We start from the raw sequence: 57,671 nt of genomic DNA, 5'->3' as shown, positions 1-57,671 counted from the left end.
CAGGTTCGGGTATTTGATACGGACTGTGGTAAAATTGCGATCCAAATTTGCTACGATATTGAATTTCCTGAGCTGGCTCGGATTGCAGCTGATAAAGGAGCAAAAATTATTTTTACTCCGTTCTGTACAGAAGACCGTCAAGGCTATTTAAGAGTGCGTTACTGTGCACAGGCTAGAGCGGTTGAAAACCAGATTTATACCGTCATCTCTGGAACTGTCGGAAACCTTCCGCAAACCGAAAATATGGATGTCCAATATGCACAATCAGCGATTTTTGCCCCATCTGACTTTGAATTTGCAAGAGATGGGATTGTAGGAGAATGTAATCCGAATATAGAAATGGTTGTCGTTGGCGATGTCGATTTAGAAATTTTAAGAAGACAGCGGCAAGATGGAACGGTACGTCAGCTCAAAGACCGAAGAAGAGATGTGTACCATATTGAATATAAGAAATAATGAAAAGAAGCGCCTATCATAAGGCGCTTCTTTTTGATGACATTTTTTAAAATGACATAGCAGCTGGATTCATCATAATTTATTGTAAAAATAAGCTAAAGAAGGAGGAGAACTTATTTTTTCATGTGATAAAGGGATGCTCGAGTAAAATCTGAATATACTGAAACGAGATCATGTGTTCAAAAAGGAGAGGAAAATGGGGCGACAAGCTAAACATTTGTATATCAATTTACCGGTAAAGCATGTCAAGGAATCAAAGGCTTTTTTTGAGCAGCTGGGTTTTGACTTTCAAGAGCAGCTGACGAATGATCAGGCAGCTTGTTTGGTCATTGGTGACACCATTACGGTTATGCTGTTAACCCATAAGCATTTTCAAACCATCTCAGAGAAACAATTGGTGGATGCAAGGCAGGGATCAGAGGTCATTGTCTCTATGCGGGTTGATTCACGAAAAGAGGTCGATGAGCTGGTGGAGCAGGCGATGGCAGCAGGCGGGTCACCGTTTAAGGAAAAGCAGGATCATGGGTTCATGTACGGTTGGAGCTTTCAGGATCTTGATGGTCATTTGTGGGAAGTGTTCTATTTGGATGAGGAGAGAAGCGGCCTTTCATAAGGGTGCTTCAGCGTGTAGACAAACCCTCGCATTCGGTGTCAGGCCTGCGATCCGATGCTCACGAATGTCAAATTCGCTCCGCTTCGGTACTCGTCCTTTCTAGACTGCAAAGGTTTTCAATCACGCTGAAAAGAAGACAAAGGGCTAAAATAAAGAACATTTTAGCCCTTTGCCAATAATCAGAAGCGGCCTTTCATAAGGATGCTTCTTTTTTATTGTTTAACAGTGGTATGATTATGAGGAAACAAAAAATAGGAATTCATCTAGAGAAAAGTAGGTGCAGCATGGAGTTTTTACTTGTCTTACTGCCAGTGTTCGGTATTTTCCTTATCGGGTATATTGGGCAGAAGGCCATTGGTTTTGACATACATACGCTCTCATCAATGTCTTTATATTTAATGTCACCATTTCTTGCGTTTGAAACCTTTTATCAAAACAAAGTGTCGATGGACTATGTGTACCTATCTATTTTTGTCGTCGGACTTTGTCTTTCACTTGTTTTATGTGTCTTTATTTTATCTCGTATTTATGGTTATTCGAAGGAAATGTATTGTGCCATGATTCTATCGTCAGCATTTATGAACAATGGGAATTACGGCACGCCTGTTGTCCTGCTTGTTTTCGGAGCAGCTGGTTTAGATATTGCCATCGTTTTAATGGTGCTGCAGCAGCTTGTCATGAGTACGATCGGTATGTATTATGCAGCAAAGGGCGGAGAGGATGCAGGGGATGGAAAGGTCGTGCTGAAAAAAGTGCTGCGTATGCCGGTTGCATATGGGGCACTCCTCGGTCTATTATTTCAGCTGATGGATCTTTCACTACCTAAAGAGGTGATGACGGGTGTCCAGCTTGTGGGAGATGCCGCCATACCGACGATTATGCTTATTTTAGGCATGCAGCTCGCCGTCATTTCTTTTAAGCAAGTGGATTATCGCAACATTTCTTATGCTGTATTGCTGAAGCTGTTTATCTCACCACTCATCGCATTTGGCTTTACACTTATTTTACCGGTAGATGATCTAGTGAAACAAATTATGATCTTAGTTGCAGCGATGCCGACAGCAGCAAATACTACGCTCATGGCTGTACAATTTCGAACGAAGCCTGAGTTTGTCTCAAGCACGACATTTCTCAGTACCGTTTTAAGCATCGTGACATTACCAGTTTTATTATGGATTTTATCTATGCACCTCTGGGATAGGGGATAGGCGGCAAAACAAAGGGGGACATATCAATGAATGTAGACGTTCATTTTCAAGTGAGTGATGTGTTGAAAACAAAGTATTTTGCCCATGCGAAAGTGTTAGCAGGAGAAAAGGGATTGTTTCGGCAGGTCAGATGGGTCCATGTGTTAGAAGTGCCTGCTGTAGAAGATTTGTTAAATGGGGGAGAGCTCATACTAACAACAGCCGCAGGATTCCATGACCAATTGGATGTGTTTCAAGCATTTTTAAAACAGCTGATCGATTCTGGTGCAGCAGGCTTGTGTATTGAATTTGTTCCGCTCAGATTCGATTTGCCGGAAGAACTGATTGTGTATGCAGAAGAAAGAGATTTTCCGCTGATTTTGTTTACAAAAGAAGTGAAATTCGTCAACATCACACAGCATCTCCATACGATGATGATTGAACGCCAATATCAAATGATGGCTGATCTAGAAGCACTATCATCAAAGCTGAATGAGCTTTTGCTGACTCCCCATCCGCAGATGGATATTTTGGATCAAGTGTATCAGCACGTAAGGGGCATTCTTTTACTCATTCCTGTTCAGGGGGAGCCGATTATTTTATGTGATTCCTCCAAACAAACCGAAGAGATGGTCATGAATTATTTACAGTTTGCTTCCTTGCCAAAAGGATACGAAGTGACCAAAAAAGAAGTGCTTGCACTCAAGCAGACATTTGCAGACCTTGTGCTCATTCATCAAACAAACACACTCTCAGAATTTGAACTGCTCGTAATGGATAAAGGAGCAAATGCTCTGGCCCAGCAAACGCTAAGAGAGCTTTATACAGAAGAATTGAAGAAGACCAAAGAGAACGAATGGCTGCAAAAATGGTTCCAAGAAGAGCATACAGAAAGAGATATATTAGAGCATCTTGAAGAAACAGAAGGATTGAAAAAGCCAACCGGCTGTGTCGTGATGCTCTTTCAAAAGCATCATCAAATCGAAGAAATCGCAGGAAATCTATATTTTCTCGTATCGTGCCGCTCCATCTTTCAGCGTGCGGGTTTCCATTTGATTCCGTATGAGCATCAAGGACAAACCTTGTTTATTTTATTGAACACGAGAAAGAAAGAAGACTGGAAAGAGCGTGCAGAGAAGGCTGCAAGCGACATCAAACAATTGTATGATCGGGAGCAGCCACGCGGAACCGTGATCAATTATGGCATCGGTCCATATTGTGAGCAGTTTCAGCATATGAGAAAAAGCTTTCAAGCAGCCAAAGAAGTGCTGCATTTAAAGAAAGTGATGCCCCATCGGGTGGAAAGCCCATTTTATCAAGATTTGCATATGCTCCGTCTCATGCCTGTCATGCAGGAAAGCGGACTGCTTGAATGTATGGTGAAAGAGTATTTGGAGCCTGTGCTTTTATATGATAAGCAAAATAGCGGGAGACTCTATCAAACGCTGAATATCTTTTTACAAACAAACGGTTCTAAAAAGGAAACTGCAAGCCAGCTCTTTATTGTCAGGCAGACCCTTTATCATAGACTAGATAAACTGCATGCATTGCTTGGCGAGGATATGATGCAGGCCCCGAAACGACAGGCGCTTGAATTTGCGATTCTTGCATATGAATTCCTGCAAGGAAATCGCCGTTAACGATTTTTGTTAGATTTGCTAAGGCACCCGAGTAGAATGTCTTATTGTTCTTTTCAATCAGTTGACGATCTGTCTAATGTAATCAGCCCGGCCCCTTTTTTATAATGAAAGTAACGGTTGGTTCTCTCTTACAGGCGGCCTAGTTTCAGTTTCATATGCCTCCCTTTTCATCCATATAATGAATGGAGAGGCAATGTGCTGCTGAACCGGTCTAAGCTTCTTTAGTGATGAAAACGGATACATGGGGGCGGGAAGATGAAAATACATGAGCAGGCTCAAAATCTTCAGGCGAAAGATGATCAGTTGATCTGGCATCATATGAAAGGGACAAACAAGGAAAATGAAAGCATGGTTATTCACGAGGCAGAAGGCGCATGGGTGACAGATATTCATGGGAATCGCTATTTAGACGGGATGTCAGGTCTTTGGTGTGTAAATGCCGGATATGGCAGAAAAGAGCTTGCAGAAGCGGCATATAAGCAGCTAAATACAATGCCTTATTATCCGCTGACGCAAAGTCATGTGCCAGCGATTCAATTGGCTGAAAAGCTAAATGAATGGCTTGGAGGGGACTATGTCATCTTCTTTTCTAACAGCGGTTCTGAAGCCAATGAAGCCGCATTTAAGATCGCCAAACAATATCATGCGCAAAAAGGAGAGAGCACAAGAACAAAGTTCATCTCCAGGTATCGGTCGTATCACGGCAATACAGCAGCTGCCCTTGCCGCAACGGGGCAGGCGCAGCGTAAATATAAATATGAACCATTAGGTCAAGGCTTTATCCATGTCGCACCGCCTGATATGTATCGTCATCCTGAGGATCAAGAAACTTTGGCAAGTGCAGCGGCAATCGATCAAGCGATGACGTGGGAACTAAGTGAGACCATTGCTGGAGTTATTATGGAGCCAATCATTACAGGCGGCGGTATCTTAATGCCGCCAAAAGGGTATTTGAAGAAGGTTAAAGACATCTGTGAGGCTCATGGAGCGCTTCTCATTGTGGATGAAGTCATCTGCGGCTTTGGCCGGACAGGGAAGCGGTTTGGTTTTATGCATGAAGATGTAAAGCCGGACATCATCACAATGGCAAAAGGGATCACAAGCGGCTATTTACCTCTTTCTGCAACGTGCGTGAAACGAGAAATCTATGAAGCCTACGCAGGGGAAGATACGTATGACAGGCTGCGCCATGTGAATACATTTGGCGGACACCCTGCTTCCTGTGCGGTTGCCCTTGCGAACCTAGAGATCATGGAAAACGAGAAATTAGTAGAACGGTCTGACACGCTTGGGCAAGACATGCTTGAACGTTTGCAAGAGTTAAAAGAGCATCCATTTGTCGGTGATGTCAGAGGAAAAGGCCTGCTGTTTGGAATTGAGCTTGTCCAGGATCAACAGTCCAAAAAACCAGCTGATCCACAGGTTGTCGGTCAATTGATTGCAGAATGTAAAAAACGCGGACTAATCATTGGGAAAAATGGTGATACGGTTGCCGGCTATAATAACGTTGCCCAGCTTGCACCGCCGCTCAATATAACAGACGAAGACGCCTCATTTATTATAAACACGCTTAAAGAAAGCATGGCACAGTTATAGCAGAGAGATTTCTCTGCTCAGCGTGTAGACAAACCCTCGCATTCGCCCGCAGGTCTGCGCTCCGGTGCTCACGAATGTCAAATTCGCTCCGCTCCGGTGCTCGTCCTTCCTAGACTGCAAAGGTTTTCTATCACGCTGAAAAGAAGACAAAGGGCTAAAATCAACATCATTTTAGCCCTTTGTCAACAATCTGAGCAGAGAGATTTCTCTGCTTTTTTCTATGGAAAAAGCACATACGCTGCTAAGTAAAATCGGCATTGGATACACTAGGTGTATTGAAAAATAGAAGAGATTCTATTACTGTTAGGAGGTGACTGAACCAATACACTTTGAAGGAGACGGCATATGAGTTTTCATGATCAACCCATTCTACCTGCTGTTCGCAATATGAAGCAATTTGAGGAATTTTTAAAAAGTCCATTTACATATGGGGTCTTACTTGATGTCCATTTAGGCCGGCTAAAGGGCATCATGAATGAGGCAAATGCCCATCATAAAAAAATGTTTGTCCATGTCGATCTCATTCATGGGATCAAACATGATGAGTATGGAACGGAATTTATTTGTCAGGAAATGAAGCCGGCAGGAATTATTTCTACTAGGTCTTCTGTCATAGTAAAAGCCAAGCAAAAAAAGGTATATGCCATTCAGCGAATGTTTTTACTTGATACAAGTGCCATGGAAAAAAGCATGGAGTTCGTAGGGAAACATCGCCCAGATTTTATTGAAGTATTGCCAGGGGTCGTGCCGGATCTCATTACAGAAGTGCGCGAGCGAGCTGGGATTCCAATATTTGCAGGCGGGTTTATCCGTACAAAAGAAGATGTAGAAAGAGCGCTTGAAGCAGGTGCTACAGCTGTGACAACATCGAATACAGCCCTTTGGAAAGCGTTCCAAAAGTGAAAAAGATAAAATGTGAAAATTGATTGACAACGTTTTCATCCTCTGATACTATAGCACTAAGTTAATATCATGTGATGGAGAAACGGAGATCCACAACAGCGCTTTACTAGGTGACAAATGACCCTGATGTAAAGTATGTTTGTTGTGGATCTTTTTTCTTTATCTTTTTTACACATTCATAGGGGATGGCAACTGAACCAGAGGAGGAATTTTCATGACACCATTTTGGGGTGAAGTCGTAGGTACAATGCTGCTTATTATTTTTGGAGGCGGTGTATGTGCGGCAGTCAATTTAAAGAAATCGCTCGCATATCAGTCCGGCTGGATTGTAATCGCTTTCGGATGGGGATTTGCAGTAGCCATAGCAGCTTATGCAACAGGTGGAATCAGCGGAGCGCATTTGAATCCTGCACTGACAATCGGGCTTGCGTTAGAAGGAAGTTTTCCTTGGGCTGATGTACCAATGTATATTGCCGGTCAAATGCTTGGCGCATTATTAGGAGCTATTATTGTCTTTTTACATTACTTACCGCACTGGAAAGCAACAGACGATCCAGGTGCAAAGCTGGGTGTATTCTCAACTGGTCCTGCGATTCCGCATACTTTTGCAAACGTACTTAGTGAAGTCATCGGTACATTTGTATTGGTTCTAGGAATCTTAGCGATTGGTGCAAATAAATTCGCAGACGGAATCAATCCGCTGATAGTTGGTTTCTTAATTGTCGCAATTGGTCTTTCATTAGGCGGAACAACTGGTTATGCAATCAATCCTGCACGTGATTTAGGTCCGAGAATTGCTCATGCGATTCTACCGATTCCAGGTAAAGGTCCATCGAATTGGAAGTATGCTTGGGTGCCAGTCGTTGGTCCAATTTTAGGCGGCGCATTTGGCGGTGTTTTCTACAATGCAGCCTTTAAAGCGAACATCACTCCAGCCTTTTGGATTGTAAGCGTTATTTTAGTTGTGGTATTGTTAGGACTCTATGTCTCTACGAAAAATCAAACAAATGCTGTAAATGAAAGTATGTAAGGGGAGGAAAACACCATGGCAAAAGAAAAATATATTCTCGCTTTAGATCAAGGGACAACAAGCTCAAGAGCGATCTTATTTGATCAAGAAGGCAAAATTGCACATACAGCTCAGAAGGAATTTAATCAATATTTTCCGAACCCAGGCTGGGTAGAACATAACGCAAATGAAATTTGGAGCTCTGTTCTATCCGTCATTTCAACTGCTTTAATTGAATCAGGCATTGAAGCAGATCAAATCGCCGGTATCGGCATTACGAACCAGCGTGAGACAGCTGTTGTTTGGGATAAACATACAGGCGCACCTGTTTATAATGCAATTGTTTGGCAGTCTAGACAAACGTCAGGCATTTGTGAAGAGCTAAAAGCGCAAGGACACAATGAAACGTTTAGAAATAAAACAGGTCTTCTCATTGATGCTTATTTCTCAGGGACAAAAGTAAAATGGATTTTAGACAATGTAGAAGGTGCTCGTGAGAAAGCAGAAAATGGCGACTTGCTGTTTGGCACAATCGATACATGGCTCATTTGGAAGATGACAGGCGGTCAATCACACGTCACAGATTACTCCAACGCGTCAAGAACGTTAATGTTCAACATTTACGATCTGAAATGGGATGAAGAACTACTTGATATCCTTGGCGTACCTGCTTCTATGCTTCCGGAGGTAAAACCATCTTCACACATCTATGGTGAAACAACAGACTATCACTTCTTCGGCAGAAATATCCCGATTGCAGGAGCGGCGGGAGACCAGCAGTCTGCACTATTCGGTCAGGCTTGCTTTGAAGAAGGAATGGCAAAGAACACGTATGGTACAGGATGTTTCATGTTGATGAATACAGGGGAAAAAGCAATTAAGTCGGATCATGGTTTATTAACGACAATTGCATGGGGCATTGACGGTAAAGTTGAATATGCTTTAGAAGGAAGTATTTTCGTAGCTGGTTCAGCAATTCAGTGGCTGCGCGACGGGCTGAGAATGTTTAAAGACTCAAAAGACAGCGAAGCCTATGCGGAGCGCGTTGAGTCAACAGAGGGCGTATATGTCGTTCCAGCATTCGTTGGTCTAGGCACACCATACTGGGACAGTGATGTCAGAGGCGCTGTATTCGGATTAACACGCGGTACTTCTAAGGAGCACTTTGTCCGTGCAACGTTAGAATCACTTGCTTATCAAACGAAGGATGTTTTAGATGCGATGGAAAAGGATTCAAACATCTCATTAAAAACTTTGCGTGTAGATGGCGGAGCTGTAAAGAATGATTTCTTAATGGGCTTCCAAAGTGATTTGCTGGATGTACCAGTAGAGCGTCCAGAAATTAATGAAACGACGGCACTCGGTGCGGCCTATCTTGCGGGAATAGCAGTTGGCTTCTGGAACGACCGTTCAGACATTGCAAAACAATGGAATCTTGACAAGCGCTTTGACCCTAAAATGGAAGAGGACAGCCGTGACTCGTTATACAGCGGGTGGAAAAAGGCTGTAAAAGCAGCTCAAGCTTTCAAATAAACCAAAAGTATGGTATACTTCAAGTAAGTTAATAGAACGGTTGGAGAACTGGAGAGACCGCAGGCACCGAAGTGTAGAAATACGCTTTGGGTGTTTGCGGTCTCTTTTTCTTTACCGTACAACATGGGAGGAACAAGAGATGACTTTTTCTAGCTTAGAAAGAGAACAAATGCTGCAGGAAATGACAAAAAAACCATATGATGTGTTTATCATTGGTGGGGGTATTACAGGCGCTGGTACAGCACTTGACGCGGCTTCACGCGGAATGCGTGTCGGTCTTGCAGAAATGCAGGATTTCGCAGCAGGTACGTCTAGTCGCTCAACGAAACTAGTGCACGGCGGACTTCGTTATTTAAAACAATTTGAAGTGAAAATGGTCGCAGAGGTCGGTAAAGAGCGTGCCATCGTATACGAAAATGGTCCTCATGTCACGACGCCAGAATGGATGCTTCTTCCGATGCATAAAGGCGGGACATTTGGGAAGTTTTCAACCTCTATTGGACTTAGAGTGTATGATTTTTTAGCTGGCGTAAAGCATAGCGAACGCAGAAGCATGCTAAGTGCGAAAGAAACGCTTGCAAAAGAACCGCTTGTCAAAAAGGACGGCTTAAAAGGCGGCGGCTACTATGTTGAATATCGTACAGATGATGCACGCCTCACAATCGAAGTGATGAAAGAGGCTGTGAAATTCGGAGCGGAAGCGGTCAACTATGCGAAAGTAAAAGAATTTATTTATGATAAAGGCAAAGTGGTTGGTGTTGTCATTGAAGATGTTATGACGAAGAAAACATACGATGTGTATGCGAAGAAGATCGTCAATGCGACAGGTCCATGGGTAGATCAGCTTAGAGACAAGGACCACTCAAAAGAAGGAAAACACTTACAGCACACAAAAGGAATTCACTTAGTATTCGACCAATCGGTCTTCCCATTAAAACAAGCAATCTACTTTGACACACCTGATAAACGTATGGTCTTTGCCATTCCAAGAGAAGGCAAAACGTACGTTGGAACAACAGATACAGTGTACAAAAAACAGCTGGAGCATCCGCGTATGACAAAAGCCGATCGTGACTATGTCATTCAAGCGATTCAGTACATGTTCCCTGATCTCAATATTACAGAAAAAGATGTGGAGTCCAACTGGGCCGGTCTTCGTCCGCTTATTCATGAAGAGGGCAAAGATCCTTCAGAAATTTCTCGTAAGGATGAAGTGTGGACATCATCTTCAGGCTTAATCACCATTGCTGGTGGTAAATTAACAGGCTATCGCAAAATGGCTGAGCATATTGTCGATCTCGTACGTGATGGATTGAAACAAGAGACTGGCAAAGATTATGGTCCATGTAAAACAAAACATATGCCAATCTCAGGCGGTCATGTAGGCGGATCTAAAAACATGGCAGCTTTTGTTCAAGCGAAAACAGCAGAAGGAGCATCTGTTGGTTTAACAGAACCGATTGCACAAAAATTAGCTGAAAAATATGGTTCAAACGTCAGCAGTGTCTACAAACGAGTAGAGCAGCTTCAAGGGGAAGCAGACAAACGAAACATTCCAGCATATGTGCTGGCAGAGCTTGTCTATGCGATCGAAGAAGAATTAGCTGTAACACCTGTCGATTTCTTTTTAAGAAGAACAGGAAGCCTATTATTTAATATCAATTGGGCAAAAAAATACGCACAGCCTGTTGTTGATTACATGGCAGAGCGTTTTGGCTGGGATGAAGCAGCAAAACAGAAACATCAAACAGAATTAGATCAATTATTCCATGAAGCAGTCGTACCGCTTGATGCTGAATAAAAGGAAAAGCCGATCATGTATCGGCTTTTTTTATTTATTCTGCATTTTTTCCAACTGCCAATGATATAGCATGACATAAAGGATGATTCCATATAAAATAACTGTAGATGTTATTATATTGATGATAAGAGCTGGGGAGGACGACCATGAGTTGGAAGACGAGTTATGAGCGATGGATCAATGAGAAGCACCTGGATACTGAACTAAGGGAATGGCTGGAGACGCATCAAGATGATCATCAAGCACTTGAAGACTGTTTCTACAAAAACCTTGAGTTCGGCACTGGAGGAATGCGCGGTGAGATTGGTGCAGGCACGAACCGAATGAATGTGTATACTGTTCGTAAAGCTTCAGCAGGTCTTGCTGCGTATATTGCGAAACATGGAGAGGATGCAAAAAAAAGAGGCGTCGCCATTGCATATGATTCACGTCATAAATCGCCTGAATTTGCGATGGAAGCAGCCAAAACACTTGCTTCACAAGGCATTCAAACGTACGTATTCGATGAATTGCGTCCGACACCAGAGCTCTCCTTTGCGGTTCGTGAGCTGCATGCATTTGCTGGAATCGTTGTGACAGCAAGTCATAATCCACCAGAATATAATGGCTATAAAGTGTATGGTGAAGATGGCGGGCAGCTGCCTCCATTTGAAGCAGATCAAGTCATTCAAGAAGTAGATGCAATTGAAAATGAACTGTCGATTTCAGTTGATTCTGAAGAAACGTTGAAACAGCAAGGGCTGATCAAAATGATCGGAGAAGAAATCGACCAGGCTTATATTGAAAAATTAAAAACCATAAGTGTGCACCCTGAGCTGGCACATGAGGTCGATGTCAAAGTCGTGTTTACTCCGCTTCATGGGACAGCCAATCACCCTGTCAGAAACGGACTTCAGACTCTAGGTTATCAGCATGTAACGGTTGTGCCTGAACAGGAAAAACCAGATCCACAGTTCTCAACAGTAACCTCGCCGAACCCAGAGGAGCATGCAGCATTTGAGTATGCCATCAAGCTTGGCGAAAAACAAAATGCCGATATCCTCATTGCAACAGACCCAGATGCTGACAGGTTAGGCATTGCAGTCAGAGATCACGAAGGAGAATTTACCGTCTTAACAGGCAACCAAACAGGCGCCCTGCTGCTCCATTATTTATTGTCTGAAAAACAAAAGCTGGGTCAGCTGCCGCCTCGTCCTGTTGTGATGAAAACCATTGTCACAAGTGAGCTTGGGCGTGCTGTAGCATCAGCTTTTGGTGCCGACACGATAGACACACTTACAGGCTTTAAATTTATTGGAGAAAAAATTAAGCAGTTTGAAAAGAGCGGAGAATACACGTTTCAATTCGGTTATGAAGAGAGCTATGGCTATTTGATCGGTGACTTTGCCCGGGATAAAGATGCGGTGCAAGCGGCACTATTAGCCGTTGAAGTCGCTGCCTTCTATAAAAAACAGGGCAAGTCCTTGTACGACGCGCTTGTCGATATTTTCAAGCAGTTTGGATTTTACCGTGAAGGATTAAAGTCATTAACCTTAAAAGGAAAAGAGGGAGCAGAGCAGATTTCAGCGATCCTTCATACCTTTAGAACAAATCCGCCAGCTGCCATCGCAGGGCAGCGCATCACAGTGATCGAGGATTACCAATCAAGTCAAAGACATCTTGTGGCTGAAAAGAAAGAGGAAACCATTCATCTGCCAGCATCAAACGTGCTGAAATATTTCCTTGAGGATGGTTCGTGGTTCTGCTTAAGACCTTCCGGCACTGAGCCTAAAGTGAAATTTTATATTGCAGTCAAAGGCACATCTTTAACAGATAGTGAAGAAAAGCTAAAGCATCTGTCAGAAGAAGTGATGAAAGTCGTTTATGATATTGTGGAAGAAACAGCGAAATAACGAAAGACAAGGCCATCATGTATGAATGCATGATGGCTTTTTTCTCAGTCAAAAGGATGAGAAGAAATCATTCTTTTGGAGAAAGATCCGCGTGGGGACTCATGGTATAATGAGCGTAATGATAAGTGAAGGCTGCAAATGCCGGGGGTAAACAGTATGGGAGAATACCAAGAGAAGGTTGAAACATTAAAAACGTTAAAAGAAATTGCTGAAAAGCTAAATGAAGGCATGGAAATGAAAGAAACGCTCCATGAAGTGCTCCATATGCTGATGGATGTCACAGGCTTTCATTCAGCATGGATTTATTTTATAGAAAAAGACGGGTCATATGAGCTGATGGCAGAGGTTTCTTTACCTGAAGCACTCGCAAAGCATCAAAAACAGCTCATGTGTCAAAATGATTGTTATTGCATCAACCGATACACAAAAGGCTCACTGCAATCAGCCACCAATATTATGAACTGCAAACGGATTGAAACGGCGATTGAACAAAAGCTTGGGGATACAGAGGGGATTACACATCATGCGACGGTGCCTCTACAAGCATGTAAGCGTACGTTCGGCTTATTAAATGTGGCGGCAAAGGGAAAAGTCACATTTACACAAGAAGAGCTGAATTTGCTTGAAAGCATTGCGCTTCAAATTGGTACAGCGATTCAGCGGATGAAGCTTGTGCAAAATGAACAGCAGCACGCCCTTTTACAAGAAAGAAACCGGCTGGCACAGGATTTACATGATTCTGTCAACCAAATGCTATTCTCTGTGAGTCTGACTGCTAAGGCTGCACGGCAAATGACAAGCGATCAGAATCTAGGGGAAATGATTGATTTTATTCAGCATTTGTCACAAGACGCTCTGATTGAAATGCGGTCACTCATTTGGCAGCTGAGACCAAGAGGCCTTGAAAAAGGGTTTACGACAGCAATTGAAGAGTATGCTCAGCTTTTAGGATTACGCTGCAATTTATCTTTATCAGGCTGTATAGAAATGGATCATTCTCACAATGAAACTTTGTTTCGGGTATGTCAAGAAGCGCTGAATAACTGTCAAAAACATGCGGAAGTAGAAGAAGTCGAGGTCAAACTTGAGCAATCAAAAGACACGTTTGAGATGAAAATCATTGACCTCGGAAAAGGTTTTCAATATGACGAGCAGATGAGCCTTCCTTCACTTGGGCTGAAAGGGATGTCCGACCGCATCCGAAGAGCAGGTGGTACATTTTGTATCCATTCAGAGTTAGGGAAAGGAACAACGATTCATGTAAAAGTGCCATTTTCACAAGAAAGGAAGGGATCGTCATGAGAGTTGTCATTGCAGATGATCATCATATTGTGAGAAAAGGCCTGGTGTTTTTCTTACAGACACAGCCTGATGTGGACATCGTTGGTGAGGCGTCCAATGGGCAAGAGGCATTAGAGGTTGTCAGAGATACTCAGCCTGACATTGTCTTAATGGATTTGTCTATGCCTGTCATGAATGGCATTGAGGCAACGAAACAAATGATGCTGGAAATGCCGGACACCCGCATTGTGATCCTGACAAGCTATGCGGATAAAGATTATGTGATTCCCGCTATTCAAGCAGGGGCGAAAGCCTATCAATTAAAGGATGTAGCACCAGAAAAGCTGCTTTCGACCATGATTGAAGTACAAAATGGCACCTATCAGTTAGATGGTCATATCACGACCTTTCTTGTGCAGCATCTGACAGAGCCAAAAGAGCAGAAATGGGCATTGATGAAAGAGCTGACCAATAGAGAGCGAGATGTTTTATTTGAGATTGCAAAGGGCAAAAGCAACAAAGAAATTGCCTCATCTCTGTTTATTTCTGAAAAGACTGTCAAAACGCACGTATCTCATGTATTATCAAAGCTAGAGCTGGCAGATCGAACCCAGGCGGCTCTGTATGCAGTGGATTATCAAAAAAATCAGCCAAAAGAGCTGCTATGACAGAAAGGATCTTAGTCGTTATGCTAAAACTTTTAAGCGCACATTCAATTCAATGAATTGAATAAAAAAGAGCACAGATGTTGGTTATTTGATGTGCGCTTTTGTGTAAAAAGAGAGGCATGTATAGTCTAATTTCTAATAGAAAAACGTAAAAGACTTGACGAGTGGATGCTCATCAAGTCTTTTTTTATTTTATAGGAGGTGATGAACTGGTCAATCACAGGTGAATTTAAAATGGGAGGGAATCAAAGTGGGAAAATATGAATTAGTAAGTGATTATCGCCATGATGTCAAATTAAAAGAGAGCTTTAATAAGCTTGCGATCGATACATTTGATTTGGATTTTAGTGACTGGTACGAAAGAGGCTATTGGGATGAAAAATATATACCTTATTCCTTTGTACATAACGGGAAGGTAATCTCTAACGCTTCTGTCTATCTTATGTCAGTGATCATTGATGGGCAAACGTATCGAGCAGTTCAAATCGGCACTGTTATGACAGATCAAGCCTATCAGCGTAAAGGATTAGCGGCAAAGTTAATGCAGCATATCATGGATGAATACAAAAATGAGTGTGATGTCATCTTTCTTTTTGCTAATGAAACTGTGTTAGATTTTTATCCGAGATTTGGTTTTACCCGTCATCACGAAAGTGAATTTAGCTTAAATATCAATAAAAGCGCTATTCAAATAAAAAAAGGTGTAGATGTTAAAAAGCTGACATTGGAGCAAGACCTCTCATTACTTGAACGTTTCGCAGAAAAGCGGCAAACTCACTCAATGAAGCTGGATGCTCAGCATCACAGCAGCTTATTGATGTTTTATTTTACATTAGTATGGCCGGATGACATTTTTTATATTGAAGCATTAGATACCATTGTGCTGATGAATGAAGAAAATGAAACGATGCATATGTTTGATATCATCTCGCTTCAAACGCCAAATGTACAAGAAGTTGTAGAAAGCATTGTGAAGGAAACAACGGAAAAAGTGATCTTTTATTTCACGCCTGATACGACAATTGAAGGTTTACACGCGGTTACAAAGCCAAATGACGAGGATGCATTGTTTATTTACACAAAGGAACACTGGGCAAAAGGCCACTTTATGTTTCCCATCACAGCGCACTGCTAATTGTATGTAAAAGGGAGGGCTAAAATAAACTTCATTTTAGCCCTTTTTCTTTATGTGTACATCGGTTGTGAATAAACTTCAGAAGCAGCAGCCTCTGAAGCGTGGTCAATGTACTGCAGGAGCCCATATAAACATTTTTCAACATCTGCATCGTTCCGGTTAAATTGATACGCATGTAAGAAATGCTCAATACGTTTCGAGAGCAAATCATCTTGCGTACGTACCATAAGAATAAGTAAATTATCCCATTGCGAGCGATGCGTATAATAAAGTGCTTTATCATAATCCGCCACATTCATTAAACCTTCTCCTTTCCCTTGAGAAGTCCTCATTAGTTTGCTCGGATCATATCGACTTTTTCAGGGGAAAAGTTGGTGTCCGCATGAATTGCGTACCGGGAATTATAGGCTGAATAAATGCTTCATGTATGAAAAAGGACCAGCCTGCTAAACCTAAACAAAACATATATGAAAGTGAGATCAATGATATCATGCAGCCGAAATGGTGGATGCTTATTGCAGCAGGAATCGTTTTGCTTGGCAGTTTGATGATTCATCCTGCATCAAAAGCAGCGGTGCAGCCGTTTGAAAATTGGGAAAGACTCGCGTACACAGCGTTGAAAGATGAATATAAAGGTGCCGCTTTAAACGATTATCATTACATTGGCCGGACAGAAGTAAATGATGAGCAGACAAAAGATGTGTTTCGCGTAACTGTTAAGGAAGGCACAACTCGCTTTGCAGCACATGCAGAAATTTATTTTCATCCGGTGACCGGTCATTTGATTAGTATTAACGTGTTTCGACTATAAAGAAGCACATTTTTTGTAAAAGGTGCTCGAGGCGTTCTGACAAACCCTCAATAACTGCCTTTACTAGCACGCTCAAAAAAAGACAAAGGGCTAAAATAAAGATCATTTTAGCCCTTTGTCCAACAATTTATTTCGAGATGGATTTACTTCATGCTTCCTTGAAGATAAGCGCGAATATCCACACCAAGTGAATCTGCTAATCGCTGGCCGTAATCTTCATCGGCACGATAGAAATTGCAGATTGCAAGTAATTTTGTTTTGTCATTTACATCTTTCAAATCAGCCGTTAGGTTTTTAATCAATGCTTGTTTCTCTTCCTCAGAGTAGCTTCTATATCTTTCCCCAGCTTGTTTGAAATCGTTCGGTTTTTCAATTTTTTGTCTCACCATACGGTCACCGTGAAGAACTGGCTCACTTTCTTTGTAGTGAGGGTTTTCTTTTGGCTGATCGTCATAACGGTTTGGTTCATAGTTAATATGACCGCTTGGACGAGTCGTTGTCATAAAGCCATCCTGCTGGTTATTGTGTACAGGTGCATAAGGGCAGTTAACCGGAATGCGCATGTAGTTCGCACCAAGACGGTGACGCTGCGTATCAGGATATGAGAACAGACGGCCTTGAAGCAGTTTATCTTCAGATGCCTCAATTCCTGGAACAAATGCACTTGGCGTGAAAGCAGACTGTTCTGTTTCAGCAAAGAAGTTTTCAGGATTGCGGTTGAGTGTCATGCGTCCAACTTTTTGAAGCGGGTAATCTTCCTCGCTCCACGTTTTTGTTGGGTCACATGGATCATAATCAAGTTCATCATAATCGCTAAGCGGCATAAGCTGAACATATAAGTCCCATGCTGGGAAGTTGCCTTTTTCAATGCGGTCATATAAATCTCTTGTCGCATGCTGGAAGTCGTTCGCTTGAATTTCTGCTGCTTCTTCCATAGATAAGTTGTGAATACCTTCAGAAGGTCTCCAGTGATATTTCACATATTTTGCTTCACCGTATTTGTTCACCCATCTAAATGTATGCACACCAGAACCGCGCATTTCAGCGTAGCTTGCAGGGATTCCTTCGTCAGAGAAGAGCCATGTGAGCATATGAGTGGATTCAGGTGTTAAGGTCATAAAATCCCAATAACGGTCAGGATCTTGAATATTGGTTACAGGATCTGGCTTGAGAGAGTGAACCATATCAGGGAATTTCAATGCATCACGAATAAAGAAGATCGGCAAGTTGTTACCAACGAGATCATAGTTGCCTTCTTCTGTATAAAATTTGACAGCAAAGCCGCGCGGGTCACGTAAGGTTTCAGGTGAACCTTTTGGATGAATAACGGTGGAGAAGCGAACGAAAACGTCTGTTTGTTTTCCTTCTTCACTTAAGAAGGCTGCTTTTGTATGTTTCTCCATGCTGTTTTCTACTTCAAACACCCCGTAAGCGCCGGCGCCTCTAGCATGAACGACACGTTCTGGAATACGTTCACGATCAAAGTGTGCGAGTTTTTCAATCAAATGGTAATCATCAAGAAAGGTAGGTCCGCGGTGACCAGCTGTTCTTGAGTTTTGGTTATCGCCAACAGGAACGCCTTGGTTCGTTGTCAAATTTTTATGATTTGAATTTGTCATTCTTTTCTCCTCCTGTAAACAAAAAAGTGTTTTCTAGCAATCTATATACCCTAATTATATTGAATCAAACATGATAGTCAATATTTATTTATAATAATTTTAAATAAATTATTATTACAAGAAGGTAAAGAAAAAGACGAAAGAATAAAATTCTTTCGCCTTAAAGCAGGAGCTCCCTGAGAGCATCTTTGTTTTGTGTTAAATCTTTTAGTGTGTATCGGTCAAGAACGCTTAAATAAGCAGTGAGTGCTTCATGAAGTACATGCTTTAATGAACAAATCGGGGAGATGATGCAGCCGTTTTTCTTTGGATCAAAGCATTCAACCATGACTAAATCATCCTCTGTATAACGGACAACCTCTCCAATGTTAATGCTTTCTGGGCTTTTTCCAAGCCTGATCCCGCCATTTCTTCCGCGAATCGTGTCTACATACCCGCGTTTTCCAAGATGATAAATCACCTTCGTCAGATGATTTTTAGAAATGCCATAAACATCGGCAATCTGCTGAATATTTGACAGTTCATTGTTTTCTCTTGATGCTAAATAAATGAGTACCCTTAATGAGAAATCTGTGTAATTCGTAAGTTTCATTTTGACGACCTCTAAACCTAATAGAGTTTTGTATCATCGTAACACATTTTAGACAAAAACTGTTCGAGAAAGTGTGAAATGTGACAACATTTAAAACATGTATTATAAATATTGCTTTTAGAGACTGTCATCCATTACGATAAAGATGTATTTAAAATACTTCTTTTGAAAGAAGGAATGACGATGTTATCTACAGATCAAATGAATGCAATAAAGCAATCAGCTCCTCTACTAAAAGCCGAGGGAACCAAACTTGTCACTGTTTTTTATCAAAATATGATTCGCCAGCACCCGGAGCTGCTCAATCAATTTAATAAAACAAATCTTATGAACGGAAGTCAGCCAGAGGCACTTGCTGCGACATTATATCAGGCTGCACTGCACATTGATCGATTAGAGGAATTACTTCCTGCGGTCAAACAAATTGCCCATAAGCATGTCAGTGTCATGGTCAAAAAAGAGCAGTACCCAATTGTCGGATATCACCTGATTGAAGCGATGAAAGATGTGTTTGGTTTAAGAGAAGAAGATGACACTTTATTAGCGTGGAAAGCTGCATATGACATCATTGCGAATATTTTCATTACCATTGAAGCAGAAATGATGGATGAAAATGTGAAGCAGGCAGGCGGATGGGCAGATGTGAAGCCGTTTGTGATAAAGAAAAAGAAGCAAGAATCTCCATCGCTTATCTCCTTTTATTTAGTACCAGAAGATGAATCAGAGCTGCCAATGTATAAAGAAGGCCAATACATTACGGTTCAGACAGATATGCCAGGAGAAGCCTATATGTGCAGCAGACAATACAGCTTATCAGACGAGCATCATCCATCTTATTACCGTATTACAGTGAAGCGTGATGGTCATGTGTCCACATTTTTGCATGATGAAATGGAAGAAGGGGACGTTCTTCAAGTGAGTATGCCGCAGGGAATGTTCTGCTTGCAAGATGACATAAATGAGCCTGTTTATTTCATCAGTGCAGGGTCTGGTGTCACACCAATGATTGGTTTAGTGAAAACTGCGGCACAAAACAGCCAGACATTTACGATGATTCATGCTGATCGACTAGAGGATGTCATCGCTTTTGAAAATGAGTTTGAACGCGTTTTAGCTTCAGCTGCCCATGGGCGCATCATTCTATGTAATGAACAATTTGCGCAGTCTGGAAAGGGTGAGCTTGTTGAGAAAGCGGCTTCCCGCATTGATCGTCCATTTCTTCAATCGGTAATCGGAGAAGGGAAAGGCCAATTTTATCTATGCGGTTCCCCGGTGTTTACACAGGAGATCATTCATATTTTAAAAGAGCTGGGAATTCCAGCAGACCATATTCATTTCGAAGCATTTGGCGGGCAATCCACGAAAGAAATGGAAGTCGTCTAAACGGTTGGCGGAACATCATGTTTTTTTACATACGCTCATATAGTAGGGATAAGTCCGATGAGGAGGGATGGTTTCCTTGAGCGTATCTGAAAAACGTCTTTTACAAAGAGCGATTGATGAAATTACAGAAATTGCAGAAGGATTTGGTCTAGATTTTTATCCGATGAGATATGAAATCTGTCCCGCGGAAATTATTTATACGTTCGGTGCATACGGAATGCCAACACGATTCAGCCACTGGAGCTTTGGGAAGCAATTTCATAAAATGAAGCTTCATTATGATTTAGGGTTAAGTAAAATTTATGAGCTGGTGATCAATTCAAATCCTTGCTACGCCTTTCTACTTGATAACAATACGCTTGTTCAAAATAAATTAATTGTGGCTCATGTACTGGCACACTGTGATTTCTTCAAAAATAATTGCCGTTTCCAAAACACAAAACGAGATATGGTCGAAAGCATGTCAGCAGCGGCAGAGCGGATCAAAGAATATGAGCATATTCACGGGACAAAAGAAGTCGAATCCTTTTTAGACGCGGTATTGGCTATCCAAGAGCATATTGATCCGTCTCTTGTTCGATCAAAATTAAGCTGGAGTATGGACGATGAAGAAGAAGATGAAGATGATAAACCAAAACGTCAAACGCCTTATGATGATTTGTGGGGAATGGATGAGCCGAAGACGCGTGAGAAAAAGAAAACCGTCAAGCAATTTCCGCCGAAGCCGGAAAAGGATCTTTTACTCTTTATTGAAGCGCATTCCCGGGAACTGGAGCCATGGCAGCGGGATGTTCTTACTATGCTGAGAGAAGAAATGCTCTATTTTTGGCCGCAGCTGGAAACAAAGATTATGAATGAAGGCTGGGCATCGTATTGGCACCAACGGATAATGCGGGAGCTTGATTTGGATTCAAGTGAATCGATAGAGTTCGCAAAATTAAATGCAGGTGTGGTGCAGCCATCTAAAACAGGCATCAATCCTTACTATTTAGGGCTGAAGATTTTTGAAGATATCGAAGAGCGCTATGACAATCCATGTGAAGAATTAAAAAAAGCTGGGGTCACAGAAGGATCTGGCCGCAGCAAAATGTTTGAAGTCAGGGAAATTGAATCGGATATTTCCTTTATTCGAAACTACTTAACGAAAGACCTTGTGATGAGAGAAGACTTGTACTTGTTTCAAAAGCAGGGGAGAGATTATAAAGTCATTGATAAAGAATGGAAGGCGGTACGTGATCAGTTAGTTAGCATGAGAGTCAATGGCGGCTTTCCGTATTTGACCGTGATTGATGGCGACTATTTAAAAAATAATGAACTTTATATCAAGCATTGGTATGAAGGCATTGAACTTGATCTGAAATACTTAGAAAAAGTCCTGCCGTATTTATATCAGCTATGGGGAAGAAGTGTGCATATCGAGTCCGTTCTTGAAGGAAAAGAAGTCATGTTTTCTTATGATGGAAAAGGGGTTCATAGGAAATATCTCGCATAAAAAAGACGAAAAAAGATGTCTCTTAGCAGACATCTTTTTTGCTCGTTTTATTGGTTTTTCAGCAGTTTGAAAATGTGCTTTGCTTGATCGGTGTTTTCCATCAGACCTTTTAGCTGCTCACTTGTTGGACCATATGCATAGAATGGAACTTCATCACCGGTATGACCTGATGTGGTCCAGCCTGTATGTGATCTCGTGTTGATCACTTCTTCAATCGCATCATCAATTTTAACAGCATCCTTTGTTTCAGCTGCCTTTTGAATGGCGGCTGTTTCCTCTTTTGTGAAATCAAGATTGATATATTGTTTCAGCGCTGACTCAACAGGCATGCCGCTGACAATTTTGTTTGCGATAAAGTCAGGCGTCTTTTTCGCTGCTTTGACAGGCTTGTAATCCCAGCTGCCCGAACCGTCTGCTCCAAAGGAAAGTCCGCCAGTTGAATGATCTGCTGTCGTGATGACTAACGTGTTTTTATCCTTTTTCGCAAAACGAATCGCTTCTTCAAATGCTTTCTCAAAATCCTTCATTTCGCTCATCGCACTGACAATATCATGATCGTGTCCAGCCCAGTCAATTTGACTGCCTTCAACCATAAGGAAAAATCCTTTTTTGTTTTTAGACAGCTGTTTGATGGCTGAGGATGTCATATCTTGCAGGGAAGGAGTCGTTTTATCACGATCGATGGCTTTATCTAGACCTCCATCAGCAAAAATGCCTAACACTTTTTCATTTTTGTTTTTTTGTAAGGCGGCTTTATTGGTGACATAATCATAACCGGCTTGTTTGAATTCTTTCGTCAGATCACGATCCTTTCGCACAAAATCGACAAGTCCACCGCCAAGCATGACGTCGACTGTATGCTGTTTACCGATTTTCTCATCGAAGAAATCATCAGCGATGGCTGCTGTGTTTTTCCTAGACACATCGTGAGTGGCATACGCAGCAGGCGTGGCATTCGTTAATTCAGATGTCACGACAAGACCCGTTGACTTTCCTTTGCGTTTGGCTTCTTCTAAAACGGTTTTTAATTTTTTGCCGTTTTTATTTACACCAATGGCATTGTTGTATGTTTTTTTACCAGTGGCCATGGCTGTACCAGCCGCTGCTGAATCAGTAATGTTACTTTTAGAGTCGTCAGGGTATGTTTTATGCATGCCAGTGAGGTAAGGGTCAAACGCTGTTTGCTTTGAAAGGTCACCGTTGTGTTTAAATGAGCGGTAAGTTGAAAGATAAGGTGTTCCCATGCCATCTCCAATCAGCACGATCACATTTTGCACATCATTTTTCGGCTTCTTTTTAGCCTCAGCTTTGTCAGCTTGTCCAAATTCAATCCCTGAAAAAATGCCAATCGATAGCACAGATGCTGCTGCCACTGCAGCGATTTTCGTTTTTGAGTTTTTCAACACACTCATTCATTTTGCCTCCTCATTGTTTATGTATCGCTCTTACGTTTACAATGGTAGAGCAGAAGTGTGGATTCCTTTTTACAGCATCGTAAAGTTCACTTTAAAATTGTAAAGGTCCACTTTACATAGAATGAACCAAAAAGAGAAATGAATGTATCATTTATCCATGACAAGGTGTGATTATTTTGTCATGATTGTGTAATGAAAATGAAATAAAAAGAACCCTAAAAAAAAATAAATTTTGCCGAATTAATAAGCATAATGTCGTAGGAAGTCAAGACTATTTCTTCTGGTATTTGATCCTTATAATAGGGAGTAGATAAAAAATCGGATCAGATAGATACATACAGGAGGAACAAATGAAAAAACAATTGATCACAGCTGCAAGTGCAGTTCTACTTGGGACGACATTATTTGCCGGAGCTGCCTCAGCACAATCAGTAAAAGTTCAAAAAGGTGACTCTCTTTCTGTTCTAGCGAAAAGATACAAAACAAGCGTGAGCAAAATTAAATCAGACAATAAGCTGAAATCTAACGTAATTTATGTTGGACAAACCTTAAAAGTGAATGGCACTTCTTCGAAAAAAGCAGTGAAAACATCAAAAACAACAACAAAAGTAAAAACGGCTTCAGCAACTGCCACTCATAAAGTTGTCAAAGGCGATACATTATCGAAGATTGGCAAAAAATATGGGATGACTGTGAAAGAGCTGAAATCGTTAAATAAACTTAAAACAGACCTCATCAAAATCGGACAAAAGCTAAAGGTGAAAAAGACGTCTAAAGTAAAGACGAAACCTGTAAAAGAAAAAACAGTCTCTACTTCTTCCTTAAACACGTCTAAGCTCATAGCAGATGCTAAAGCGCAAAACGGTACTCCATATAGATGGGGTGGAACGACACCGAAGGGCTTTGATTGCAGCGGATTTATGTGGTATATCATTAACAAACAAAAAAAGATTTCAAGACAAACCACTGAAGGCTTCTGGGGATCGATGAAAAGTGTATCCAAACCAAAAGTTGGAGATTTTGTCTTCTTTACAACGTATAAATCGGGTCCATCTCACATGGGTGTCTACCTTGGGAACAACAAGTTTATCCATGCTGCTTCTGACGGAGTAACGATCAGTGATATGACATCAAGCTATTGGAAGCCCATTTATCTTGGAGCGAAAACATTTGTAAACTAATTCATTTTAAGAGACTGCTATGAAGCAGTCTCTTTTTTCATATATCAATTGTGCCGCGGAACTGGTCTTTTCTCATAGATCACTATCAGTCTAAAGGCTTTAAAATAACATAATTGTGGACCCGCTTTTTAAAAAAAGGTCTATTTTTTGTTGCATAATAAGTATACTAAAAAATATAATCTTCTATGTTGTATAATAAATAGAGAAAGACAAGCTATCAATTGAATAAGGAATGGAGAAAATCTAACCTACTTATTGACAAACATTTCGTTGATATATAAGAATTTTCACTCTATTTTTAAAAAAAGTGTTTTCATTTTTTAATTTTCATATATAATAATTTTACGCCACCAATTTATTGTGCTAAATTTAATCTAAATATTCAGAAAATATTGTGAATTACATGAATGTGGCGTCTTTAGACTGATACTAAGTTTTGGGAGTGATGGTATGAGCAATTCGTTGTTTAGAAAAAAGAGCATTTCAGAGCTCATTGCGGCAACACAAGGGGAAAAAGCATTAAAAAAGGAATTGGGTTCATTTGATTTAACCATGCTTGGCATTGGAGCCATAATCGGGACAGGGATATTTGTTCTGACAGGTACAGGAGCCGTCACAGCAGGGCCAGGACTTGTTCTATCATTTGTCATCGCAGGTCTTGCTTGTTTGTTTGCAGCACTGTCATATGCGGAATTTGCTTCCACAGTGCCTGTATCAGGGTCTGTGTATACATTTACGTACGCATCAATGGGGGAATTTCTAGCGTTTATCATTGGCTGGGATTTAATATTAGAATATATGCTGGCCGCTAGTGCCGTTTCAGCGGGCTGGTCAGGCTATTTTGTGTCATTTTTAAATGGGATAGGGATTCATATACCAGTTGAATTAACAGCAGCACCAGGTGGTTTAAAGGGGCAAGTGACATATTTTAATCTTCCAGCATTTATTATTTTAATGGTCATCACTTTCCTGTTGTACTTTGGTATTAAAGAATCAAAACGAGTAAATAACATCATGGTTATTATGAAAATTGCTGTGATTCTGCTCTTTATTTTAGTCGCTGTGAAATATGTAAAACCTGAAAACTGGACACCATTCGTTCCATTTGGGACATCAGGGGTCTTAAGTGCAGCAGCCCTAGTATTCTTTGCATTTATCGGGTTTGATGCAGTAGCTTCTGCGGCAGAGGAGACAAAAAATCCATCACGCAACCTGCCTAGAGGGATTATAACTTCCTTATTGATTTGTACGCTGCTTTATGTTGTTGTTAGTGCGATTATGACGGGCATCGTTCCTTTCATGAATTTTGAGGGAGTATCACATCCAGTGTCTCTCGTTTTACAAGTAGCCGGACAAAACTGGGTGGCGGGTATTGTGGATGTCGGTGCGATCCTAGGGATGACAACCGTGATGCTTGTCATGCTGTACGGCCAGACACGCGTGATGTTTGCTATGTCTCGTGATGGTTTGGTGCCGAAGGTTCTATCAAAGGTTCATCCAAAGCATAAAACACCTTACATCAATACACTGTTCTTCGGTACATTGTCAGCATTAATGGGTGGATTTATTCCACTTGATGAGCTGGCAAGCCTAGTGAACATCGGGACACTTTCAGCATTCATTTTGATTTCAGTGGCGGTCATTGTGATGAGAAAAACGCAGCCGGACTTACCGAGAGCATTCAGATGCCCAGCAGTTCCGCTTATTCCGATCTTGGCTATTCTATCTTGCGGATTGCTCATTTATAAGCTTGGTGCAATCACCTTTGTTCGTTTCTTAATCTGGCTTGCCATTGGGCTGGTTGTGTATTTCTTATATTCAAGAAAGCACTCAGAATTGAATAAAAAATAACTTAAAAAAGCCCGTGCTTCTTGGTGCAGTCAAGTAACACGGGCTTTTGCTTTTGATTGCTGACTAAAAACCTAACTGAAGATCGACATCGATTGATACGATGGCATAGACACAAACAATGACAAAGATATTCAGTACGACACCGAGGAAACCTGGACCCGTACGGCCTTTTTTAATGAACAGTTCAATAATACCAAATGGAACTGCGGCCATTGCAAAAGGAAGCATTTGAAAAGAATAAAATGTCACGTTGCTGATAATGGCGAGGTTTAGCATGAGCAGGGATAATATTGCTGTGCCGACAGAAATCCAGCCAAATACATTATGCTCTTTAAAGATTCTTACCAATTCCATAATTCCACCTCGCTCACTTTTGCCGTTTTAATACGTTTTGTCTTCACAAATTTCTCAATTTCTTTAGAAGGTCCAGTGACCACAGAGCCATAAACCGTGACGCCATTTTGATCGATATAGCGTATACGATTAGACAGATCAAGATCAGGTCTGCCAGAGATCGTTGTTGCCCAGGTCGGGTGCTGATTGACATAAGCAAGGGCATCTTTGAATTGATCTACCTCAGTTTTGGATGTGTGCTGAAGCTCTTTTAAAAATTCAGAGTCTTTCCCAGGAAAGCCGATTGGCCGCTGATTTCCACTTAATGAATCCTCTGTTTTAATCGCATTCCACAGCACTTTCATATCGTATTTTTTAGCAAAGGAATAAACATCCTTTGGTGTGTAAGCTTTGTCATAGGATACATACACTTCACTTACTGTTCCTTCAGGAAGCTTGTCTAACGTAGTGAGTGTTTGTTTTTTTGAGGCATCTGCCTGCGCCGAAGGATGAGTAAAGAAACCTTCCGTTTCGCGTGCGCTGTCACCATAATAAGAGATGGTAGGCTGCTTTAATTTATCGAAAAACATCTCGATTTGTTCACTGCCAATGGCTTCTGTTTTATTGCCAATTTGTTTTTGCAGCTTCAATTCGGTGTTCATCCCAAAAAGTTTGACCTGACCTTTTAAATCCTTCATATCTATAGCCACGTTTGGTTTGGTCAAAGCGACGGTGACAGCGGCTGTTTCCATGAAGTGATTGCCTTTGCTCTCGGCTCCGCCAACGCCGTAGTATAGATAACTTCCTAATGTACAAAGCGGTAAAATAATGAGTGTCGATATGACAGCAAGTACGGAAATACGTAAATATGACTTTCTTTTTCCGTATTGTAAAATGGCTTTTTGCTTCTCAGGACTGATGGAAAAATCTGTCCAATCCGAGTCGTTCAGTTCCTGGCTTAAGCGTTTTTCGTTTTCTTCAAGCTCTTCCTCAAACGCTATCATTTCTTCCTCATTCATCTCACCATTATTATATTTTTCCCATCGCTTGTTAAACTCTTCATTCATCATTAACACCTCTGTTGTAAAGTGCTTTTAGGCGCTGCCTTGCACGAAATAAAACACTTTTAAAATTTGCTTCAGTAATATTCATGACCTTGGATGCTTCCTTGTAATTTAGTTCTTTTAAATAATACAATGTCAACGCTTCCTTGTAGTTATCTGGAAGCTGCTCCAAATACATTGTGAGTACTTCCTTTATTTCAACCTGTTCAGCAGGGCTTTGTACAGACGTTTGTAAAAGACCGCCAATAAGGTCATCCGATATGGTCACTTCTTTTTTATGTTTCCTGACATAATCAATAAAAGCATTTCGTGCCACCTGAAATAACCAAGGTTTCACTTTGCTATGGTCGTAGGAATGAATATGTATATAAGCACGCATAAAGGTTTCCTGCAATAAGTCCTCTGCCAAATGTTTGTCTTTTGTCATGGAGAGCAGAAACCTGTAAACATCGTTCATATACATTTGATAAATTTCATCGATCGTCACTGATTTTTCTCCCCTCTATGTTATACACGCATAAGAAAGGCATAAAGTTGCACGAAACTTCTCATTACCGTACATTACTCATTTCTTTCGCCGAATCAAAATCATTTCTCCTTATCATAGCGAAATTTGCATCATTTATAAAGTATTTTCAATAGAACAAATCAGGAAAAAACATCGAAAAACGACAAAATTGGACACAATTCCTATTCTATTCTCCCCTAAAACCATGTGCTTAAATACAGTCAGAACGTTCATTTTAAACGAAAAAGACAGGGAGGATTGGGCTGCTCATAAATTTTTAGTACCAGGTAATAAAAAATTTGTTATAATAGAGACAAATCCTTCATTTTTCAAACAAAGGAAGTGCACTATGTATAAATTTTCAGGCTATACCGTCAAATTAATATTTGGTCTCCGAGGTGGAATCAAAGTATATCAAAAAGAGAATCTGCCAACTGATCGGGGGTTTGTCATTGCTTGTACACATGAGGGTTTTGTGGATGTTCTTGCATTAGGCGCAGGAATTCTTCCGTTTGAGATCCATTACATGGCGAAAAAAGAATTGTTTGCGAATAAATGGATCGGTGGATTTTTAAAAAAGATTCATGCCTTTCCAGTTGATCGAGAGAACCCTGGGCCAAGCAGTATTAAAACGCCCATTAAATTATTAAAAGAGGGAAAGATCGTTGGAATTTTTCCAAGCGGAACACGTACAACAGAGGATGTTCCTTTAAAAAGAGGGGCAGTGACCATTGCGCAGCTCGGTAAAGCGCCAATTGTTCCAGCCGCATACAAAGGGCCTTCAAATGCGAAAAGTCTTTTCAAAAAAGGGAAAATGCGCTTAATCATCGGTGAACCGATTGAGCTGTCTGAATTTGACCATCTGCCGCCAAAAGAAAGACTAGGTGCCATGACGGAAGTATTAAACACGAGAATCAAAGAGCTAGAAGCTCAATTAATTGAAAAGTCATAAGAAAAACGACCGCTTGCTTAGGCAAGGGTCGTTTTTTTATTAAGAAGCGCCTTCTTCAGCTGCTTCTAATAATTGTTCATTTAACTTTTTTACTTCGATGTATGCCACATGGTGTCCATCGACTTCATTAATGATAAATTCATAGCCTTGTTCACGAATGGCGTCATTTTTCTCTACTTCATATTTCTGAGTAAGGAACCAGCCGCCGATTGTGTCGACCTCTTCATTATCAAGCTGTATACCTAATAGCAGGTTGACTTGATCAACAAGGACCTTGCCATCAAAGATGTAATGGTCTTCTCCAAGTTTACGCACTTCGTTGATTTCATCAATGTCGAACTCATCACGAATTTCACCGACGATTTCTTCAAGAATGTCTTCAACAGTGACAAGACCTGCTGTACCGCCATATTCATCAGATAAAATGGCCATGTGTACACGTTCACGCTGCATTTTGAGCAATAAATCATGAACAGGAACCGTTTCAATCACATGAATAATCGGATTCACAAACTTTTCGATCGTATCACTTGTAGAACACTCACCGCTAATGCAGGCAGTGAGAACCTCTTTAATATTTAGAACACCGATAATGTTGTCTTTGTCGCCATCTTCAATTGGATAACGTGTATATTTTTCTACCTTTGTTACCTTCAACATTTCCTCAATGGTAATATCATGAGGGAAGCTGACAACTTCAGTACGAGGAATCATAATTTCTTTCGCCAGACGGTCATCAAATTCGAAAATTTTATTTACATATTTGAATTCAGACTGGTTAATCTCGCCGCTCTTATAGCTCTCTGATAAAATAATCCGCAATTCTTCTTCAGAATGCGCCATGTCATGCTCAGATACTTGCTGAAGACCAAACGCTTTTGTTAACAAACGAGCAGAACCATTTAATACCCAAATGAACGGGAACATCACTTTGTAAAAGATCATCAGTGGTCTAGCAAATAGAAGGGATACTTGCTCCGCCTTTTGAATGGCGAGTGTTTTTGGTGCAAGCTCTCCAACGACAACGTGTAAAAACGTCATGATACTAAACGCAATAATAAAAGTGACAATAGAACTAGCTGATTGAGGAATGGACAGCTCTACAAATAGTGGAGCAAGCATATGTGCAATTGTTTCTTCCCCTAACCAACCAATACCAAGGGCGGTAATGGTAATACCAAGCTGACAGGCTGATAGGTACTCATCAAGGTGAGTCGTTACATGCTTGACAGCAACTGCTGTTTTATTACCTTCTGCGATTAACTGATCAATTCTTGAGCTTCTTAAGCGAATGATCGCAAACTCTGATGCAACGAAAAACGCGGTTAAAGCTATAAGTAAAGCAACTATGAGTAAATTAACTATGTCCAATTAAGGCCTTCGTTCTGACTTTGAGAACGAAGGTAACACCTCCTGTTTAGTAAAAATTTTAACTTAACAGCAGTAAAAATGATTGGACAGCCGTCATTTTTTCAGGAGTAAGCTGTTCTTTTAGTTTTTCACGTTGTTCTGGCTGAAGCTGCTTACAACGTGCCAAAATGCGGTCCATATGCTCATTCATCCGATCGATATCAGAGGTTAAATGGACAAGTTCATCATGATCTTCCTTTTGAGAAGGAAATTGTTCATCTAATCTGGATTTGATGTCAGAAAGAGCCAATCTCTGCTGTTTGCAAAGAACGATTAATTGTAATCGTTTTAAAGCATATTCATCGTAATAACGATAATTTGAGCAAGATCTAACAGGCGCAAGCAAACCTAGATTTGTATAATAATCTACAGTTCGTTTCGTTACCTGTGCAATCTGTGCTAGTTCACCAATACGATACTTTTTCTCAGCCCCATCTGAACATCTCCTCCTAACCGTCACGTTATAGTTTATGAAAATAGTTTAATATAATTCTAGTCTGAAACACAAGTTAATTGTTCATATTTCCTGCCAATAAGAAGAAACAGAGGAGGATTTCCCTCAATTTAGTCAGTCATGTCAAAAACGGCATGATGATACAGGAATTTTCAGATTATTTATGGTAAGATAAAATGAATACCGTTTCATATATATGTAGAGAGGCGGAATTTTACGTGAACCGGAGGTGGTTAAGTGGGGCCCTCAAAGTCGTCTTATTTAATCAGTTAACCGTTTTGCAAAACATAACATCATCAATCAGGAGGTGACTCCTTGTTCTTCTAAGAAAGAGCAAGGTTAAATGGACGATATTGTTAATCTGAGTATAGTCGGTGTTTTGATTGCTTTAACAGCTTTCTTTGTTGCATCTGAATTTGCCATAGTCAAGGTGAGAAGTTCAAGAATTAATCAGCTTGTTGCCGAAGGGTCCAAAAAGGCCATCATGGCGAAAAAGGTGACATCAAGGCTAGATGAATATTTGTCAGCCTGTCAGCTCGGTATTACAGTGACATCCCTTGGTTTAGGGTGGATTGGTAAGCCGGCTGTGAAAGAACTTTTGGTTCGAGGTTTTGGTTTGACAAACATTCCTGATTCAGCAATCAGCCTGATCTCAGCAACACTTGCGTTCTCTATTATTACCTTTTTGCATGTAGTTGTAGGTGAGCTTGCACCAAAAACGCTTGCCATTCAAAAGGCGGAAAAAATGACGCTATGGCTGTCAGGCCCGCTGCATGCATTTTATATCCTTATGTTCCCTTTCATTTATGTGTTAAACGGGTCAGCCCGTTTGTTAACTAAAATGATGGGCATCGATATGGGGTCTGAAAAAGAACATTCCCATTCTGAAGAGGAACTGAAGATTTTATTATCTGAGAGCTTAAAAAATGGGGAAATCAACCCATCAGAATATAATTATATGAACAAGATTTTCGATTTCGATAATCGAATTGCCAGAGAGATCATGATACCGCGCAGAGAAATTTGTGCGATTCCAGAAGATATGCCGTTAGATGATATCCTCGCCATCATGACGCAGGAAAAGTATACACGTTTCCCTGTGTTTTCAGGAGATAAAGACCATGTTATCGGCATGCTGAACAAAAAGCAGCTCTTTGCAGATCTTGTGTATCAAGGGGAAAAAGATCAACTGAAAATTCAAGATTATATATATCCAGTGATTGAGGTCATCGACACGATTCCTATTCAAGAGCTTCTCGTCAAGATGCAGCGTGATCGAATGCATATGGCGATCTTAACTGACGAATATGGCGGAACGTCTGGGCTTGTCACAACGGAAGATATTTTAGAAGAGATTGTCGGAGATATTCGAGATGAATTCGATGAAGATGAGCAGCCAGTTATTCAAAAAAGAGCCGATCATCATTATGTTTTAGATGGCAAAGTGAGATTGGATGAAGTTCAAGATTTGATCGAGATTTCATATCATGATGAGGAAATTGATACAATTGGCGGGCTCATCTTAAAAGAGAATATTGATATTAGAGAAGGACAATCCATCTATCTTGATGATATTCGAATGAAAGTGCTGGAAATGGATGGACGTTACGTTAAAAAGATTGATTTAAAAAAAGGCGTCACATCGGCAGAAAAAGGCAGTGCACGCACTGGGCTTGATATAAAGGAGCCGCTGCTAGTAAACGAAATGACCTTGAGCGAAAAATAAGCTCAAGGTTTTTTTAGGTATTTAGTCTCTTTTAAACGAATATATGTTCGGTATATAATAAGAACAAACGTTCGATAAAGGGGGATGGACATGCTTTGGTACGAAACAGCAAGTATCACGGAGAAAAAAACCTCAATGAAACGAATTGAGTTTCATTTAAAGAATTTCAAAAATTATCAAGCAGCGATCTTAAATATCGAAAGGCAGCTTGAAAAAAGAAGCCCGCATCATCTCGACCACATGACACGGAAAAAGTTAGAAGAGCAAAAAAGTCAGTATGAACTCATCGTTGCTTGTATTGAAACGGCATTAAAAGAGTTGGATGAAATAGAGCAGCAGCTCATTGATTATAAATATTTTCGAGATTGGCGGATGGCAAAATGTGCAATGGAAATCGGCTATAGTGAAAAAACACTCTTTTTGATGAAGCGTCAGCTCATGGATCAGCTGCTCATCAGCTTAGCCGCCATCACCAATATTTAAAAAAGATGCTGTCCTATTTGATAAAACGCAGCAAACAGACATAAAGACCCGATGATGGTGACCAATAAGTAGACAGCAAGCTGTCCAATTTGCCGCTCATGCAGCATGGACGCAGCCTCTACACTAAATGTAGAGAATGTTGTAAAACCACCGAAAAAACCAGTCCCAATGATCATAAGCAGCGGATCATTGTCAGTCACTGCACCTGTCAGTAAACCTAAACCGGCTGCACCGAGTAAGTTGATAAGAATAATACTATACGGAAAACGAGTATGAAACTTGGTTTTCTGAATCGATTGACTGAGGAAAAAACGAAGGGCACTGCCCATCCCGCCAGCAACAGCTGTATACAATACAATCATTTATCTGCTTCCTTTCGGCTGCTCATTTTGTTGAAAGAAGTGCTGAGCGGTGATCAGTCCACATAAGGCAGCGCCCACTCCAGCAATCACTGAGAGTAGAATGTACATGACACTTGATGTGAACAGTCCATCCTGTAATAAGAGAACTGTTTCTTTAGAAAAAGTGGACATTGTCGTAAAACCACCGCAAAATCCTGTTCCGATTAAAGCAGCAAGATATTTTTTTTCCTTCCGAAACATAAAATACCCTGTTGAAAAGCCAAGAAGCAGACTGCCTGTAATGTTTTCAATCAGTGTTGCATAGGGGAATGTGTGGCTGACAACGGACTGGCTAAGTTCATATCTACAAAGGGTACCAACCAATCCGCCGATAAATACGGCGAGATATGCCTTCATTTACATCATTTCTCCTTTAGAAAAAATGGCGGGTGATCCGTCACCACTCCATCAATGGGATATGTTTTGATCCTGTCGGCTGTTTTTTGGTCTTTCACTGTCCATACAAAGACATCCATTCCAACTGAGTGGATGCGATCAATCCGCCATCTGTTGATCAGCGTTTTCTTCATATTAAGGCAATCCGCAAAGGAGTTGTACTCCGCTAATTTCCTTTTCGTCAGTTTGAAGGCAGAGGGTTTTATAATAAAAGCTGTTCGAAGAGAAGGGGCGTAAGCTCTGACTCTTTGAAGGGCATTGGCATCAAAAGATTGAACCATGATGTGACGGGAATAGGCAAACCGGTTGATGATGTCGACAACTGCCTTTTCAATCCCAATCTGACGTTTTGGATGCTTGATCTCAATCAGTATCCCGACACGCTGACTGTATCTTTGAAGGATTTCCTGTAAGGTGGGAATTCGTTCGTTGGCGTACTGAGAATCAAACCAGCTTCCTGCATCCAGTTTCTTCAGCCGATCAAGTGTATAACTTTTCACTAATCCGCTTCCGTTACTCGTTCGATCAACGGTATCATCATGGATAACGGCTACGTGCTGATCCATTGTCAGCTGGACGTCTAACTCAATATAATCCGCACCCTGCTGAACAGCTAAATCAAATGCGGCGATTGTATTTTCTGGGGCAGCGCTTGATGACCCTCTATGTGCGATAATATACACATGCTCCAGCTCCTGACATAAGTTCTGGTCTTATCATATCAAATTTTTGCTGTTTTTCCTTATTTACTATATGGAACGAGGGAGAGCTGTATGTAATGGAACATGGCTTGTGGTGAGAAAGCATCGTGTATAAAAGGTGAAAAGTTGCAGGAATATCCCAAGCTCTTATTGAGTAAATCTGAACTACATCATTTTTTCTTCGATCAATTTTGTCCAAATCGTCAGCGTTCGTCAAAATATTAGTGCTTTCGTCATGTTGACTGAAAATTCTGATGTTTTATAATGATGAAAAGGAGGCGAGATGATTGGGTAAAGGGAGAATTAGAGTGGAAGAACGTATTAAGGCCGAAACGGATGCTGAAATGTTTAAAGCGACTCTCCTTGATCAGGCTCAGAAGAAAAAGTAGTTTGCTGCCCGTCGATATGTCTCTAGCCAAAATTTCATATTTGAACATCATGCCTCGGGATTATTCCCGAGGCTTTTTATGTAGAGGTCAGACATTTAAGAGAGGACATGAACGAAGGTTATATTATAAACTAGAGAGGATTGTTTTAAAGGAGAGAGACAGACATGTTTACACAAAAATGGATGGATACATATTTTACAGTAGATATTGCGATCCAAATTGGAATCAGCCTTTGTATTTTATTGCTGTTTTTATTGCTTCGGAAAGTATTTACGAAGTATTTATTTCAACTTCTGTTTAGGCTGACAAATCGGTCGAAGACGGAGGTCATTAACCAAATTGTTGTGGCATTTGAAAAACCAGCCAGACTGTTTTTCGTGGCACTTGGTTTATATTTTGCGTTAAGACAGGCGCCATACTTTGAGCATCATATGGATGTCATCATTAAATTGTATAGATCCTCCATTATTTTGATGCTGACGTGGGGACTTTGTAATTTAACCGCAGCATCTTCCTTCTTATTTCAAAAGGTCAATTCGAAATTTGAATTAGAAATGGATGATATTTTAGCACCGTTTTTATCAAAGGTACTTCGTTTCATTATTATCGCACTAAGTATTAGTATCATTGCACAAGAATTTAATTATGATGTCAATGGACTTGTGGCAGGTCTTGGTTTAGGTGGTCTAGCCTTTGCGCTGGCTGCGCAGGATACAGTGGCTAACTTTTTTGGAGGGATTGTCATCATTACAGAGAAGCCTTTTACGATGGGCGACTTTGTGGAGACACCAAGTGTTCTTGGGACTGTTGAAGATATTACATTTCGAAGCACAAAGTTTCGAACACCTGCTGAAGCCGTTGTGACCGTTCCGAATTCTACGCTTTCTAAGGAGCCGATCACAAACTGGACGAGAATGAATAAACGTCAGATTACGTTTTCTGTTCGCGTTTCCTACAATACACCAAAGGAAAACATTGATCAGTGTATTAAGCGTCTCAAACAGATGCTTCACGAGCATGATGGTGTGCATAAGGAGACGATTATGGTGAATCTCGATGTACTGGCAGACAGCTATTTGAACTTGTTTTTCAACTTTTATACAAACACGACAGCTTGGTCTGAAAACCTTGATATTAAGCAGGACATTAACTATCGCATCATAGATATTTTCCACGAAGAAGGTGTAGAATTTGCTTTCCCTGGACAGACCATTTATATGAAACAAAAAGGCGAGAAACAGCTGGGTGAATAAAGGAGGAATGGTACGTGGATCAAAAAAAGGTGGAAGCGCTAAGAGAGAGAATATCGCAGGCTTCACATATCACAGTACTCTCAGGTGCAGGTATGAGTACAGAATCGGGTATTCCTGATTTTAGATCAACGGGTGGATTGTGGACGGAAGATACTTCTCGCATGGAGGCGATGAGCCGGTCCTACTTTTTATCAAATCCTCATCAATTTTGGCCGAAATTTAAGGAATTGTTTCAGATGAAAATGAGCAGGGAATACGAGCCAAATAGCGGGCACATCTTTTTAGCCAGCCTTGAGCAACAAGGGAAGCATGTGGATATTTTTACCCAAAATATTGATGGTCTTCATAAAAAGGCGGGAAGCCAGCACGTATATGAACTCCATGGTTCCATTCAAACGGCTACTTGTCCATCCTGCCAGGCGGTATATGATTTGCCTTATTTGTTAAAAGAAGAGGTGCCTGTCTGTCAAAGGGTTTCCTCTGATGGCAGTACGTGCGGACGTGTGCTAAAAACAGATGTTGTTCTTTTTGGAGATATGGTCAAACATTTAGACCAAGTGGAGGCATCACTTCAGAAAACGGACATGCTCCTTGTCATGGGGACTTCCCTAGAAGTAGCGCCAGCAAGATATATTCCAGAAGACGCAGCCCATGATCCTTCCATCTTCATGGTGATGATGAATTTGAGTGAAACAGAATTCGATCCGCTTTTTGATCTTGTCTTTCATGAGCGAATTGGCGATCTCGTGAAAGCTTTATAAATCATTAAAAAACCCGCACCTAAAGGTGCGGGTTTTTCTTTATTGCTGCAGCGGCTTCATTGTTTCATCAAGAACTTCAAATGTATAGCCCTTTGCCTTTAGCTGCGTGATTAAGCTGCTTAAGTATTTTGCTGTTGCCGGCTGATCATGCATTAAGATGATTTTTGGTTCTTTTGGATATTTTGTTTCCAGCACTTGTAGCTGATTTAATACCTCTGGTACATATTTTGAGCTTTTATATTTCCAGTCCAGACTGTCAATGGTCCAGTCCCAGTAGACAAAGCCTTTTTGTTTTAAACGTGCTTTTTGCTGATCGGTTAAATTGGGGGTGCTGCCATAAGGTGTTCTTACAAGATGGGTATACTCACCTGTGACAGAAGCCAAAATGCGCTGATCTTCCTTCATCTCGTTAACAGGAGAATCACTTTTTTGATAAAAGCGTTTCACATCATGGGTAATACCATGAAGCCCTAATTGATGTCCTTCTTGATGGAGTCTTTTCACAGCTGCCGGGTGTTCTTTAATCTGCGGCCCGAGCATAAAGAATGTAGCCTTCACTTTTTGCGCTTTTAGCACATCTAACAGCTGATTTGAAGTCGCTGATGGACCATCATCAAAGGTTAAAAAAATTGTTTGATCCGTTACATGTTTATTAGAATCGATCTTAAAATGTGCATCTAATGTTTTCCTAGAAGCATCTTTTGCTTTCATACTAGTGCTTGTGTCCCTAAATTGACTGCTCGCAGACAATTTCGCCGGCTGATCTGCTGCCTGCATATTGGTTTTGGACATATCCCAAATAAAAAAGAGGATCAGTGTCAGAATGACAAAACCAATCGCCTTTGAGAGCAGCATTGTGTTTGAAGGTGTCTGTTTTTTTTTAACCCGTTGCATTACAATCGCTCCAATAAATCAAAAATTTGTGTCGAATCATGTAGTAGATTCTGTCTTTTTCCGCTGTTTTTTGTCATGTTTATATGGTGTCAGTATACAGGAAAAAAGAGCCTATGAATATAGAAGATGCTAAAAAATTGGAATCTTTTTGGTTATGAATCTATATTTGTTACAATAGAAAGTTATCCATTTCATATGATGTGAAATAATTCTGAATAATCATTGAAACGTACTCATTTATCCGCTAAGATAGCATCAGATTCAACCATTATTGCAAAGCGAAGGGGAGATTCCATATGAAAGTATTGTACAATGGAGATTTCATTGAAAAAAAAGATGCACATGTTGATATTGAGGACAGAGGCTATCAATTTGGTGACGGAGTCTATGAGGTCATCCGAGTATACAATGGTACTTTGTTTACGTTAAAGGAGCATACAGAGCGTCTGTTCAAGAGTGCAAAGGAAATTGGTATTCATCTGCAAGGTACAGTATCTGATATGGAAGAAAAGTTAAAACAGCTCGTCGCTCACAATCAATTAACAGATGGCGGTGTGTATATTCAAGTCACGCGGGGAGTCGCTCCTCGTAAGCATCAATATAGCGATTCTCTCACTCCTCAAATCACGGCATATACGTTCCAGGTGAAAAAGCCTGTTCAAGAGCAGACAGCTGGTGCAAAGGCCATATTATCTGAGGATCTTCGCTGGTTAAGATGTGATATCAAAAGCTTAAACCTTTTATATAACATCATGGAAAAGCAGAAAGCATCTGAAGCTGGTGCGTTTGAAGCAATCCTGATAAGAGACGGCTTTGTGACCGAGGGAACCTCCTCGAATGTATATGCCGTGATTGATGGCGTGATTCGCACTCACCCTGCAAACAATCTCATTTTAAACGGCATTACCCGTAGAAAGCTGCTGGAGGTATGTGAGGCAGAAGGATGTACTGTTGAAGAAAATCGAATAAGCAAAGAAGAACTGCTGCGCGCTCAGGAAATCTTCATCAGCTCGACGACGGCTGAAGTCATTCCGATTGTTGAAATAGATGGCGAGCCAGTAGGGAAAGGCGTTCCAGGCGAGCTGACAAAGCGCGTACAGGAAGGCTTCCAGCAAAAAATTAAACATGAAAGTGAAGCATCGATCTCTTCATAAATAAAAAAGGCTGTAAACATTCGTTTACAGCCTTTTGTGATGCATTTATTTCACAATAAGCACAGGTATATCTGATTTTGCTGATAACTTTTCACTCACACTGCCAAATAGCATTTTTTTTTAATCTGCTTTGGTCACGTGCTCCCATGACGATGAGGTCTGCTGATATTTCCTCAGCATATTCGATAATCGCTTCTGCTGGTTCTCCCTCCACAATTTCAATGGCAGCCTCAAACTGCTCCTCATTTAAAAGCATTCGTGCTTCTGCGACGACCTCTTCTGTATGGTCTTCAAAAATCAAGGGACTTTGCTGTTCATCATGAGGCACATACACAGGGGGTGTTTGAAGATCTGCCGTACCACCGCCGATATAAGCTCCGCCAGTCATTGGGCGCGGTGCATCAAACACCTGTCTGCCTGTTTTACCATCATGGGCATAGGCAACGGTCAGCTTGGCATGCAAGGTTTTGGCTAAAGCGATTGCCTTTTTTAATGCTTTCTTACTGTCTTCATGTCCATCAAACGCAACGACCATCCGATCAGCTTGAAACAATGTCCTCATTCCTTTCAAAAGGAGTCTTTACACTCATGGTATACCCGTTAATAGAAAAAGATACACATAAGAGAGATTGATTTTTGTTAGAAAATTTCATTTATTGAAAAATATTTATTGACAAAATGGTGACAGCCACTATAAGATAAAAAAAGATTCAAGAGCCAAAAGGAGGAAATGTCATGTGCAACATTGGAAGAATGAAATCAAACTGCATGAATGGGTTGATTCACGTGACAATTACACCTTCATTGGTCATTGAAAAGGAACTCGTATGTTCCAATTGATCGGATGAATCAAGGCGTATGTTGCGTATTTGTCAACATGCGCCTTTTTACATGACGAAAAGAGGCGTACCAGCTAGCTAGCCGGTGGCCTCTTTTTTTGTTGTATTCATTTCGCATTCCGAAATAAAGGGATGGAAAACAACAAGTAAATGAAGAGGAGTGAAAGCATGTGAACATGCCAAAATCAAGACAAATGATAAAAGCCCAAAAAACGAAACAAGGTGACTTGCAGGAAAATTTAGAAAGCGGCTAGCTTGAAAAGGAGAGACAAACATGTTTTCAGTATTTGCGAAATTAGGCTGGTTCTTTAAACAAGAGTGGAGGCGTTATACAATCGCTATTACGCTTCTGCTCATTGTGAATGTACTTGAAATGCTGCCACCAAGATACCTTGGCCAGGCAGTGGATGACATTCGTTCTGGTCAATTTACAACATCCAGTATTTTGTTTTATGTGACCATTTTTTGCTTACTCGGTGTCGTCGTCTATACACTTACATATTTTTGGATGTATCAGTTATTTGGCGGCGCAAATGTCATGGAGCGTGTGATGCGCGGGAAACTGATGCGCCACTTGCTGAAGATGACACCGACCTTTTATGAAAAGAAAAAAACCGGTAACTTAATGGCATTAGGAACAAACGATTTAAATGCTGTGGCCTTAACGACAGGCTTTGGCGTTCTGACCTTGGTTGATTCCACTGCTTATATGCTGATGATCTTCTTTACGATGGGGCTGACAATTAGCTGGAAATTAACCTTAATGGCGATTATCCCTATGCCGCTGATGGCGCTCTTAATTGCGTTTTATGGCAGCAAAATCCATGAGCGCTTTACTGTCGCTCAGGATGCATTTGGTGATATGAACGATCGTGTTCTTGAATCAGTGGCAGGCGTTCGAGTCATTCGGTCTTTTGTACAGGAAAAACAAGATGTCGAACGCTTTCGCGAAATGACAGATGATGTATTCCAAAAAAACATGCGAGTGGCGATCATTGATTCCTTGTTTGAACCGACAGTGAAATTACTTGTGGGGATCAGCTACTTAATCGGAATCGGCTACGGAGCCTATCTCGTATTTCAAAGTGATTTAACCATTGGGGAGCTTGTTGCATTTAACGTCTATCTTGGCATGATGATCTGGCCAATGTTTGCGATCGGCGAATTGATTAATATTATGCAAAGAGGAAATGCGTCGTTAGACCGGTTGAATCATACACTCAGCTACAAGCCGGACGTAACAAACGCTGCTCAGCCGAAAACGTTACAAGAGCCTGGAGATATTGAGTTTGATCACGTGACATTCAGGTATCCAACTTCACCTAAAGATAATCTCATTGATGTGTCCTTTACCGTTCGAAAAGGGCAGACGATTGGGATTACAGGCAAAACGGGAAGCGGCAAAACGACCATTGTCAAACAGCTTCTGCGCCAGTACCCGGCAGGTGATGGGCAAATATTGCTATCAGGTGTTCCAATCCAAGACATTGAATTAGATCAGTTATTTCAATGGATCGGATACGTACCTCAGGATCATATTCTTTTCTCAAAAAGTGTCGAACAGAATATGCGCTTTGGTCATCGGGACGCGAAACAAGATGAGTTAGCACAAGCAATCAAAGATGCTTACTTTGAAAAGGATCTACGCCTTTTGCCGGAGGGTCTGGAGACCATGGTTGGGGAAAAAGGTGTTGCGCTGTCAGGCGGACAAAAACAGCGAATATCCATTGCACGTGCTTTATTAATTGATCCAGACATTTTAATTCTGGATGACTCATTGTCTGCGGTAGATGCAAAAACAGAAACCGCTATCCTAGAAAATCTAAGACAAAACCGTCATGGCAAAACGACGTTTATTACGACTCATCGCCTATCAGCTGTTGAACATGCGGATCTCATTCTTGTCATGGAAGAAGGACGCATTGTCCAAAAGGGCACTCACAACGAGCTCATCCAGCAGGATGGGTGGTATAAAGAACAATTTTTGCGTCAGCAGCTGACAAATCAGCTGGAAGGAGGGGATGAGGCATGACAACAGGAAGAAGACTCCTTGCCTACGCACTCCTATATAAGAAAGTACTGTCTGTTGCCTTAATCTTTCTAATGATTGCAGTTGGTGCTGAGCTGACAGGACCGTTTATTGGGAAGAAAATGATTGATGATCATATTTTAGGTGTAGAAAAACCGTATGTCGAAGTCAATGAAAAGACAGACAAAACCGTTTATTACCAGGGAAATAACTATATACGAAGCGATCGATTAAACAATGGAATGGAATCTGGAAAGCAAATCAATGTGGTGCAAGTCGGGTTCGGTTACTATTTTGTGAATGAGCCGATTCGTTTTGATGGAAACAGAAAGATATCGGGAGATCAGCTCACCATTGATAATGGGAACGAGCGTGAGACTTATGAGGTACAGCGCTTATCAAAAGAAGAGATTTTTGCTTTTTATCAGCCAGAAATCAGTGGTTTGGTGCAGCTTGTTCTATTTTATCTAGGGCTGCTCATCGTTGCGATTTTCTTTCAGTATGGGCAGCATTACTTGCTCCAGAGGATTGCAAATCGAATTATTCAAAAAATGAGGGTAGACGTCTTTGAGCACATCCAAACGCTGCCGATCCGATATTTTGATAATTTACCGGCTGGAAAGGTTGTCGCGAGAATCACCAATGACACGGAAACCATTCGTGACCTATATGTCACAGTCCTTGCTAATTTTGTGACGAGTGCCATTTACATGATTGGGATTTACATTGCCATGTTTTTATTAAATGTGAAGCTGGCACTTATTTGTTTGGTAGCAGTACCGATTATTTTCCTATGGTCGATGACTTACAGAAAGTTTGCATCCGTGTACAATCACCGAATTCGTTCGATCATCAGTGAAATCAATGCCAAGTTAAATGAAGCCATTCAGGGGATGACCATTATTCAAGCGTTTCGTCATGAGAAAGCGACGAAAGAGGAATTTGATGAGCTGAACAACAATCACTTTCGGTATCAGCGAAAGATGCTCCATTTAAATTCACTTCTTTCACATAACTTGGTTAACCTGCTGCGAAATTTAGCATATGTGGCGCTTATTTGGTATTTTGGCGGTGCATCGTTAAGTGCGACAGGCATTGTGTCCATTGGAGTGCTCTATGCGTTTGTCGATTATTTAAATCGATTGTTCCAGCCGATCACAGGCATTGTGAATCAATTCTCCAGGTTGGAATTAGCAAGGGTTTCATCGGAAAGGGTTTTCCGATTATTAGATGAACCAGGAACAGAAGTAGAAGAACCTGTTCAGAAGAAGCTGGAGGGACACGTTCAGTTCAAAGATGTCACCTTTGCTTATAATGAAGGGAAAAATGTCTTAAAGAACATTACGTTTGAAGCAAAGAAAGGTCAAACGGTTGCACTTGTGGGGCATACTGGTTCTGGGAAAAGCTCGATCATGAACTTGCTGCTGCGTTTTTATGACATTCAGCAAGGAGACATTCTCATAGATGGCGAAAGCATATATGATCAGTCGCGTCAAACGCTGCGTAAACAAATGGGCATTGTGCTGCAAGACCCGTATTTATTTTCGGGAACGATTGCCTCCAATGTCAGCTTAGGAAATGAAGACATCAAAAGAGAAACCATTGAATCCTCATTAAAGCAAGTAGGCGCAGCAGAGTTATTGAAGCACCTGCCGCAAGGCTTTGATGAACCAGTCGTTGAAAAGGGAAGCACCCTTTCCTCAGGGGAACGTCAGTTGATTTCATTTGCGCGCGCATTGGCGTACGATCCAGCGATTTTAATTTTAGATGAAGCCACCGCCAACATTGATACAGAAACAGAAGCGATCATTCAGCGGGCGCTTGATGTAGTCAAAGAAGGACGAACGACTTTTGTGATTGCTCACCGATTATCCACGATTAAGAAAGCCGATATGATCTTGGTGTTAGAAAAAGGTGAAATCGTCGAGCGTGGCAGTCATGAACAACTCATGCAGCAAGAAGGGCTGTATGCGCAAATGTATGAACTGCAAAAAGGCGCTGTTGCAAACAGTTGATGAATAGTAGAAAAAAGAGCCTCTTCAAATTGAATGAGGCTCTTTTCCTTTGCATGAAAAAGTCGACGACTTTTACACAGGTTATATCGTTTGGACAGGCTGCAACATCAATAAGCGATGCCGACGCGTTGATGCACAAATTCCTTCGAATTTAACTGCTGATATAAAAAGTGTGCGGTATCTTCAACTGAAATTTTCTTTCCATCTATAGGGAGAAAATCTTTCTCATAGCGATATGACCGTGTCACTTCTCCATCTGGTAAATAGGTTGGACAAATAATGGTCCAATCTAGATCAGTCGATTGAAGGATTTCAAACGCTTTCGCATGCTCTTTAGCTGCTCGGGAAGTAGTCCGCTTTGATTCATTTGTTTCAAAACGGTAGAGCTCCGGCTGCTGCCTTGCTTTTAAAATACCTGCTGTACCAATTGTAATAATTCTAGATGTATTTGTTTGCTTCATGGCTTGTACGATATGCTCCATTGAAACAGATAATGTATCATCACCATCTGTTGATAGACAGCTCACAACAATATCTGCTCCTTTCATTGTCTCAAGCACATCTTCTCGATTTCTTGAATTGCCGGTGACTGAACAATACCCGCAAGCATTTCTTCTCGGTTTGTCCGAATCAATGAACGAACCATGTAACGATCATCTACTTGAACGAAACGAAGAAATGCTTGTCCTACACGTCCATGAGCACCGAAAAGAGCTATTTTCATCTGTTCGATCCCTCCACTACATACTATAAGTGAAAAGAACCCAAAATGGTACAACTTTTATGTGATGCTTTTTTTATAAAGGTGAAAGGACCGAATACTATGACCATATTCACATAATAGAGAGATCCCTACAAATTGTAAAAGTTCAAAGTTCATACCAGAAATAATGTCCATGAAGATCCGCTCCTTTCTACTACATGATATGAGCTGAAAGGAGTTTGGTGAGGGATAAAAACAAAAACAAAAAAAGAAGACACCATAAGAGGTGCCTTCTATGATCCAGGTATGAAATTAAGCTTTTGTTCCGCCAAGGTTTTGTTGAGCGTAAGACACAAGACGTTTTGTGATTTCTCCACCAACTGAACCGTTAGCACGAGCTGTAGTTTCTGCTCCAAGGTTTACACCAAATTCAGAAGCAATTTCGTATTTCATTTGATCGATTGCTTGCTCTGCTCCAGGAACTAGTAATTGGTTTGAACTATTAGAATTTGCCATGATGTGATTCTCCTTTTTGTATATGATTTATTTTTTTGGTTGGGTTTGCTGGAATCGCACCAGCGAAATGATCAAGTCATTTGCCACTTGGCGAAACCCAATGCAGTAACTGCTTTGTACTAAGTATTATGGTTATTTCCGAAAAAAACATACGAGAAAAGAACATGGTAAATGTTGTTGTGTCAACATACAAAAAACCATCACCCAATAATGAGTGATGGAGCTGCTTATATATCTTTTTATTCAGCTGAGCGTATGCGCAATTCTGTATCTGAATCAAAGAAATGGGCTTTGTTCATATTAATCGCAAGAGGGATAGACTGTCCCGCCTGTACATCGGTACGAGAATCAACACGTGCAATAAACGATTGATCATCGATAGAAGAGTAAAGCATCGTTTCTGCTCCCATTAATTCAGCTACCTCTACGTTAGCATTAATTTTTGTGCCTTCAGACGCCTCTATAAATACTGGTTCATCGTGAAAATCTTCTGGTCTGATGCCTAGTATGATATCCTTTCCAATATAGCCTTGGCTGCGTAATACTTTCATTTTTCCCTCTGGTACACGAATGTGAGTTTTTCCAACCGCGATGGCGCCGTCAGAGAGCTTTCCTGTAAAAAAGTTCATTGCAGGTGAGCCGATAAATCCACCTACAAACACATTCTCTGGGTTTTCATATACATCTTTCGGTGCTCCGACCTGCTGAATAAAACCATCTTTCATCACAACAAGGCGGGTTGCCATTGTCATGGCTTCAGTCTGATCATGTGTCACATAGATAAATGTCGTTTGCAGACGCTGATGAAGTTTAGAAATTTCAGCACGCATCTGAACACGGAGTTTTGCATCTAAATTAGAAAGCGGCTCATCCAAAAGGAAAACCTTTGCATCACGTACAATCGCTCTGCCAAGGGCAACACGTTGTCTTTGACCGCCAGACAGTGCTTTTGGTTTTCTGTCTAAATATTGCTCAAGCCCCAATATTTTAGCGGCATTTCGAACCCGCTCATCAATCTCTGCTTTCGGAAACTTCCGAAGTTTTAACCCAAAAGCCATATTATCGTACACATTCATATGAGGGTATAATGCATAGTTTTGGAAAACCATTGCGATATCCCGGTCTTTCGGTGCTACATCATTCATCCGTTTTCCATCTAACAGAAAGTCTCCTTGTGAAATTTCTTCTAGACCTGCAATCATGCGAAGGGTTGTTGATTTTCCGCAGCCTGATGGACCAACAAACACAATAAATTCTTTATCTTCTATATGTAGATTAAAGTTGTCTACTGCTGTTACCTTGTTATCATACACTTTATAAATTTGATTCAGCATTATTTCAGCCATTTGATGTCAGCCTCCCCAGTTTCTCTTTTTGAAAGCGCTTTATTGTTGAATAAAGTGTATAAAATGGGGAAGAGTCTGTAAATGGACAACGTGCACAACATCCTATTTTCATTTTTGGGCAGGATGCTCATACCTTCGTTTTTTATGAAAGATCGAGTAGAGTCATCATTAAATAAGCAGCCGATGCTTCTGAAAAATGTCGTATATCTAGCCCAGTGCGCTCAATAAATTTATCAATTCGATATTGAAGACTGTTTCTGTGAACATATAATGCTTTTGCTGCTTTGGATGCGTTTAAATTACATTGCATATAGGTCATGAGAGTGCGGTAAACATCTCGGTCAACAATCGCTTCTTTAAAAGCATCTGATATAGCATGAGAGAGGACAGATGCATCATAACAAATGAACGATGGTAGGCATTGATAAAATGTGGCAACCCCTGATCTAAGCTTTTCTCGCTGCATGTGGCATACAAAGAGCTGTTGTTCATTTAATAATCTCATCTGTAAATGGTCATTTGGCAAATGCAGCTGCCCTTGTATAAAGACTGAGTCTGTTAAAAAATCACTTGTAATGGCCAGAGACAAATCATTTAATTGATCTAATTGACTATTTTCTGATGTAGCATTTGGTTGAATCAGCATAGCTGTTTCAGGGCCTGTCCATATGAAATGAGTATGTTCGAGGCTGTTATTCACAGCCTCTTTTATTTGCTGTCTTTGTTCCTCTTGATGGATCATTTGAAAATAATAAACACGGACGGGATGTTGGACAGTTAGTGGTTTGTTTTCAAAAAGATAGCTGAACCATCTTTGTTCACCCTCGGTATGCGCTTTTTGAAATAGATCAATCGGTGTAAGAAAAGAGTTGAGAAGTAGTGTTTCTCTTGCTGTAATCTCCGATTTGTCTACTCCAAATATTTCGCCTTCGTCTGTTTGATACCAAAGAATTTGTTTGTCATGAGTAGGTGTACTGATGATATGGTCTCCGTAAACAAGTTTTAATTTTTCTAACATGGCGGGGCTCCTTAAACAGTTTAATCATAGACATGGAATAGCATTAATTCGTGGATTTCTTCTTTTAAGGTTGGTTCAACTTCATGGGGCGGAAGCTGAGAGCCCCATTCAATGTCACCTGTTTTGTGGTAGATGCCTTCATAATGCGCACCATTGTGGAAAAAGGATATTTTCCAGCCTGGCAATTGTGCTTTTTTAAAAAGAGGTTTCCATTGAAAATGAGAAATCATATCATCATTGCCTCCTTGCTTTTATTGATGAAACAATAAACAAACACGACAACACGGAAACAACCTTGAACTTGATTTTATTGTATCTCATCTCATGAAAAGAGCATAGAAAAAGCATAAATTTAAGAGCACGACATGTGGCAAAAATGTAGTCAGTAGACGTTCGCGTGATCTGAAGTGGTGAGTGCCGTTTCTGAAAGGTAAGATGCGAAATCCATGATTCTTTTCCCGATCAGCCATTCTGATTTTTTCAAAGAGACATGCTGGAAAATCTCTCGGCCAGGGCGAGAATTGGCCTCAAACATCCAAATGGCGCCTGTTTGATCAATGCCTAAGTCAAAACCGATTTCACCAATATGCCCGGTCATTTTTTTATCTATTACTTGGCTAAGCGTGATGGCAGTATGAGAAAGCTGCTGTAAAATCTGCAAACGTTTCTTTTCTTCTGGAAAGACAGCATAAAGTGTTTTCACCGTTCCGCCGTGTAACTGGTGAGTTGTGATGGTGTGATCTCCAGAAATTTTTGCTGCTGCTGCTGTGACTGTCCAATCACCGTCTTTATTTTTATTCGTATGAACTCTGAAATCCATCTGCTGATTGTCTATTTGAAGAAGCTCAATGCCTTGTTGTGCAATAAAATCATGAATTGCATGATCTTTTCGCAGCCTTTGAACAAACTGATCTATTGAATCATATGGAATAGCCCTTCCAAAATTTGAGCATACAGTGATTCCGTGATTTTCCTTTTTTAACCGATAAATACCGTCTCCATGACTTCCATTCGTCGGTTTTAAGTATATAACTTGATGCAGGTGGAGAAGTGTTTCAATTTTACTTAGAGCGTCCATGGGATCTAATTGTACAGAATGTGGGAGAAAGGACCATGTTTTTTCATCTGTTAATAGCTGTTCATGAATCTCCCATTTATTAAAAAAGTAAGGGTTGAACCAAGGGATATTATAGTCTTGGGTGAGTTTTCGCTTCGTTTCTTGAATGAGTGCTGACTGAGCAGCTTTTCTATTTGGAAGACGGTCATAAATGACTGACGGCAGGGGAAGCTGTTTTTTAACCCATGAACCTTGCTGGTACAACAATCCTTCTACAATTCCTTTTTCCCAATCAATAGAATGTGACCCAAAAAGATAGGCAAAACCAGCATGCTGTCTGAAAGAATTCAGCAGTTTGATAAAGAATTGTGATCTTGTTCCTAATGGCTGCGTGCTTTGCTCAAAACCTGCAGTGAAAATGCCCATCAACGGCCCTATAAAAAGTGTATGGTCAATGATGATCACATCAGCTTTTGATTGGTAAGGAATCAGTAAATCTCTGTATAGATCTTCAGATAATAATATTTTCTTTGGATGCTGATGATAGGAAATGTTGAAGCCATCAACTAAACGAGACCCTAGAGCAAGAGAATAGATGGCCTCTTTCTGTTTATAATGGTCTGGAAGATGAATTGTTTTTTCACTTGTGAGGTGTGGGGCGATGATGCAGCGATTTTTGTTCATAAGAAACCTCCTTCGGTTGAGACATCATCGATTGCGCATGTTCAAGAATGGTACGAATCAATTGATGTTCCTTTTCAGGGTAAACTTTTAAAAAAGCGGACCGTCCTGGCTTTGATCTGACATTTGATATGAACAGCCTGCCTTCACTTGTATGAAGTAAGTCTACTGCGAATTCAAAGCAAGGAGAGTACGTTTTATCTATATAAGCTGGAATTGATGCCTGAATGGATGCAATATCATCTAAAAGGAGCTCCTTGATGTGTGGCTGCAATGTATGTAGATAGTGTTCAAAGCCTATCACAGGATCCGATTTTTGTGTATAACTTAAAAGACTATTTTCTGCAGGTGATTTTGTGTGAATCCCCATGCGTTTCCATTGATTTTGTGAATCTTTCATAAGAAAAATCCTGATTTCATTAAATAAAGGTTCTTTTTGATCACTCGTGTTGAAAAATTGAAGGAAATACCGGCCTGCATATTTTTTGCACCAGCGCTCCATCTCTGACGCCCGAGAAAATGTAATGGTTTGATTGGAACTTAGCTGAACGGTGAATGTTGACTTGCCATCAAAGGAAATGAAGTAAGTAGATGCTGCATGCTGCTGGGAGAGAGGCTGCATTCTATAATAACCGCCAGCCCCGCACTCCCTTACCATATTGATCAGATCTGAGGGCTCTTTTAATAAAGAGCAGCCAGGTAAATATGGCTGTAAAGCAGAGAGGAGGCGGAGCTGTTCAAATAGCACCATTTTATTTGAAATGCCGGTATTCAAAAAATCTGTTTTTGGATACTTTTTTAGCCATTCCATGATGGGTTTTGCTTTTTTAGATTGTGCGTCATGCCGGTAAAGACATCGATCGTAAATCAAATCGGGAATCGGAAACTGTGCGTCGGCAAACCCTTGGTCATTCATATATGTTTGACCTTGTATCAAATTTGAAGCCGGCTTTAAATCAAGTGGTGTAAAACGAACAACCTTTAAATGATAAGAAGAGGCAGCTTTGGCGAGCTGACGTGTAAATGCCTCTTCATACTGCGGAGAAAGGGTTACAATACCTAATGTTGTCATTAAAAAACACCTTCTTTTCAACTTCTTTTTTTACCATCACAAAAACGTTTTTTTATGATTTTACTTAAAGCTTGCGCTCCTTTATCATTACGACAGATCGCTTGATCATATGTCTCGCTGCATACTTCATTTGCTTGGAAACTTGACAACAACTATAATACGTATAGATCAAAACAATAAACATCGGGTGTTGTTTGAAAGGTAGATGACGACTTTGAATATATTCACAACGTTTATCTTTATGATTGTTATCGGCGCAGTCATAGGAGCAGCGACAAACCATCTTGCAATTAAAATGCTTTTTCGGCCTTATAAGCCATATTACTTATTCGGAAAACAGCTTCCATTTACACCAGGGCTTATCCCTAAAAGAAGAGACGAAGTAGCCAAGCAGGTTGGTGTCATGGTTATGGAGCATTTGCTCACGCCAGAAGGTATTCAAAAGCGATTTGAATCATCCGAGGCAAAGCAAGAGATCCTGCGTACAGTCCATCGATATATTGACAAAGGCGCAAATATGGAGATAACCGTATTCTCCCTGCTAGAAAGATTCGGCGTTACAGAGGCTGATGTCAAAGCAGATAAATGGCTCCATCAGTGGTCTGATCAGAAGCTCAAGTCACTGCTTGAAACTTATAACCAGCAAACTTTATCTGAATTGCTCCCTGTAGAAGTGGAAAACAAAATATCATCGAAAATTCCAAATGCAGCAGATTATATTTTAAAGAGAGGCATTCATTATTTTGAAAGTGATGAAGGCAAAGCAAGGCTTGGCAATATGATTGATGATTTCTTAAAAGAACGGGGAATGCTTGGCAGTATGGTCCAAATGTTTCTAGGGAATTCAAGCTTAATTGATCGTGTACATCCCGAAATCATCAAGTTTTTAAGAAACGCAGAAACAAAAAGATTTTTATCCGATTTGCTTGTTCAAGAATGGGACAAGGTGAAGCAATTTTCTCTTCATGAGCTTGATGAAAAATGGAATGTGAAGGAACTTATTTTTAGTGTGAAAAATCAATTGCTTTCTCATTTCTCTACAAAGCTGATATTAGACAAACCTGTTGGGATATACGTCAGTGCTGTCGCGGATGATCTTAAAACACACTTTGCGCCAGTGTTGATTGATAAGGGGATCGGAGCGGCTTCAAATGCTTTAGAGGGTCTGCTTGCTAAGCTGCAATTTGAAGATATCATTCGTGAACAAATTGAACTTTTCCCGCTTGAAAAAATGGAAGAGCTAGTAGTCAGCATCTCCAATAAGGAGCTGAAAATGATTACATTTCTAGGCGGTCTTTTAGGCGGGATGATTGGTGCTATCCAGGCTGTTTTTGTGGCTCTATTCTAAGACAAGCTAGAGAAATTTTAATGAATTCATTGTATATATGTGAAACGAAAGCCATAGTTTGTTATAGTGGAGTGGTGTCCGCCGATCATATCGGTGATAACGGATAGAAAGGAGACATAACATGTCTGTAAATCTTTACGATGTTGCATATGACCTTGAAAAAGCATTGCGTCATAGCGAAGAATATTCAACTTTAAGAAATCTTTATGATGAGGTAAACGCGGATGAGTCCTCTAAAAGAATGTTTGAGAACTTCCGTGACATTCAAGTAAACCTTCAACAAAAACAAATGACTGGTCAAGAGATCACACAAGAAGAAGTGGAGCAAGCTCAAAAAACAGTTGCGCTTGTTCAGCAGCACGACAAAATCTCTCAGTTGATGGAAGCGGAACAACGTGTGAGTGTTCTTATCGGTGAATTAAATAAAATTATCATGAAGCCACTTGAAGAGCTTTATGGGAATCCAGAAGAAAACTAATGGAAAGGGCGATGTCATTCGCCCTTTTTTGTTTTATCTTTTCTCCTCAATATCTTTTAAAAAAAGGTTGTCGAAGCACATAAATTCTGCGATAATACTTATATTGAAAGTGCTTTCAAAAAGGCGCTCTCAAGGGACAATTGGGTGCGTTTCACTTGGGATTTAAGGCAGTGAGCCAAACGAGAGAGAAGCGCTTCTGGGAGAAACGCAAAGCATAAGGGGATCTGATATAAGCAATGCTTTGGTGTGTGAAAGATAAGGGGATCATGGGGAGCTTCATCACTCCATTGTAACGCATCCAAACCATACATAAAAAAAAAGCCTAGGGGTAGGCTTTTTTTATTTATCAATCATTCATAACCTGTGGCTCTTTCAACTGCATGTTCTAAAGCGCCAAGCTAGGGCATATCCTCATCGTAAGTACAGTCATCAAGAAGGGGGATGCCTCAGTGTCAAAAAAACTACTTGCACTCAATATAGATGGGACGTTACTTCGTTCCAATGGTAAAATCCATTCCGCTACAAAAGAAGCTGTGGAATATGTAAAGAAAAAAGGGGTTTACGTGACGATTGTCACCAACCGGCATTTTCGTTCCGCTCAAAAAATTGCCAAGGCGTTGAAGATTCCAACATCAACCCTTGTGACGCATAGTGGTGCATTTATCGCGGATAAACTCGATGAGCCGCTTCATGTGAAAAAATTAACGGAAGAAAAGACATTTAATCTTGTGCAAATCCTTGAAAGCTTCGATTGTAATGTCCGCTTGCTGCATGAAAAATTCTCGATCGGCAACCGGAAAAAACGCAGTCTCAGCTGATGGGAAAGACGCTCATTCATCCGTCTGATCCAATTTTCTATCCCGTTCAGTTTGTTGAATCGTTAAGTGATATGCTGATGGATGAACCGGTCAGTACACCAGTGATTGAAGTATATTCGACAGCGGAGCTTCAGCCTGAGATTCACAGGACCATTCAACAAGCATTCCCATCTGTTGATCTTATTAGGATCAGTGATGAGAAAATGAATATTGTCTGCAAAGGGGTTTCGAAAGAAGCGGGACTTTCTCTCTTAACCTCTGCACTCGGTTTTACTTTAGAAGATACGGTCGTTATTGGACATGGAACAGATGATATTCCAATGCTTGAATTGGCTGGTTTAGGCGTTGCTATGGGAAATGCTCCCAATGATGTCAAGCGCAAAGCCGATTGGGTGACCCGCTCGCACGATGAACAGGGTGTGGCTTATATGATCAAGGAATACTTTAGAATGCAGCAAAGAGAAGGATTTTATCATCAATTTGATATTAAAAGATAATACAGTGAAGGCCCTGTCAATCAAGAAATGACAGGGCCTTCGTCTGTTCCCTTCATTGCTTTTCCTACATGAATTTTGTAAAATGAAACAAGTTTGAAGATAAAGGTGATATGATGCGAATTTTAATTAAAGGGCTGTCAGATGAACGATTTCATCGCCCGCTTGTCAATATAGCCAATTTATTTGAAGAAGATAGTGAAGTGATATTTGAACCAAGTGAATTTAATGATGGTTTGGTCATTGAATTTAGTTGGAAGGAAGAAAATGGCATGGTGGAAGCGTCTGGCTATATCGATGGATCAGATATCACCAGTCGTTTTTCACGGGATCTCCCAAAGAACTTAAACGATAAGGAGCGCTGGAAGCAAATCAAAAACACAGTGCTGTCTGTTTATTTACACTTGCTTCAGGAGCACACAGGAATGACACAAAAGTGGGGGATTCTCACAGGAATACGTCCTACGAAATTGCTTCATAAGATGCTGAGAGAAGGCATGTCAAAGGAAGATGCACATGCGACATTAAAGCGTGATTACTTGATTCATGATGAAAAAATCAATTTGATGCAGGAGATTGTCGACCGTCAGCTTAAAGCCATCCCAGATCTGTATGACCTTCAGCAGGAAGTGAGTATTTATATCGGCATTCCTTTCTGCCCCACAAAATGTGCTTATTGTACGTTCCCTGCTTACGCCATTAAAGGACAAGCTGGTAGAGTGGGAACGTTTTTGTTTGGTCTGCATTATGAAATGCAAAAAATGGGCGAATGGCTAAAAGAACATGGGATCAAAGTGACGACCGTTTACTTTGGCGGAGGCACGCCAACGAGCATCACAGCGGAAGAAATGGATTTGCTGTATGAAGAAATGTATCGCTCGTTCCCTGATGTGAAGCATATACGGGAAGTAACTGTCGAAGCAGGGCGTCCTGATACGATTTCTCCTGATAAGCTAGAGGTGCTAAACCGCTACAATATTGACCGAATTAGCATTAACCCGCAATCGTATGAGAATGAAACACTAAAAGCTATTGGCCGGCATCATAGTGTGGAAGAAACGATTGAAAAGTATCACTTATCAAGACAGTACGGCATGAATAATATCAATATGGACTTAATCATTGGATTGCCGGGAGAAGGGCTCAAAGAATTCCAGCACTCCTTGCAGCAGACTGAGGAACTCAAGCCTGAATCTTTAACTGTGCATACACTTTCCTTTAAAAGAGCATCTGAAATGACGCGCAATAAGGAGAAATACCAAGTAGCAGACCGAGAAGAAATCACACGTATGATGGATGAAGCGGTCACTTGGACGAAAGCGCATCATTATTACCCATATTATTTATATAGACAAAAAAATATTTTGGGAAATCTCGAAAATGTCGGGTATTCATTAGATGGACAGGAAAGCTTGTATAATATCATCATCATGGAAGAAGTACAGACAATCATTGGCATTGGGTGCGGTGCAGCAAGTAAATTCATTGATCCACGGTCAGGGAAAATTACACAGTATGCCAATCCAAAAGATCCAAAATCGTATAATGACCGCTATGAACACTATACAGAAGAGAAAATTCAATTCCTTGAATCATTATTTGTTTCTCACGTTTAAACACTGCGATGACGCAGTGTTTTTTTCATTTGTAAAAGGGTATATAAGTGATAAAAAGTTAAAGCAGGTGTACATATGATAGATGTGATCGGAATTGGGGTTGGGCCTGCCAATTTAGGATTGGCCGCTTTGTTAGAGGAGTATGAGGATGTCTCATGCTGTTTTTTTGAACAGGAGTCTGAGTTTGCTTGGCATCCCGGTATGCTGATCAAAGGAACGGATTTACAAGTTTCCTTTTTAGCAGACCTTGTCACAATGGCGAATCCAAGGAGCAGGTATACCTTTTTAAATTATTTACATGAATCAAATAGACTTCACCGCTTCTATACATTTGAACAGTTTGATATCCCGCGGAGAGAATTCAATGAGTATTTATCATGGGTTGCAGGAGAGTTAGATAGCTGTCAGTTTGGGATGAAGGTAGAAGAAGTGACGGACTGCCAAGAAGGCTACCTTGTGAAAGTCAGACGATTGAAAGATGGTTCACTATCTGAGTATCGTGCAAAGCATGTCGTGCTTGGAACAGGAAGTAAACCGATGATTCCGGTCGATGTGCCTGAAGCAGCATACCCATATGTGACCCATAGCAGCCGTTATTTAGAACAGCAGAAATCACTTCACGAAGCTGAGTCGGTGGCGGTGATCGGTTCAGGGCAGAGTGCAGCCGAAATTTTCTTAGACCTGCTTCAGCATCAAAAGAAAGGCCAGCAGCTTTCGTGGTTTACGCGTTCTAGTGAATTTAGAGAGCTGGAGACGGCTGAGCTTGGCCAAGAGCTTTTTACACCAAAGTATGTCGAGTATTTTCATTCGCTTCCTTATGAAGAACGTATGAACACATTGCCTAGGCTGACAGGATTAAGAAATGGCATCGATGCATCGACGCTTTCGCGCATTTATCAGGAATTGTATCATCGCTCTGTTTCAGGTGAAGAGCCATCTGTGATCATTCAGCCAATGACCGAGCTTGAAGCGATTCAAATAGGAAAGCAGCAGCCCTTAGAGCTGCACCTCAGACAGTGGCAGCTGAAGAAAGAAAAAAGCATAACAGCAGATCATGCCGTATTAGCTACAGGGTACACACCGAATATCCCTGAATGGTTTGACGCATATGAACCTTTGATTGAATGGGAAAGTGATGCGCATTTTAAAGTGACAGACGACTTCAGGCTTGTGTTCAAAGACAAGCGCTCAAATCATTTCTTTACATTCACGAATCTTGATCATTCTCATGGAACAGCGGCGACCAATTTAAAACTATCGATTTACCGCAACCAGAAAGTGATTCAAACCATTCGCGGGGGCGAGGAAGCGCCAGTCAAGCAAGAAACTGCATTTCAGCAATTTGAATAAGACATAAAAAAGGGCCCAAGCATAGGGCCCCTTTTTTATTAGATCGTCGTTTCTTTTTTTACTTTTGGTTTTTCAGGTTTCCATTTGAAGATTTTGTTGAGGATTTGATAGATTTTCTTAGATTCTTTCGTTACGAGCGGTCCTAAAATCGCAAGAATTAAGACATACAATGCAGCAAAGGGCTTCAAAGTAGCGGCAAGTCCGCCCGCAATGCCAAGCTCGGCAACAATGATTGAAAACTCTCCTCTCGATACGATGGTTAATCCAATATTAGAAGAGGCTTTATGAGTAAATCCAGCTCTCCGTCCAGCAAACATTCCGGCAGTGAAGTTCCCAATTAAGGTAAGCATCACAGCGCCGATCGCAAGCCAGAAGGCATCACCCAATGTAAATGGATCAATACTGAGACCAAAGCTGAAAAAGAACATTGCTCCAAAGAAATCTCTAAACGGAACCACGAGATGCTCGATGCGGTCAGAGTGCTCTGTTTCTGAGAAAACAAGACCAAGTAAGAGAGCCCCAATAGCCTCTGCTACATGAATCGTTTCTGAGAAACCAGCGACAAAGAACAAAGCCGCAAATATCACAATGATGAACACTTCGTTCGAACGGATATCAAACAACTTGTTTAATAGTTTTGGCAGCTTTCGCGCAATAATAAAGAAAAGCATCATATAACCAAAAGCAATTAAAATAGATAATAAGGCACCGCCAACAGTAGTGGCATCTCCTAGGACAAGACCTGATACGACGGATAAATAAACAGCAAGGAAAATATCCTCAAACATAATAATCCCTAGAATTAACTCTGTTTCAGGATTTGCCGTCCGTTTCAAATCGACAAGGACTTTGGCTACAATGGCGCTGGATGAAATGGTGATAACCCCTGCCATAATGAGAACCTCAAGGAATCCAAACCCTGTGATAAAACCGTAGAGCAGTCCTAAGCTGAAGTTGATCAAAATATAAATAGATCCGCCGACTGCAATGGATTTACCCGATTTAATGAGTTTTCCGACAGAGAACTCAAGTCCAAGATAGAAAAGCAGGAACAGGACGCCCATTCTGCCAAAAAACGAAATAATCTCGGTGCTTTCGATAAATTTTAAATCAATAATCCCGATAGTTGGAGCATGCGGCCCAACAATCATTCCGAGGACAATGAGAAAAGGGATGATAGAAAATTTAATTTTATTGGCGATTAAGCTGGCAATGGCGATAAGAATAAGCGCCGTCCCAACTTCAAAGACTAAATGATCCATTCATCACTCTCCCCCTCTAGAAAGAAAATCACGTACCAATCGCTTCAAGTGTTTTCTTTCGCCCGAAATGACCATCGTATCATTTGCTTGAA

At 40.8% G+C, this 57,671-nt stretch carries 51 protein-coding genes and 4 pseudogenes (1 of these 55 running past the window's edge); 32 read left to right on the top strand and 23 right to left on the bottom strand.

Going from position 1 to position 57,671, the window contains the following annotated elements; genetic code table 11:
• From AOQ70_RS06800 to AOQ70_RS06740, 13 genes are all read left to right on the top strand, one after another.
• Positions 1–456 carry the 3' portion of a bifunctional GNAT family N-acetyltransferase/carbon-nitrogen hydrolase family protein gene (locus tag AOQ70_RS06800; RefSeq protein WP_012009394.1) on the top strand. It extends 1,083 nt beyond the left edge of the window, so only the last 456 of its 1,539 coding nucleotides appear in the window; the start codon falls outside the window, past its left edge; it ends in the stop codon at positions 454–456.
• Positions 457–652: 196 nt separating this feature from the next.
• Positions 653–1,069: a VOC family protein gene (locus AOQ70_RS06795; protein WP_024425308.1), complete on the top strand. Its 417-nt coding sequence runs from the start codon at positions 653–655 to the stop codon at positions 1,067–1,069.
• A gap of 284 nt (positions 1,070–1,353) precedes the next feature.
• Positions 1,354–2,277, top strand: coding sequence for an AEC family transporter (locus tag AOQ70_RS06790; protein WP_059375335.1), 924 nt, complete (start codon positions 1,354–1,356; stop codon positions 2,275–2,277).
• A 26-nt stretch (positions 2,278–2,303) separates the two neighbouring features.
• Positions 2,304–3,896: a PucR family transcriptional regulator gene (locus AOQ70_RS06785; RefSeq protein ID WP_059375332.1), complete on the top strand. Its 1,593-nt coding sequence runs from the start codon at positions 2,304–2,306 to the stop codon at positions 3,894–3,896.
• 255 nt (positions 3,897–4,151) lie between these two features.
• On the top strand, positions 4,152–5,492 hold the full coding sequence (locus AOQ70_RS06780; RefSeq protein WP_059375330.1) for an aspartate aminotransferase family protein: 1,341 nt from the start codon (positions 4,152–4,154) through the stop codon (positions 5,490–5,492).
• A gap of 345 nt (positions 5,493–5,837) precedes the next feature.
• A complete protein-coding gene (locus tag AOQ70_RS06775; RefSeq protein ID WP_024425304.1) occupies positions 5,838–6,395 on the top strand; it encodes a glycerol-3-phosphate responsive antiterminator in 558 nt (185 codons plus the stop codon).
• Positions 6,396–6,609: 214 nt separating this feature from the next.
• On the top strand, positions 6,610–7,425 hold the full coding sequence (locus tag AOQ70_RS06770; RefSeq protein WP_039177442.1) for an MIP/aquaporin family protein: 816 nt from the start codon (positions 6,610–6,612) through the stop codon (positions 7,423–7,425).
• A gap of 15 nt (positions 7,426–7,440) precedes the next feature.
• A complete protein-coding gene (glpK, locus tag AOQ70_RS06765) occupies positions 7,441–8,937 on the top strand; it encodes a glycerol kinase GlpK (protein ID WP_039177444.1) in 1,497 nt (498 codons plus the stop codon).
• 139 nt (positions 8,938–9,076) lie between these two features.
• Complete coding sequence (gene glpD, locus AOQ70_RS06760) at positions 9,077–10,738, top strand: glycerol-3-phosphate dehydrogenase (RefSeq protein ID WP_047202870.1); 1,662 nt, start codon at positions 9,077–9,079, stop codon at positions 10,736–10,738.
• Between the two features lie 146 nt (positions 10,739–10,884).
• Positions 10,885–12,630, top strand: a complete 1,746-nt coding sequence (locus AOQ70_RS06755; protein WP_059375326.1) for a phospho-sugar mutase — start codon at positions 10,885–10,887, stop codon at positions 12,628–12,630.
• Between the two features lie 156 nt (positions 12,631–12,786).
• Positions 12,787–13,932 carry a GAF domain-containing sensor histidine kinase gene (locus tag AOQ70_RS06750; protein WP_059375324.1) on the top strand — a complete coding sequence of 382 codons (1,146 nt, stop codon included), beginning with the start codon at positions 12,787–12,789 and terminating at the stop codon, positions 13,930–13,932.
• Positions 13,929–14,579: a response regulator gene (locus AOQ70_RS06745; RefSeq protein ID WP_059375321.1), complete on the top strand. Its 651-nt coding sequence runs from the start codon at positions 13,929–13,931 to the stop codon at positions 14,577–14,579. The genes AOQ70_RS06750 and AOQ70_RS06745 overlap by 4 nt, the downstream gene beginning before the upstream one ends.
• A gap of 250 nt (positions 14,580–14,829) precedes the next feature.
• Positions 14,830–15,714 (top strand): GNAT family N-acetyltransferase, encoded by an 885-nt coding sequence (locus tag AOQ70_RS06740; RefSeq protein ID WP_059375363.1) that lies wholly within the window; start codon positions 14,830–14,832, stop codon positions 15,712–15,714.
• 50 nt (positions 15,715–15,764) lie between these two features.
• Here the strand turns inward: AOQ70_RS06740 and AOQ70_RS06735 are convergent, their stop codons facing one another.
• The gene (locus AOQ70_RS06735; protein WP_024426598.1) at positions 15,765–16,013 is read right to left on the bottom strand and encodes a YhdB family protein; all 249 of its coding nucleotides are present in this window, start codon (positions 16,011–16,013) and stop codon (positions 15,765–15,767) included.
• Between the two features lie 191 nt (positions 16,014–16,204).
• On the opposite strand from AOQ70_RS06735, the gene AOQ70_RS06730 reads away from it, so the two are divergent.
• Positions 16,205–16,525 (top strand): YqzG/YhdC family protein, encoded by a 321-nt coding sequence (locus AOQ70_RS06730; protein WP_371412180.1) that lies wholly within the window; start codon positions 16,205–16,207, stop codon positions 16,523–16,525.
• Positions 16,526–16,668: 143 nt separating this feature from the next.
• Here AOQ70_RS06730 and AOQ70_RS06725 read toward each other — a convergent pair whose 3' ends face one another.
• Positions 16,669–18,144, bottom strand: a complete 1,476-nt coding sequence (locus tag AOQ70_RS06725) for a catalase (protein WP_039177466.1) — start codon at positions 18,142–18,144, stop codon at positions 16,669–16,671.
• A gap of 160 nt (positions 18,145–18,304) precedes the next feature.
• Entirely contained in the window at positions 18,305–18,736 is a 432-nt protein-coding gene (locus tag AOQ70_RS06720; protein WP_039177468.1) for an Rrf2 family transcriptional regulator, read from the bottom strand.
• A 183-nt stretch (positions 18,737–18,919) separates the two neighbouring features.
• Here AOQ70_RS06720 and AOQ70_RS06715 point away from each other — a divergent pair, with 183 nt between their 5' ends.
• Both AOQ70_RS06715 and AOQ70_RS06710 read left to right on the top strand, forming a co-directional pair.
• Positions 18,920–20,119 carry a globin domain-containing protein gene (locus AOQ70_RS06715; protein ID WP_059375315.1) on the top strand — a complete coding sequence of 400 codons (1,200 nt, stop codon included), beginning with the start codon at positions 18,920–18,922 and terminating at the stop codon, positions 20,117–20,119.
• A gap of 67 nt (positions 20,120–20,186) precedes the next feature.
• Positions 20,187–21,611, top strand: coding sequence for a SpoVR family protein (locus tag AOQ70_RS06710; RefSeq protein WP_371412178.1), 1,425 nt, complete (start codon positions 20,187–20,189; stop codon positions 21,609–21,611).
• Positions 21,612–21,658: 47 nt separating this feature from the next.
• Here the strand turns inward: AOQ70_RS06710 and AOQ70_RS06705 are convergent, their stop codons facing one another.
• Entirely contained in the window at positions 21,659–23,023 is a 1,365-nt protein-coding gene (locus tag AOQ70_RS06705; protein ID WP_058838777.1) for an alkaline phosphatase, read from the bottom strand.
• A gap of 353 nt (positions 23,024–23,376) precedes the next feature.
• Here AOQ70_RS06705 and AOQ70_RS06700 point away from each other — a divergent pair, with 353 nt between their 5' ends.
• Positions 23,377–24,207 (top strand): C40 family peptidase, encoded by an 831-nt coding sequence (locus AOQ70_RS06700; protein WP_025093318.1) that lies wholly within the window; start codon positions 23,377–23,379, stop codon positions 24,205–24,207.
• Positions 24,208–24,657: 450 nt separating this feature from the next.
• Positions 24,658–26,058 carry an amino acid permease gene (locus tag AOQ70_RS06695; RefSeq protein WP_024425289.1) on the top strand — a complete coding sequence of 467 codons (1,401 nt, stop codon included), beginning with the start codon at positions 24,658–24,660 and terminating at the stop codon, positions 26,056–26,058.
• 63 nt (positions 26,059–26,121) lie between these two features.
• On the opposite strand, the gene AOQ70_RS06690 is transcribed toward AOQ70_RS06695, so the two are convergent.
• The 3 genes from AOQ70_RS06690 to AOQ70_RS06680 are packed head-to-tail and all read right to left on the bottom strand — an operon-like array spanning position 26,122 to position 27,942.
• Positions 26,122–26,412 carry a hypothetical protein gene (locus AOQ70_RS06690; RefSeq protein WP_024425288.1) on the bottom strand — a complete coding sequence of 97 codons (291 nt, stop codon included), beginning with the start codon at positions 26,410–26,412 and terminating at the stop codon, positions 26,122–26,124.
• Positions 26,400–27,458, bottom strand: coding sequence for an anti-sigma factor (locus AOQ70_RS06685; protein ID WP_041089604.1), 1,059 nt, complete (start codon positions 27,456–27,458; stop codon positions 26,400–26,402). The genes AOQ70_RS06690 and AOQ70_RS06685 overlap by 13 nt, the downstream gene beginning before the upstream one ends.
• Entirely contained in the window at positions 27,451–27,942 is a 492-nt protein-coding gene (locus AOQ70_RS06680) for a sigma-70 family RNA polymerase sigma factor (protein WP_024425287.1), read from the bottom strand. The genes AOQ70_RS06685 and AOQ70_RS06680 overlap by 8 nt, the downstream gene beginning before the upstream one ends.
• Positions 27,943–28,312: 370 nt before the next feature.
• On the opposite strand from AOQ70_RS06680, the gene AOQ70_RS06675 reads away from it, so the two are divergent.
• Positions 28,313–28,915, top strand: a complete 603-nt coding sequence (locus tag AOQ70_RS06675; protein WP_039177489.1) for a lysophospholipid acyltransferase family protein — start codon at positions 28,313–28,315, stop codon at positions 28,913–28,915.
• Positions 28,916–28,954: 39 nt separating this feature from the next.
• Here the strand turns inward: AOQ70_RS06675 and AOQ70_RS06670 are convergent, their stop codons facing one another.
• Positions 28,955–30,286, bottom strand: a complete 1,332-nt coding sequence (locus tag AOQ70_RS06670) for a hemolysin family protein (protein ID WP_039177491.1) — start codon at positions 30,284–30,286, stop codon at positions 28,955–28,957.
• 58 nt (positions 30,287–30,344) lie between these two features.
• Positions 30,345–30,785, bottom strand: coding sequence for a MerR family transcriptional regulator (locus AOQ70_RS19155; RefSeq protein WP_034667702.1), 441 nt, complete (start codon positions 30,783–30,785; stop codon positions 30,345–30,347).
• 337 nt (positions 30,786–31,122) lie between these two features.
• Between AOQ70_RS19155 and AOQ70_RS06660 the strand changes: the two genes are divergently transcribed.
• Both AOQ70_RS06660 and AOQ70_RS06655 read left to right on the top strand, forming a co-directional pair.
• The gene (locus AOQ70_RS06660) at positions 31,123–32,505 is read left to right on the top strand and encodes a hemolysin family protein (RefSeq protein ID WP_039177497.1); all 1,383 of its coding nucleotides are present in this window, start codon (positions 31,123–31,125) and stop codon (positions 32,503–32,505) included.
• 90 nt (positions 32,506–32,595) lie between these two features.
• On the top strand, positions 32,596–32,988 hold the full coding sequence (locus AOQ70_RS06655) for a hypothetical protein (protein ID WP_034282242.1): 393 nt from the start codon (positions 32,596–32,598) through the stop codon (positions 32,986–32,988).
• Here AOQ70_RS06655 and crcB (AOQ70_RS06650) read toward each other — a convergent pair.
• From crcB (AOQ70_RS06650) to AOQ70_RS06640, 3 genes are read right to left on the bottom strand one after another with little or no spacing between them, the layout of a single operon-like run.
• On the bottom strand, positions 32,985–33,350 hold the full coding sequence (gene crcB, locus AOQ70_RS06650) for a fluoride efflux transporter CrcB (RefSeq protein ID WP_059375314.1): 366 nt from the start codon (positions 33,348–33,350) through the stop codon (positions 32,985–32,987). The genes AOQ70_RS06655 and crcB (AOQ70_RS06650) overlap by 4 nt on opposite strands.
• The gene (gene crcB / locus AOQ70_RS06645; RefSeq protein WP_059375313.1) at positions 33,351–33,746 is read right to left on the bottom strand and encodes a fluoride efflux transporter CrcB; all 396 of its coding nucleotides are present in this window, start codon (positions 33,744–33,746) and stop codon (positions 33,351–33,353) included. It lies immediately after the preceding gene.
• 5 nt (positions 33,747–33,751) lie between these two features.
• Positions 33,752–34,468 carry a glycerophosphodiester phosphodiesterase gene (locus AOQ70_RS06640; RefSeq protein ID WP_059375311.1) on the bottom strand — a complete coding sequence of 239 codons (717 nt, stop codon included), beginning with the start codon at positions 34,466–34,468 and terminating at the stop codon, positions 33,752–33,754.
• Between the two features lie 305 nt (positions 34,469–34,773).
• On the opposite strand from AOQ70_RS06640, the gene AOQ70_RS19530 reads away from it, so the two are divergent.
• The 3 genes from AOQ70_RS19530 (at position 34,774) to AOQ70_RS06630 (ending at position 36,889) form a co-directional block, all read left to right on the top strand.
• The gene (locus AOQ70_RS19530) at positions 34,774–34,875 is read left to right on the top strand and encodes a YhdX family protein (protein WP_017360338.1); all 102 of its coding nucleotides are present in this window, start codon (positions 34,774–34,776) and stop codon (positions 34,873–34,875) included.
• Between the two features lie 164 nt (positions 34,876–35,039).
• Entirely contained in the window at positions 35,040–36,128 is a 1,089-nt protein-coding gene (locus AOQ70_RS06635) for a mechanosensitive ion channel family protein (protein ID WP_039177507.1), read from the top strand.
• A gap of 29 nt (positions 36,129–36,157) precedes the next feature.
• The gene (locus AOQ70_RS06630; RefSeq protein WP_059375360.1) at positions 36,158–36,889 is read left to right on the top strand and encodes an NAD-dependent protein deacylase; all 732 of its coding nucleotides are present in this window, start codon (positions 36,158–36,160) and stop codon (positions 36,887–36,889) included.
• Positions 36,890–36,928: 39 nt separating this feature from the next.
• Here the strand turns inward: AOQ70_RS06630 and AOQ70_RS06625 are convergent, their stop codons facing one another.
• Positions 36,929–37,783, bottom strand: a complete 855-nt coding sequence (locus AOQ70_RS06625) for a polysaccharide deacetylase family protein (protein WP_039177516.1) — start codon at positions 37,781–37,783, stop codon at positions 36,929–36,931.
• Positions 37,784–38,079: 296 nt separating this feature from the next.
• On the opposite strand from AOQ70_RS06625, the gene dat reads away from it, so the two are divergent.
• Positions 38,080–38,937 carry a D-amino-acid transaminase gene (gene dat / locus AOQ70_RS06620; RefSeq protein WP_059375309.1) on the top strand — a complete coding sequence of 286 codons (858 nt, stop codon included), beginning with the start codon at positions 38,080–38,082 and terminating at the stop codon, positions 38,935–38,937.
• Between the two features lie 45 nt (positions 38,938–38,982).
• Here dat and AOQ70_RS06615 read toward each other — a convergent pair.
• Positions 38,983–39,490: pseudogene (locus AOQ70_RS06615) on the bottom strand (universal stress protein).
• A 560-nt stretch (positions 39,491–40,050) separates the two neighbouring features.
• On the opposite strand from AOQ70_RS06615, the gene AOQ70_RS06610 reads away from it, so the two are divergent.
• Positions 40,051–41,808: an ABC transporter ATP-binding protein gene (locus AOQ70_RS06610; protein WP_039177521.1), complete on the top strand. Its 1,758-nt coding sequence runs from the start codon at positions 40,051–40,053 to the stop codon at positions 41,806–41,808.
• Complete coding sequence (locus AOQ70_RS06605; protein WP_058838785.1) at positions 41,805–43,820, top strand: ABC transporter ATP-binding protein; 2,016 nt, start codon at positions 41,805–41,807, stop codon at positions 43,818–43,820. Before AOQ70_RS06610 ends, AOQ70_RS06605 begins: the two co-directional genes overlap by 4 nt.
• 107 nt (positions 43,821–43,927) lie before the next feature.
• Here AOQ70_RS06605 and AOQ70_RS06600 read toward each other — a convergent pair.
• The 7 genes and pseudogenes from AOQ70_RS06600 to AOQ70_RS06570 all read right to left on the bottom strand — a co-directional run bounded on the left by AOQ70_RS06600 (position 43,928) and on the right by AOQ70_RS06570 (position 50,213).
• Positions 43,928–44,544, bottom strand: a pseudogene (locus tag AOQ70_RS06600) (NAD(P)-dependent oxidoreductase).
• Positions 44,545–44,835: 291 nt separating this feature from the next.
• Positions 44,836–45,039 carry an alpha/beta-type small acid-soluble spore protein gene (locus AOQ70_RS06595; protein ID WP_039177528.1) on the bottom strand — a complete coding sequence of 68 codons (204 nt, stop codon included), beginning with the start codon at positions 45,037–45,039 and terminating at the stop codon, positions 44,836–44,838.
• A 239-nt stretch (positions 45,040–45,278) separates the two neighbouring features.
• On the bottom strand, positions 45,279–46,385 hold the full coding sequence (locus AOQ70_RS06590; protein ID WP_039177530.1) for an ABC transporter ATP-binding protein: 1,107 nt from the start codon (positions 46,383–46,385) through the stop codon (positions 45,279–45,281).
• 142 nt (positions 46,386–46,527) lie between these two features.
• Positions 46,528–47,403, bottom strand: coding sequence for a helix-turn-helix domain-containing protein (locus tag AOQ70_RS06585; RefSeq protein WP_039177533.1), 876 nt, complete (start codon positions 47,401–47,403; stop codon positions 46,528–46,530).
• Between the two features lie 20 nt (positions 47,404–47,423).
• Positions 47,424–47,633: a YheE family protein gene (locus AOQ70_RS06580; protein ID WP_003211787.1), complete on the bottom strand. Its 210-nt coding sequence runs from the start codon at positions 47,631–47,633 to the stop codon at positions 47,424–47,426.
• Positions 47,634–47,785: 152 nt separating this feature from the next.
• Positions 47,786–49,144 (bottom strand): YheC/YheD family endospore coat-associated protein, encoded by a 1,359-nt coding sequence (locus tag AOQ70_RS06575; RefSeq protein WP_059375307.1) that lies wholly within the window; start codon positions 49,142–49,144, stop codon positions 47,786–47,788.
• Complete coding sequence (locus AOQ70_RS06570) at positions 49,101–50,213, bottom strand: YheC/YheD family protein (protein WP_039177539.1); 1,113 nt, start codon at positions 50,211–50,213, stop codon at positions 49,101–49,103. Before AOQ70_RS06570 ends, AOQ70_RS06575 begins: the two co-directional genes overlap by 44 nt.
• A 214-nt stretch (positions 50,214–50,427) precedes the next feature.
• Between AOQ70_RS06570 and AOQ70_RS06565 the strand changes: the two genes are divergently transcribed.
• From AOQ70_RS06565 to AOQ70_RS06545, 5 genes and pseudogenes are all read left to right on the top strand, one after another.
• On the top strand, positions 50,428–51,561 hold the full coding sequence (locus tag AOQ70_RS06565) for a DUF445 domain-containing protein (protein ID WP_039177542.1): 1,134 nt from the start codon (positions 50,428–50,430) through the stop codon (positions 51,559–51,561).
• 121 nt (positions 51,562–51,682) lie between these two features.
• Complete coding sequence (locus tag AOQ70_RS06560; RefSeq protein WP_024425750.1) at positions 51,683–52,039, top strand: YlbF family regulator; 357 nt, start codon at positions 51,683–51,685, stop codon at positions 52,037–52,039.
• Between the two features lie 449 nt (positions 52,040–52,488).
• Positions 52,489–53,354: pseudogene (locus AOQ70_RS06555) on the top strand (Cof-type HAD-IIB family hydrolase).
• A 113-nt stretch (positions 53,355–53,467) separates the two neighbouring features.
• Complete coding sequence (locus tag AOQ70_RS06550) at positions 53,468–54,967, top strand: coproporphyrinogen III oxidase (RefSeq protein ID WP_039177547.1); 1,500 nt, start codon at positions 53,468–53,470, stop codon at positions 54,965–54,967.
• A 75-nt stretch (positions 54,968–55,042) separates the two neighbouring features.
• Positions 55,043–56,317 carry a lysine N(6)-hydroxylase/L-ornithine N(5)-oxygenase family protein gene (locus AOQ70_RS06545; RefSeq protein WP_039177550.1) on the top strand — a complete coding sequence of 425 codons (1,275 nt, stop codon included), beginning with the start codon at positions 55,043–55,045 and terminating at the stop codon, positions 56,315–56,317.
• Positions 56,318–56,355: 38 nt separating this feature from the next.
• Here the strand turns inward: AOQ70_RS06545 and AOQ70_RS06540 are convergent, their stop codons facing one another.
• Entirely contained in the window at positions 56,356–57,579 is a 1,224-nt protein-coding gene (locus AOQ70_RS06540) for a cation:proton antiporter (protein ID WP_059375305.1), read from the bottom strand.
• Positions 57,580–57,582: 3 nt separating this feature from the next.
• Positions 57,583–57,671, bottom strand: a pseudogene (locus AOQ70_RS20125) (potassium:proton antiporter); the annotation flags it as partial.

The sequence above is a fragment of the Bacillus sp. AM 13(2015) genome, assembly GCF_001518755.1.
Classification (GTDB): Bacteria; Bacillota; Bacilli; order Bacillales; family Bacillaceae; genus Bacillus; species Bacillus safensis.
Note: the sequence above shows the minus strand (reverse complement) of the source record. Positions and strands in the feature narration are given on the sequence as shown.

Bases quoted from the DNA above. Each gene is read 5' to 3' on its own strand.
- AOQ70_RS06590 (WP_039177530.1), bottom strand. From the start codon at position 46,385: ATGGCTGAAATAATGCTGAATCAAATTTATAAAGTGTATGATAACAAG.
- AOQ70_RS06560 (WP_024425750.1), top strand. From the start codon at position 51,683: ATGTCTGTAAATCTTTACGATGTTGCATATGACCTTGAAAAAGCATTG.
- AOQ70_RS06790 (WP_059375335.1), top strand. From the start codon at position 1,354: ATGGAGTTTTTACTTGTCTTACTGCCAGTGTTCGGTATTTTCCTTATC.
- AOQ70_RS06545 (WP_039177550.1), top strand. From the start codon at position 55,043: ATGATAGATGTGATCGGAATTGGGGTTGGGCCTGCCAATTTAGGATTG.
- AOQ70_RS06540 (WP_059375305.1), bottom strand. From the start codon at position 57,579: ATGGATCATTTAGTCTTTGAAGTTGGGACGGCGCTTATTCTTATCGCC.
- AOQ70_RS06685 (WP_041089604.1), bottom strand. From the start codon at position 27,458: ATGAATGAAGAGTTTAACAAGCGATGGGAAAAATATAATAATGGTGAG.
- AOQ70_RS06710 (WP_371412178.1), top strand. From the start codon at position 20,187: ATGGTTTCCTTGAGCGTATCTGAAAAACGTCTTTTACAAAGAGCGATT.
- AOQ70_RS06635 (WP_039177507.1), top strand. From the start codon at position 35,040: ATGTTTACACAAAAATGGATGGATACATATTTTACAGTAGATATTGCG.
- AOQ70_RS06610 (WP_039177521.1), top strand. From the start codon at position 40,051: ATGTTTTCAGTATTTGCGAAATTAGGCTGGTTCTTTAAACAAGAGTGG.
- glpK (WP_039177444.1), top strand. From the start codon at position 7,441: ATGGCAAAAGAAAAATATATTCTCGCTTTAGATCAAGGGACAACAAGC.
- AOQ70_RS06690 (WP_024425288.1), bottom strand. From the start codon at position 26,412: ATGGAATTGGTAAGAATCTTTAAAGAGCATAATGTATTTGGCTGGATT.
- AOQ70_RS06795 (WP_024425308.1), top strand. From the start codon at position 653: ATGGGGCGACAAGCTAAACATTTGTATATCAATTTACCGGTAAAGCAT.
- AOQ70_RS06755 (WP_059375326.1), top strand. From the start codon at position 10,885: ATGAGTTGGAAGACGAGTTATGAGCGATGGATCAATGAGAAGCACCTG.
- AOQ70_RS06725 (WP_039177466.1), bottom strand. From the start codon at position 18,144: ATGACAAATTCAAATCATAAAAATTTGACAACGAACCAAGGCGTTCCT.
- AOQ70_RS06660 (WP_039177497.1), top strand. From the start codon at position 31,123: ATGGACGATATTGTTAATCTGAGTATAGTCGGTGTTTTGATTGCTTTA.
- AOQ70_RS06655 (WP_034282242.1), top strand. From the start codon at position 32,596: ATGCTTTGGTACGAAACAGCAAGTATCACGGAGAAAAAAACCTCAATG.
- AOQ70_RS06575 (WP_059375307.1), bottom strand. From the start codon at position 49,144: ATGAACAAAAATCGCTGCATCATCGCCCCACACCTCACAAGTGAAAAA.
- AOQ70_RS06570 (WP_039177539.1), bottom strand. From the start codon at position 50,213: ATGACAACATTAGGTATTGTAACCCTTTCTCCGCAGTATGAAGAGGCA.
- AOQ70_RS06780 (WP_059375330.1), top strand. From the start codon at position 4,152: ATGAAAATACATGAGCAGGCTCAAAATCTTCAGGCGAAAGATGATCAG.
- dat (WP_059375309.1), top strand. From the start codon at position 38,080: ATGAAAGTATTGTACAATGGAGATTTCATTGAAAAAAAAGATGCACAT.
- AOQ70_RS06605 (WP_058838785.1), top strand. From the start codon at position 41,805: ATGACAACAGGAAGAAGACTCCTTGCCTACGCACTCCTATATAAGAAA.
- AOQ70_RS06625 (WP_039177516.1), bottom strand. From the start codon at position 37,783: ATGCAACGGGTTAAAAAAAAACAGACACCTTCAAACACAATGCTGCTC.
- AOQ70_RS06675 (WP_039177489.1), top strand. From the start codon at position 28,313: ATGTATAAATTTTCAGGCTATACCGTCAAATTAATATTTGGTCTCCGA.
- AOQ70_RS06700 (WP_025093318.1), top strand. From the start codon at position 23,377: ATGAAAAAACAATTGATCACAGCTGCAAGTGCAGTTCTACTTGGGACG.
- AOQ70_RS06745 (WP_059375321.1), top strand. From the start codon at position 13,929: ATGAGAGTTGTCATTGCAGATGATCATCATATTGTGAGAAAAGGCCTG.
- AOQ70_RS06695 (WP_024425289.1), top strand. From the start codon at position 24,658: ATGAGCAATTCGTTGTTTAGAAAAAAGAGCATTTCAGAGCTCATTGCG.
- AOQ70_RS06775 (WP_024425304.1), top strand. From the start codon at position 5,838: ATGAGTTTTCATGATCAACCCATTCTACCTGCTGTTCGCAATATGAAG.
- AOQ70_RS06595 (WP_039177528.1), bottom strand. From the start codon at position 45,039: ATGGCAAATTCTAATAGTTCAAACCAATTACTAGTTCCTGGAGCAGAG.
- AOQ70_RS06785 (WP_059375332.1), top strand. From the start codon at position 2,304: ATGAATGTAGACGTTCATTTTCAAGTGAGTGATGTGTTGAAAACAAAG.
- AOQ70_RS06770 (WP_039177442.1), top strand. From the start codon at position 6,610: ATGACACCATTTTGGGGTGAAGTCGTAGGTACAATGCTGCTTATTATT.
- AOQ70_RS06720 (WP_039177468.1), bottom strand. From the start codon at position 18,736: ATGAAACTTACGAATTACACAGATTTCTCATTAAGGGTACTCATTTAT.
- AOQ70_RS06730 (WP_371412180.1), top strand. From the start codon at position 16,205: ATGCAGCCGAAATGGTGGATGCTTATTGCAGCAGGAATCGTTTTGCTT.
- crcB (WP_059375314.1), bottom strand. From the start codon at position 33,350: ATGATTGTATTGTATACAGCTGTTGCTGGCGGGATGGGCAGTGCCCTT.
- AOQ70_RS06580 (WP_003211787.1), bottom strand. From the start codon at position 47,633: ATGATTTCTCATTTTCAATGGAAACCTCTTTTTAAAAAAGCACAATTG.
- AOQ70_RS06585 (WP_039177533.1), bottom strand. From the start codon at position 47,403: ATGTTAGAAAAATTAAAACTTGTTTACGGAGACCATATCATCAGTACA.
- AOQ70_RS06705 (WP_058838777.1), bottom strand. From the start codon at position 23,023: ATGAGTGTGTTGAAAAACTCAAAAACGAAAATCGCTGCAGTGGCAGCA.
- AOQ70_RS06735 (WP_024426598.1), bottom strand. From the start codon at position 16,013: ATGAATGTGGCGGATTATGATAAAGCACTTTATTATACGCATCGCTCG.
- AOQ70_RS06550 (WP_039177547.1), top strand. From the start codon at position 53,468: ATGCGAATTTTAATTAAAGGGCTGTCAGATGAACGATTTCATCGCCCG.
- crcB (WP_059375313.1), bottom strand. From the start codon at position 33,746: ATGAAGGCATATCTCGCCGTATTTATCGGCGGATTGGTTGGTACCCTT.
- AOQ70_RS06750 (WP_059375324.1), top strand. From the start codon at position 12,787: ATGGGAGAATACCAAGAGAAGGTTGAAACATTAAAAACGTTAAAAGAA.
- glpD (WP_047202870.1), top strand. From the start codon at position 9,077: ATGACTTTTTCTAGCTTAGAAAGAGAACAAATGCTGCAGGAAATGACA.
- AOQ70_RS06715 (WP_059375315.1), top strand. From the start codon at position 18,920: ATGTTATCTACAGATCAAATGAATGCAATAAAGCAATCAGCTCCTCTA.